Here is a 57,671-nt window from a genome sequence, read left to right as displayed (position 1 = left end):
TCGGTTTCCGTTTTGTCTGTTTGATCTTATAGAAAATCCCTTATCAATATTAAGTTGAACTATCTTATACATTAATTGTTCTATTGACTTTAGATACCCTGATATTATACCTGTTAATTCTAACTCACCCATCGAATGGCTATAAATATCAAATAACCATTCAGCACTGATGAAACTCTCTGAAAAATCATTTTTGCCAGTCATTGCGAGATACATCTTATTCTCTAAAAACTTCCCTTCAACTTTCAAAAAATCTTCATTTGTAAGGAATCCTGATTTACCATAGTCGAATATTGCTTTATAATCCATAGTTTGTAACATTTCGGACTTTTTTGTTCGAAAAGCTGATAATGTATTTTTACTTGGGATAATTACCGTTTTATAAGTTATTTCACTCATGATTCGTTCATGAAACTCTCTTGCGAAACTGATAAAAGAATTATATTCTGCTTCATCAAAATACTGTAAAAAGAATGATTTTATTGGGAAGACTTTTACTAAACCATTTTGATTTAACTCACTATTCCCATTCACCAAGTTAGCTAAGTCCACAAAATGTATTGCATCACGTAAAATAAATATATGGATTTCATCAACATTATCAGCCTTAGCATGAAGAGATTTTGAAATTTTATCATAATCCGTATTGCTAGCACTTTCATATGAAATATCATAAAGAAAAAATACTTCAACTCGTATGCCATTAGGGCAAAGCAACATGGAGTATGCCTCAGTTCCATCTCCATAATAATGTTCCTCAAAGAAGATTGATTTTCGCTCTAAAATATTTTTGATGATTTTAAAGATATATATTTCAATCCAAGAACGGTACTCTGATTCTTGAGCTTTGAACCTATTAAATTCTACATTTCCAATATCAAATAGATGCTTCGAGGGAAGAAATATTAAATCTTCCTCATCAATAGTTTCATCATAGATAGGGGATTCCCCAATCAAAGATTTTATGTGATAATATAATGCTCCAAAGTGATGCTCGTAAATATCGAAATTCAAATTATTTTCCATGTAATTCACCATCAATTATGATTTATACGGCTATTATACCACTAAAAACGAAAAAAACTGCAACCTTTCGGCCACAGTCACTTACAAATCTACCTCAGTCCCCTCTAAGAATTTTGCACTTATCTGCCCATCTTCTGAGATTGTAATACTGTCCAAAACCTGACACATCTCATACGAATCGAATTCCCATAAAGGCTTGTTTATCATTTCAGCCAACTTCGTACAATAATGCTTTTCTAGTGGACGATTTTCTTCCAGGATCTTATTCCACTTTCCATGCAATAGATCCACGTTCTCACTCAATAGTTCTACAGCCATTACTACGGCTTTCTCTAGCGTTTCTTCATCAATATGGTTATTCTGACAGCCAATCTGTCCTTTGACCCTATATCGATTGTTACATTGCCAAACCTTTCGTTTACCTCGACTTGTGGTCCAGTTCTTTCGACCAAAAGCTGAACCACAGGCTTTACAGAACACCTTAGTTGTAAAAGGATTATCGTCATTTTGGATGATGTAAGCTTTCAGTTGATGTTCTTCTCGAAAGTCTTTCCTCCTTGCCAATTCCAACTGTACTAATTCCCAAGTGTCTTTGTCAATAATAGCTTCATGACTATTTTCTACATAGTATTGGTTGACTTGACCATCATTTTGAACTCGTTTCTTAGTCAGAAAATCAACGGTAAAAGTCTTTTGTAATAAGGCATCACCTTTGTACTTTTCATTTTGAAGCATTTTCTGTATAGCACTAGGATACCAATTTGCCTTTCCTGTCCAACCAGGTATTTCATTGTCATTCAAATATTTAGCTATGGACTCAGGACTATACCCCTCTAAGAATTTCTCATAAATGAATTTTACTGTTTCTGCTTGCCCTGGGTTAATGATAAGCCTACCATTTTCATCCTTGTCATAACCCATGAACTTAGTGGTATTCACGCGCACCTCACCACGTTCAAACTTCTTACGAATTCCCCACGTCGCATTCTCTGAGATAGAGCGTGACTCATCCTGTGCTAAGGAAGAAAGGATTGTAAGGAGAACTTCACCTTTGGAATCCAGGCTGTCTATATTCTCTTTCTCAAAAGTCACACCAACACCAAGTTCTTTCAGCTCTCGGACGTATTTGATACAATCAAGGGTGTTTCTGGCAAATCGACTGATCGACTTGACCAAAATCCTATCCACCTTACCAGCCCTACAATCTTGTATCAACCGGTTAAAAGCATCACGTTTTTTGGTATTGGTTGCTGAGATGCCCTCATCCGCATAGATGTCAACTAACTCATAGTCCTCGTGTTTGGAGATATAATCTCGGTAATAATTAACTTGGTTTTCATAACTTGATAGCTGTTCTTCTTGGTCGGTGGACACTCGACAATATGCGGCTACCTTGATTTTCTTCCTGACCTGATGAAGAACGCTGGTCTTCACTTTCTTGGCCGGAATAACTGTAATACTTTTCCCCATTTCTATCCCTTTCTAATACTGTAATTGGTGAGGTTATCTCCCAATTTGGAATGTCTACTTCTGGCACTCGCATCCCTCGACAAGCTACTTTTCCCTCTTTTATATACTTGGAACAGCACCAAACAATTTTTTTCTTATAAGAAACTTGTCTCTTTAATGTTGAACCACAATGCTGACATTTTAACAAACCTGTAAATTTATAGGTTTTGTTTCTACCTTGTTGCCATCTTCTACTATTTAATTTGTCCTGAACTGCTTGCCAATCTTCTTTTGAAATAATGGCTTCATGATTATCTTCAATCAAGTATTGTTCAAGTTCGCCTTGGTTCAATTTTTTAGGACCATTCACACCATCATGGAAATACTTCTGCAGTAAGACTGAACCTTTGTATTTTTCATTGCTTAACATTTGACGGATCGTGGTATCATGCCATTTAGCACCTGTGACCGTTGCAACGCCCTTTTCATTTAACAGTTTGGCAATACGATGAGTACCATACCCTTCAAGGTAAAGTGCAAATATTTGCCTGACTATCAAAGCTTCTTCTGGATTGATAATCAACTCACCGTTTTCGTCAACATCGTATCCTAAGAATCGCTTGGTGTTAATGACCAGCTCTCCTCGTTGGAATTTCTTTTGAAATGCCCAACGTTGATTTCCACTCATACTCCTCAATTCGTCCTCCGCGATACTCGCTAATACTGAAAGCATCACTTCCCCTTCACTTGAAAGGGTATGAATGTTTTGTTCCTCGAAGAATATGTCTACTCCTATCGCCTTCAGTTCACGACTAATTTCAAGAACTGTAACCGTGTTTCTGGCAAAGCGAGCAATTGACTTGGTATGAATAACATCAATCTTGCCTTTACGACATTCTTCAATCATAGCTTGAAAATCTGGACGTTTATCCTTAGAACCAGATATACCTCTGTCTTGATAAACACCCATAAAATCAATATCGTCTCTATTGGAATACAGGTTTTCAAAATACTGCTTCTGATTTTCTAACGAATCTAACTGACTTCCATTAGTCGTCGAAACTCGAATGTAGGCACAGACCCTCTTCCTATGTTTTTGTCTATTGACTCTAATCTTCTTTACGGACATTTACTCTCCTTCCTATGTAATGGCACACTATATATCACTCTAAAGGGAATATTAGTCAAGTTATCAGACCAACTATTTCGACCTGATAAATTTATGCCACAGTTCATGGAATACAAATATTCCTCCTACCTTACTAGGTAGGTTTGGGAGTAATTTTTCCGCACTTATTGAAAAAAAGGCAAAAAAAATAAAGCCTGATGTTTCACCAGGCTTATAACTAAATTATGAAATTCTAAACCAACCAACAACTTTACCGAGTTTAACTGTTCCAGTAGAATCATAGAGTGAGCCATCCGCCATCCATTGACGTTTCACACGACGAGTGATCCCACCGCCACCAATTTCCAATTGGTCATTGATACCGTTCTTATTATGGTCAGAATACCCATCAATATTCTGCTCCACGCCATCAATACTTTTTCCATCTGAATCCGTCACACAGACACCAATGTGTCCATATACCAAACCATCCGTCTGAATGACATAGAAATCACCTGCTTTAGGATTCACACCCCAAGCATCGTAGATAACTTGGAATCCATTTGACTTTGCTTTTTTCAAACAGTCAATGGCATTAGTATAGGACATATTCTTGTCCGTAAGCTCTTGAACAATCTTATCTATCAGGGCAACACACTGTCCGCCATAAGGGTTAGATGGAACGGTCACCTTTTGACCGACCTTGGATAAAGCTGACGCAACCACACGGCTTGCAACGCTAGTTGGAATAGCAGTTGTTGTCCTTGAAGCAGCGTTAACCTTGAGTGTTTGTCCAACTTTAAGGATATCCGACTTCTTCAAACCATTCACCACAAGAAGGGCATCTACTGTTAAACCAAACTTCCGAGCGATTCCATAATACGTATCGCCTTTCTGTGCTTGATAGGTCTGCTCACTATGGCCTTTGGTTGTTCCTTCTACATCCTGCTCTAGCACCCATGACTTGATTCCATCAAGTAGATAAGCTCTCTTACTGTTGGACTGGTGAACATTCTTCACTTGGAGGATTTTGTAGGTGCGCCCTTTGACCCAGTTGGCGATTTTCTGACCAGTCTGATAATGAGTCGCATGAGGCAACACCCTAAGACTATCACCAACAAGATAGATTGATTTTGAAGGAGTTCCTGAACTCCCAACAGTTGAACTGGGGGGCGAGGGAACTATTGTCTTGACTTCAACTCCTGTTATTGCTGATACAAGACCTCTCGCAATGTCCTCTTTCTTGTTTTCAAAAATCGCCATATCTTGTTCATTATCGATGAAGGCAATCTCCACCAAACGATAGGTATATCCACGACTTGCTGCTTGGTTAGCATTATAAAGCCAATCTACCTTCTTAATACCACGATTTTGGAAATAACGTGAAAGGAGAGATAGGATAGCCACATCTTCCTTGTCTGCTTCTAAGGAAGATTGAATCAAGACTTCTGTACCTTTGGCACTACCATTAAAGGCATTGAAGTGCAATTCAGTAATTGAGGCGTAACCTTTACCAATACTAGTAATACTCCGATAATCATAAACATTTTGTTCGGTAATAAAATCAATCTGTTGTCCACTGTACTTAGACATTAACTTGGCTAATTCTCGAACCTTTCCTGCTTCTGTGATGCCTAGTTTGGCATTCACTGCTCCAGGATCATAGCCTGTTCGCCCTTGCCCATGACCACAAATGACTAGATGTTTTCCCATATCTTCTCACCTCTCGTTGATTTGTTTTAAAATTGCTTGTAGTTTCTCAGGTATTGGTAGACCAATTCGAACGGTATTTTCTAAGATACTTAACCCCTCATTACTGAGATAAAAGAAAATGACCATGGTTCGAATTGTTCCACCCTGCTGGATGATTGCAGTATCAATCAAATGACCTAGTGAAACTAAAAATAAAATGGCTATCTTTTTAAAGATGCCACGAAAACCGATACTACTAGACAATTGTTTCTCTACAACCGCCGCAAATATTCCAGTAAGATAGTCAATAATGATGAAGACAAGTAAAGCATATAATATACCATCCAACTCCCCAAATAGACTACCAATCAAGCCTCCAATCATGGAGAATAAAATCTTATTAAGAGTTAACAGTTCCTTCATCAGTCACCTCACTTTCTACTGAACCTTCCTGCACAATGGCAGGGTCTGACCAATCCGGTTGACCGTTCTCATCAAACCGCATCAGATAAAAACAATCATGGAATAAATCAGAAAGATTCAGAGTTAATGTGGTACTGCCCCACTGATTAAAAGCCCAAACTGTTTCTGTTGTAACCAACTGCCGCTTTCCATTTTTAATGGCAGGTCGCCTTACTTCTTCAAGATACATGTAAAAATCCTGCTCTGCTGTCTTACAACGAATGAATTCTCCATTCTTACGCATGTAAGCGAGAGCTGTCTCCAAATCAAATGGTTCTGTTACTTTGTCAATATTGAGTAATGCCATGATAACTATTCTCCTTTCCCTTCTTCAGGTTTTGTCTGTACTTCTAACAGTTCTGTCAATTCCTGTTTTTCTTTACGCAATAGGCTAAGTTCCTCATCCCTTTCCACCAATTGGATGGCAATGAGGTTCTTAGCGGTGATTTCATCAGATAGCTTGGTCACAAGCTCCTGGATAGTTAGTTTTAGTGATTGGTTGATTTGTTCTAGATTCATCTGTGAACTCCTTTATTTAATCGTATCCCATGTCAAGATGACGTCACCTCGACCTGTGATATTTACTAAGTGTTTAAAATTGTGATTGAATTGATGAAGTACGTCTTTCAAGCTGACATAGGTTGTCCCATTTCGATAGATGCGGATATCACCGATATTCAAAATGGAGCTTGGGCGGTCAGAAGCTTTAAAGGCATCAATACTCAATCGGTTAGGCAATGTTACAATTTCCCAGCCATCTGGATTGGTATATGGAGCACTAGCTAAACGTACCTTATCCCCCACCACATCAATTTGGTCGGTATCAGTACCGTTCCATGCTCGAATCCCTACAAAGCCACCGTCATTGGCATTCCAGTTATTCCATCGATTGGAACCGATAATGGTTACACCACATGGTTTCCCGTTTGACGTTCCTGTCTCAAAGGAAACCCATTGGTGGGGATATCCACTAACCTCACGAGAAATGGATGGAGAGTTGGTATAGAACTTAATGTTTCCAAGTGATAGATTGATTTTCATAGCTCCGTTGATTGCTGACAAGATTCCACCAGAAATTTTGTTGGCAGATAGGGTTACTGACTGCACTTGGGTTATAAAGGCTGATTTGGCAAATAACTGCTTAAGATAGGCTTCTGTTGCCATAAACTTGGTAAAGAAAGCTTGGTCAACCTTTAACTTATCCGCAGTGATTGCTTCTGCTCCAATTCGAGCTGCAGAGATAATACCTGTCGTAATCTTTCCTGCATCAAGACTGGCAATCTTACCGCTCGCAATCACTCCATCTTGAATATAGGTTGTGCCTGTAATTTGGACGAGTTTTCCATCGATTTTGACGGACCCATCCTTATTGAGGTTAAGTTGACTCAAAACTGTGCCTGCACTCGTTAAATTTCGAATAGACCAAGAACCAGCTAATGTGGACATTTGAGTTTGGATAGCATTAACTGCAGTCGTAGTTGCTCGACTACTTTCCAAGTTTCCAACTCTTGTGACAATACCATTTGCCGTTTGAATAACCTGTGAAAGATTACCTTGCACACTACCGATGGTCTGAACATGACTATCCACGGTACTTTTTACTTCATTAAAAGCACGAACTCCTACAAGCTCCGCAAGAGATGGACTCCAAGCATTGTTCGATTTCCCTTTTTTAACACTGATGTCACCAATATACAAATCGGCTGAGTGACCCTCAACCGTTGACTTGTTATTATCAAACCGAATATAGCCCTCATCAAAATTTCCTGTATTAAAAGTAACAACTATATCCTCCGCACTCGCTATTGAAAGCTTTCTGTTTGAAATCAATTGTTGAGCAGAATCAAAATTAGCAGTACTGCCTTTTACTCGTTTCAAGAACCAGACATCCATACTTACTAGGGAAGAATTGTTAAAACCTTTAAAATACAAAGTGTAATCTGTATTTCGCTCAACCATAAAGCGATTTAATCCAAAAGTTTTCTCAGCAGTTGAACTTGTGTTCCTAATAATGTACATTTTTTTGTTATTGTTATAGAAAAATGTATGTGTGGTAAGTGAGGAATTGGGATATGGAGTATAGCCATCTGTTGGATTTCCCCATTCAACCAAGTTCTCTTCACCTCTCGGAATCAATGTCTTTGTCTCTGAAATCATTCGACTAAAACTATCTGATGTTTCCCTGACTTTGTTTTCCAAAATAGTCGTTGTCGCATAAGGGGTAAGAGCAGAATTCGTAATATAACCACGTCCAACAATATTACTATCTACCTGAGCTTTTGTTTGATAACCTTTGGATGATATTGCTGATTCTACTTGAGTTGAAGTTAATCGTTGTTCGATTTGACCTGCTTGTGTCCGAATTGATGTTTCCGCATTTGTCATACGTCCAGTTAAATTATTAAAATCTGTCTGGGAAACCTTTGTTTTTACTGCATCAGAAGTGACTTTTAGGTCAGCCTTAGTTTGCGTAATTTGATTCCCATTTGTATTGGCTTTTGATAAGGCAGCATCCGCTGTGGTTTTTACCCCATCCACAAAAATCTTGTCAGCTTTCAAGAGTATAGACTGACTGGTTTGTGTAATACTTGTCGTGTGGCTATCAACTGTCCTTTTCACATTATTAAAATCTAACTGGCTAACTTTAGAAGAAACATCATTTACCAGTTGACGAATAGCTGTCTCAGCAGTCGAGAGTTTTCCTGAAGCTTCTGTCAATCTTGTTGATATCTGCTCAACACCATTTGCAGTCTGATTTATTACGGTACGAACAGATTCAATTTCACTAACAGTATCCGCAGGATTATCAGAATACCCTGTATCGACTGATGATTTCGCAACCTTTAAGCCTGCAACGAAAAATCGTACTCCATTAGGTATAGTACTCCCACCATACTCTGTCCGAAATTGAAGGGAGCCATCACTTAAAACATGAACTGTTTTAGAATACCGTTTCCAAAATTGGGTTACTGCAATTGTCTCATCCCTTTCAGCAACTCGAGCCACTGGTGCTCGATAGACAGGAGACCCTGTCCATGTTGAGGATAATTTTACATTCTCAAGTGGCTGACTTGCCCTTGCAAAAAAACTAAAAGTAATCACATCACCATTTTTAACAGCTATATTTTGATGACTACCATTATAGCCATGTTGCGTTGATCGAACTTTAAGGCCTCTGAACTCCTCTGACTCAATATGCCAGTTAGAACCGTGATGCCAGGTATTACCTTTGTCACTCCAGTCTCTTGTTCCAGTCATGAGGTTTAACCCATCAAAGGCGGTTGGGATTTTCCCTTCAACTTGTATTATCTCAGTTGTAATCCTATTTCCTAAGTGAGTAATTAGAGTTTCTGCACTTGTCAGTCTTTGTTTGGCAAAGTCGAAATCACTTGATTTTACACGTTGTGAAATCTGTTCACCCTGCTGTCGAATGGTGGATTCTGCACTTGTCACTCGACCTGTTAAGCTATCAACCAATTGCTTACTTGCAAGGAGTTTTATATCCTCTTTAGTTTGGTTAATACTTGTCGTTGCTGTCGCAATCTGACCAGTTAAAAGCGATTTAGCAAGGTCAACCAAGCGACTAGCTTCAGCTATTGCTTGGGTTTTGGCACTTGCTATTTTCGTTTCTGTTTGATTTCGCTCTATAGTCGTCAGGCGATTGGCTTCTTGAATGGCATCAACCTTGGCTTGTTCTGCTCTTCTGAGAGCTTGAGAAGCCCCAGTCTGTGCCTGCTCTGCCTTGAGCTTGGCTTCATTAGCTAGACTAGTGTTTGCCCCAGACTTGGCAAGGATATCCTGAAACGTGCGATTATTCTCCGCTTCATGTGTCCGCATTTTTTGGTTAATGACAGAAATATCTGAATCAATACTAGCCTTAATCCTATCCGCATATACCTCACCATGACTCTGTGCCTGCTCAATAGCATCATCAATGGCAACTTTTCGTTTATCAAACTCCGCTTCAAAAGCTCGGTTGGCATTCTCAAGTGCGACTTCAATAGAAACAACTTCACTCCGTTGATTTCCTTCAATGAGGTTACTTGCCAAATTTGATAAGCTGCCTGCCGACTTGCTTGAACCAACACTCGCTTTGTCATCAAAGGTGATGGTACGGTAAGTCTCAGCCAACGGATCATAATCATATGCGATGGCTTTCTTTGACATATCAATTCCATGGAGCTTACTTTTCAGAGTTACCGTGTCCCCAAGATGAACGGTTTGACCATCTAGCTCAAACGCTTCAATGACAATGGCATCCTTGGGTTTATCAATGCCCTCCAATCGAAACTTGTCACTAGCCCACTCGATCAACTCCTGTCGAGTTTTTAGATTGTTATTCGAATAGCTAACCTCATTTATAAATGGATAGGAATTAATCAAGGGACTATCAACTGTTACTCTTAGATTAGTCTCCTCTTTCTGACCTTCATTTTTGAAGGTTGAAGTTGCATGAATCCGAGTAATGACCTGAGAACTTTCCTTGGTACGCTGGTACTTTTTCAAATTGTAGTGGGTCGATATGACCACACCACGGTCTTGACCTCGGTTGGTTCTGATGGAAATGGCAAGGTTATCCCGAACCAACTCTCCCTCCCAAGTACCAACAATGGAATGTTTGCCATCAAGCAAAGCTGAGTAAAGTGTTTGTTCCTTATCGCTTGTGTAGGTTCTGTTCCTTACGATATCGCTGGTAAAAGAAAAGTCACCCAAAGGAGACTTGCTCGCCATGACTAGAGAAGAGAGAGCTGTTGCACAGGCAACTTGTTCACAAGAAAAAGGAGAAACAATTCTAGTCATGACATCATCTGAAATATGATAAGCTGTCACTTCTAGAGTTGAATCACCTTCAATAATTTTCTTGATCCGAAACAACTGGTGTCCTAATACTGGTACTGGACTTCGAACCAAATAATCCTCTTTAAGCTCACGATACAAACCACTATCCGTAATTGGATAGGTAAAGGTCAAAACAAAATCCCCATTCAAGGTTTCCTTGACACTTGCCTTAATGGTTTCAGGAAGTGGTTTTCCATGCCATTTTGCCGTTCGAACAGTTTTGTCCAATAATGATAACACTAAGCCCACCCCCAATTCATTTCTATTGTTAATGATGTGATGCCAGCACCTAAGACAACTCCAACCGAGTCATTTCTGGCCGCATCAATGGAAATAAAATCGCCAGACCATTTTACAGGCTGACCTCTTTGTGTCTTAAAACTTGGCTGACTAGGATTATTATCCATAATGAGTGTTTCTTGTAATCGCTCCAAGCGTATGACATCATCCCCAATCGTAAAGCTAGTTTCACTACTTGAGTTGCCGCTTATGGTAATCTTTGGAAAAGCAATGGCTGAACCTTGACTTCTCAAAGTACCACTAGTCCTAAACACCTGCGAGGTCGTCGTTTTGAACCACTTGGTTGGGTGACAAGAAAAGGTAACCTTAAGTTCATACACCCCCAACTTATCCTTTTGAACTGGAGTATGGTAAACCTTGTAACACCAAAATCGTATGGTCTTGAAACTAGCATTCTCAAGCCAAAATCCTTCTTTCAAAAATAGCTTCAAAAAGGAAAATAACTGTTCTTCACTAGGTTGTACAAGATAGAGGGTGTAGCTCAGTTCCATGACACTTCTGCGAGGATTGGTTTGAAGAACCGCTCCTGACAGGCCTTGGTGTTCTATCAATTGCGTCTTACTTTCACTTACTCTGATTGAAGGACTATCTTCCACGATTACCTTAAAAGGAAAACTAGACGTGGATACTCCACCAATGGTTAATGCATTATGTCTAATCATGGTTTCACTCCTCTCAATCCTTGTTGACGTTCTAATTCATACACAAGTTTTTCTCCAACCATCTCCGCTAGTCGGTGAAGGTCAGTCTCTTCTCTTACTGTGTTACCTGTAATAGTAATGTGAATGGGTGGTAGATTGCTTGTCATGGTCTTTGCGATTCCTCGACCAATTGCACCTAACGTTTGATCATTCAAAGGCAAGACTGCTTCTTTTCCAGCCTCACCTCCAACCATTAGGCTATTGCCGTTTACCCCAAATGCGGTTGGTTTGGTTAAAATTCCTCCTTTGGCATACCAATCTATAGAAATTCTTGGAATACCGCCCTTCAACCAATCGAGCGGATTGGCTGAACCAGATACTCGAAAATGAGGAAGGGGAATATGCGGCCATCTGATTTGGAAGTTAAAAAGATTTTTAATGGCATTGATGGCGTTACTTACGGCATCTCTCGCTCCATTGATCGCATTTGAAATGGTATTCTTGACACCATTCCAAACGGATGACACCGTGCTTGAAATGCCATTCAAGACACTAGAGACCGTGTTTCGGATACCGTTCCAAATATTGGAGACTGTTGAGCCGATGTTAGATAAAATACTGGATATGGTCGATTGGATTGCTGACCAAATGGATGAAACGACTGAACTGATAGCTGTCAGTAAATTTGAGATGGTATTCTTGATACCTGTCCAAGCAGTTGAGATGTACTGGGCGATGAAATTGAGGGCTAAGGAAATAAGGGACTTAATGCCCTCCCATGCCATCGACAACACCTGTTTGATGGTTTCCCAAGCGCCAGTCCAATCACCAGTGATAACCTGCATGACTGCCTTAATGATACCAAGTACCACATTGATAGCAGTCTCGACAACAATCTTTATCATCTCCCAAGCGGCTGTAATGATGAGTTTAATATTTTCCCAGCTTGCCTGGATGAGCGGCCCAAGAATAGTCATCACCGTTTGAATAACCGTAGTGATGGCATTCCATACCGTGGTTGCAGCATTTAAAATCAATTGCTGGTTTTCAGTCCACCATGTGGTTAGCGTTCCCCAGATGGACATAACAAAACTAGAAATCTGCTGGCTGATCATGGACAGAAAGGCAAAGATACTATTCCAGATTTCCGTCACAGCCGTTCGAAAGCCTTCGTGATTCGTCCAGAGTTCTTTTAACCCAACAATCAGCAAGGTAATGGCAGCTACAATACCAACAATAATCCCCACAATCGGCAAAAATGCCGTTATCATTCCAACTACGGTTGTCCCCATAGCGGCTGCCGCAACCTGTAAGCCCAAGAAAACAGGAAGTAACATCCCTACCACAGCTAAAATTCCTGTGAAGATAATGACGACTTCCTTGATGGGACTGGATAAGTTGGTAAACCAAGTCGCTAGTTGACTAACAATGTCTGCCAAACTTTGAAAGACTGGAATAAGCATCTCTAGAATCGGTTGACCGATAGCTGCTAGAGCATTAGTTCCAGACTGTCTTAAGTTTCCCAGAACGTTTTCCAGTCCGTCTGATTCCCTTGCAGCTTGTCCCAAGGCTCCAGAGAGTTCATTGCCGTCCTCTACCATTTGGAGAAGTGTTAACTGCTTCTGAGCTTCTGATAGTTCATTGAAGGACTTTCCATAGAGCTTGTTCGCCGCTGCATTACGAGTGGTTTCTGTCGCAGAAATACCTAGAGCTGCGTCATTTTCATAGTTTCCTTTGAGGAAGGACTGTAGGTTTTCGGTGACTTCTTCGATGGATTTGTCGTAAAATGCTGCCCCATCAGCCGCTGCTCTGGTGGCACGAGTGGTCAGATCCAAAGCCTGAGCCGTATCCATTCCAGAGGTTTTGGCAAAGGAAGCCATCTGAGTGAAGGAGCCTTGAAGACGCTCTGGAACAATGTCCATCTCTTCCCCAATCTTATTGAGGGCATCCTTAGCAGCATTCTCCATATCCCCAAATACGGTAGAGAATTGGGCATTGCTGGCTTGAAGTTGAGCTGCCGCAGACATGGACTCTGTTCCGACTTCGAAGATTTTCTGAGAGATGTTTGCTAGCTTCTCACTGGTCGCTTGAAGTGCCTCAGCCCGAATGGTGTCAGACATGGCTTTCATGCCATCTTGAGCACCATCGGCAGAGGATTTGGTCTCATCCATCTCGTTGTTCAGGTTATTGAGAGCGGTCTTTGCTTGGTTCAACTCAGCTTCCATCTTATTGGCTTCAATGGAATTCTCACCATATTCACTCTTTGTCAGGGCTAGTTGCTTTTCGAGATTGGAAATTTGTTTAGAAACAATTTCTGACTGTGCTCCAATCTTTTGTTGTGCTATGGCATTGCGTTCTGCTTCGGAACTATTGGATGACAAAGCACTTTCTTGTAACTCAAATTGAGACGTGACCTTGTTCATCTCACTTGCTAACTGCCCCTGCTCCACTTGGAGTTTATCTAATTGTTGAGCCGCTGAACTACTAGCTCGACCGTGATTCTCAAGTGTTGATGACACATCAGCTAACTTAGTTTCATAGGACGTTAGCAGCCTTTGAGTAGTTTCCACCTCACGTTGAAAGGCACGGTACTGGTCTGCCCCAATATCCCCAGCCTTAAATTGAGCTTCCACCTGTGATTGAGCTTGACGGAGCGTTGCCAATTTTTCTTTGGTTGTCTCGACTTGTTTTGCCAAGATTTCCTGCTTTTGAGTAAGGAGGGTGACATTGCCTGTATCAAACTTGAGAGCCTTATCAATTTGTCTTAGTTCTTTGGTAGCTTCAGATGCTTGTTTGTTTACACCCTTTAAGGCATCTTGTAAGGGTTGAGTATCGCCACCAATTTCAATCGTAATTCCCTTTATGTTTCCAGCCATAGTACCTCCTTTCTACCATCAGAAATTATCAAAATCAGCTTGAGTTGCTGGGCGTGTTTGAGAAGTTTCTCGAGTACGCATCTCCACATAGTCTGTTTGGTAGTCAAGTGCCATCCCAATAGAGATATGTTTTAAATCGTCAATGGTCAGGCCAGTCTCCTTACAACAGGAGAAATAACTCTCTACTGTGAAGATTTCTTCACTCGCTGTTTCTGTTTCATCTGCTTTTTTCTGGTTGACATCCCTTGGTTCAACATATTCATCAAGACAGGGGCTACTTCCTGAACTGGAAATTCTTCCATCTCCATATAAAAATCCACAAATGGTTTCACTCGTGGATTGGCTGACTTCGCAAAGACCCAAAAGATTCGATGGAAAAATGTCATATCGAAATCAGACAGAATAGAAACATCAATATGATGTGCCTGTAATTCCTCTCCATCTTCTAATTGGTCAAGTTTTGCCAAGATTGCTTGACTATTGACCATCGAGAATAAATCTTGAAAATAGTCCTTGCCAAACTGCTCTTTATAAGCGATTGGGGTATAGGCATTGGTTGCTAACTCGTAGGTCGTGCCTGCTATGGTAATACTTTCTCTCATTGCCTTCTCCCTTACCTACGAGGTTCAAAAACTGCCTTGAACCAGTTTTCACGAATCTCATCGCTCGTTTCCTCCGTTGTACGTCTACGTACAACCTTATCAAGTGGGCGAGGGCTGGCAGTAAAGGTCAACTCTACCTCATTGATATCTGAACCAGACTTGGTTTTTGAACCAACAGTCGGACGAGATGCGTAACAATAATACAAAACGTGTAATGTTTCTTTTTTATCCCCTTCAAAACGGAACATCAACGCAAAATTTTTCTTTTCGCTGTTTGCGATTTCTGAAATGGTATTTGTCGTCGCATCCAACTGCTCTCCGAGGACTCGAGTCAAAAATTCCTGCGTTAGAAGGGCAACTTTTAGTGTTCCCTCATAGCCATCATTTGACTCTGTTGTATAAAAATTGATATTGTCTGCCTTATATGAACCCTTATCGCCAGTTGGTTCAAGGGTTAATTCTGCAGCACCACGAAGTCGTTCTACATTGCCGTATGTCAACGTACCATCAGAACCTTCGCTTGTAACTTCTGCCCAATGGACATCTTGTAGTCCAAAGGTGACCTTATTCTTTTCAGCCATATTATCCTCCATGTAATGTGATGTAATAGGTTATTTGGTAGAGTTTCTCTGATGAGATATAGGTCTCTACTTTTTCAAAGTAAATAAGGTGGCTGTCAAATAATGACTCCACCTTTTGTTCAGTTGCTATATCTTTCTTAGTGGTATAGAGTTCCACTAGCAGGTTATTCTGCTTATGATAGGTCCAATTGTCTGCACCATGATTTTCTGAATCAGTCACCAAATACACCAGATACGGTGGTCTTGGACGACTCCCTTCTTCAAAATGATGGTAGGCGAGTGGGAGCTGTAATTCTTTGAGAATGGAGTACATTTCGCTCAGTAACATGTCATATCACACTCGCTTTCTCAGCTTTTCTTCTAAGGATTGTATTGCTTGTTTCTCAACAGGTGCGATATGCTTAATTCCCTCAACTCGCCCACCAGAGCTTTTGGCATGACCATCTTCTAACAGATGCGTCAGGCCTGGCGTTCGATTATGAATAGTCTTGGTTAGACCTGTACTGGTATCAATCGTTGCTTTACTCTTCCACCCTTTGGCATAGGAACCACTCTTTCTAGGTGACGTTACTTTCAAGGTTACGATGGATTCCTCGGTGACTTCCTCTACAACTTCACGCATCACCTCTGTTGTATCCTCTACAAATTCCGCCAGCTCATTTGCGATGGCAGTTTCTAGTGCATCCAGTCCAATTTTAGTCAAATCTCTCCTCCTTAATGGCGACTATGTAAATCAGTTGTCGTGGCACTGTATCTCCATCAATAGACTCAATCCCATAAGTTTGACCACGAAATTGAATGTGAGTCGTTAAGGAATGAAGTCCAAGAATTGCCTTTTCATACCTGAGGGTGAACTGGACTTTCTCTTGTTCCAGTTTCGTCACACTCCCACCCCTTTCGGTCAAGGTGAGAGGACGACAAGAGCACCACCTGTCAAATAAAGGTATCCATGTCGAAGTTTCATTGCCAATCTCATCTTGAACAATCTGTCGAATCTGAAATGACAAGCGTTCCCTCAATGGTGCAATCTTCATCAGAACACATCCTTTCGTTCAGCCAGCAGCAAATGATAGAGAGTCTCTTTCAACTCCTTATGATTGGCATCTTCTCTGTGTTCATAAAGATAGGCAACCCCATATAGGATTGCCGTCTTTAGAACATCTGAATACGTCGATTGTCGTAAAATATCTTCACAGAGTTGTTGACTGGTTTCAAGCAACTGCTCAATCAGCCCATCCTCATCATCGTGTTCCACTTTGAGATATTGTTTTGCCTCTGCTAAACTAACCATAATTACTTAGCCTTCACGGTTAATGTCTTCACGGCTTCAGGTAGGACTAACTTACCATCAACACGTTGTGAAGCAAGAAAACCAATCTGTCCATTATTGGCATAGAGTTCGTTCAAACGTTTGAAGGTACGACCCTGACGATCCGCAATCCAATAATATGAGAAATCACCAAATGCAATGGCCTTGTTTCCTGCTTCAGGAAGTGGGGCAAAGGTTGATGTATAGTATGGACGATTTAGAATCAAATCTGGTTGTCCAGCTTGAGTGGATGGCTGCCAAATGTAGTTGCCATTATTATCTTTGAGTTTACGGATAGCTTTGACAGTCGTATCATGTAAAATCCAAACTGCGTTCTTACGATAGGGTGCTGGTAGAGAATGATACAGTTCAATCATGTCATCAAAGGTAATATCCTTTGTAGCCGTCGTTGGACCTGTAACTTCTGCCTGAGTAAAGATACCTGTTGGTTTCTTAGAACCATCACCAATCAAGAATGCCTTTTCTTCTTCCGTTCCAATACGACGAGCAAATTCAGCTGTCATATAGGATTCAAGGTCAAAGACTGAATCGTTTAGCAACTCTTCTGAAATGCGAATGGCAGTACCAATCTTATGAGAGTCGAGTGTCACCTGACCAAAGGTTTCTTCTGTTTCTGGATATAAACCATTTTCATCCATCCATGAGGCTGATCCATGTCCAGTCACAACAGGAATCTTTCGCTCACCACTAGATGTTTTGATAACAGTCGCAAGGCTACGGAAGAAATTCTCTTCTTGTAATCCTTGAACTAGTTTCTTCTCATACTCATCAGGAACCAGATGACCACCTTCGGTATCTTCCCCAACTCGAAGGACGTCTTTGACATCAAAGAAGTGACGCTTACGGACACTTGTCCAAAATGTCTTGGCATAGCTATCTGAAGCCACACCTTTCTTTTCCTCTTCAGTAGTCTTGTCATTCAGAACTGTAGTGGGTTGCCCAATTAAAGCCTGTGAGGCTGGTTGAGCAAGTTCAAGGTCAATCTTTTCTTGTCGCTCCAATCGAGCAATCTCTTGATTGTAGAGGTTGATTTTTGCTTCCATGTCATCATAGCGTTTGGAATCTTCCTCAGATACAAGTCCATCTTCTGTTCGAACAGAATCAAGGAAGGTTTTTGCTTGTTGCCAAGCTAGGTTACGTTTTTCTTTCAATTCAAGTAATTTAGACATCAGTTCATATTCCTTTCGTTATTTGAGCAAATTCAATCGTTTTTCCAACTGATTGATAGGGATTGTTTTCTTTGGTTGTTGGACTTCAAGCTTCGCCTGCATTTTGATAAGTAAATCTTGTTGGGCGGCAGTTCGACTGAAAGAATAACTCTCAATATCAGTTCCATGTTCCCCTTGTTTGTCAAAGAGAATCTTGTCCGCAAAGCCCAGTTCAACAGCCTTTTTGGCATTGAACCAAGACTCTGAGTCCATGAGGTGTGATAGCTTGGTTCTTGAAAGTCCTGTTCTTAATTCATAGGCATTGATGATGGATTCCTTGATTTCGCCCAACATTTCAATGACCTTCTGCATATCCTTGGCTTCACCTTGTGCCACAGTCCAAGGGTTGTGAATCATCATCATGGCAACCGGACTCATAGAAACCGTTGTACCTGCCATGGCAATGACACTAGCAGCACTTGCGGCTAAGCCATCAATCACGACATGGACATCACCTTTGTAATCCATCAGCATGTTATAGATTTGAGCCGCCGCAAAAACATCACCCCCTGGACTATTAATCCAGAGGGTGATGTCTCCACTTCCTGCATGTAAATCATTTTTAAATACTTGTGGCGTGACTTCATCGCCAAACCACGTCTCATCAGCAATCTGTCCTTCAATACGAAGTGTTCGACCACTATCACCTTCTGTAAAATTCCAAAACTTATGCATCCATATCCTCCTCAGATTGAGTTTCTTGTTCTAACGGTGCTTGTTTCATAAAGCCACCTGCATCCTTCAGTTTCGTCATGTTTCCGTTTATCAAGTAGAGATTGCCACCATCCTCATCTGAGAGGAGGTTCAAGTCCTCAAGTTCACGAATATCATTTGTCGACAGCCAGCCATTTTGTCTACCAATCGCATAACCATTCATTCGACTCTGATAATCACCACGAAGAAGACCATCCACATTAAACTTCACAAAGTAGGTTTTCTTTTCTTCGGGTAAAAAAAGAGACCTCTTGAAAGCCTGTTCGAGACGAACTACCCAGGGGTCTAAGGTATATTTTACAAATTCTAGAGATTGTTGCTCAATGTTTGAAAATGAGGATTTCTCCAAGTCGCCAATCATATGAGGTGGAATGCGGTAAAGCCTTGCAATTTCATTGATTTGAAATTTTCTTGTCTGAAGAAACTGAGCTTCTTCAGGTGGAATGCCTACTTGAGTGTATTTCATCCCTTCCTCAAGTACTGCCACCTTATGTGCATTGGTTACCCCATTATAGACTGCATTCCATGAATCTCTCACTCGTTTTGGATCTTTGAGAATACCTGGGTGTTCCAAAACGCCACCTGGATTTGCACCATTTTTAAAGAATGATGCCCCATAGTTTTCCGTAGCCAAGGTCATACCGATAGCATTTTTGGCAAGGGCAATTGGAGAATAACCGATCAAGCCATCAAAACCAAGACCAGGTACATGAAGAACATCTTCTGCTCTCAAGATAGCATCTCCTTTTTCCTTAAAGTTAGGATTTTCCTCTGACTGACGCTTGTATTTGTAGTAGAGCTTACCACTCTCGTCTCGATGAACTGACATTTTATCTGGTAAGAGTGGGTAAAGACTGATAACTTGTCCACTCCTATCTCGGATAATCTGGACATAGGCATTGCCCCATATCAATAGATGGGTCATCAAGGTTTCTCTAAAGACAAAGGATGACATCTCGGAGTTAGGTTCATCATGTAAGAGAAAATAAAGGGGATGTTCCACCTTCTTCTCCTTTCCAGTTGCCGTTCTCTCATAAACGTGAATAGGTAGTGAAGCTACTGCTTCAGCTAAGATACGGACACAAGCATAGACAGCTGTCGTCTGCATAGCTTTAAACTCATCCACATTCTCCCCACTAGTCGTTCGTCCAAACAGATATGAGAAGTCCTGACCTTCATAACTATTTCGTGGTTTATCTCTAGCACGCTTACGTCCCAGTAAATCTAGTAGTCCCATACTTCCTCCTTTTGAGTACGAAAAAAGCACCTCGATTGAAGTGCTTATCGTTTATTCTTAGATGGTTTTCATCTCTCCTTCTTCAAGAAGATACCATGTTCTATCACTTTCTTGAAGTTATATCCTCAATAAGAAAAGTTTTAATGATTCCGAATGTATTCTAAAATTGCATCATAATCTAATTCGGATGAAGCTACTCCAAGTCCTAACTTCACTACTTCATCATCAGTCTGATTTAACACGATGCCATTTAATTATAGGAAAATAATCATGACAAAAACTCCAATTCGCTTGTTCCCATCAAGGAAGGCATGATTATTAACTAGCGAATAACAAAGTCTAGCAGCCTTTTCTTCAATACTTGGATACTTCTCAACACCAAAATAAGTACTAAAAGCTGAAGATAGTGAAGATTCTATTAAACCAATATCCTTAACACCATCTAAACCCCCAGTAGCTTGAATTAACCTAGTGTGTAATTCAATCACCTGTTCAACAGTTAATACTTTCATTTTGCCAATTCATTAAATGCATCAAGATGGCGTGATAAAACTGAAGTCGCAACTTCATCCAAAGTTGATTGTTCAACAACTGTAGGGGTTGCCTGTTCCTCTTTAATTAGACTCTGATAGTCCACTAATACATACTTTGGTGTGTTATTTTTCAATATTACTGCAGTACCATTCGTATCGACCATACGAGCTACCTTAGAAAAGTTTTGATTTGCTTCAGAAATAGAGACTAAGTTTTCAATATTGATTTGCATGGTAATATCCTCCTTTTCTCTATTCTACCACTTTTTAGGATATATTCAACCTATTTAGGTTGTTTTTATCCTAAAAAATTAAAATACCACGTTCATCATAAACACTTCCTTCATCGGTTTGATGACGAATGCAACGATCCAGTCCCATAATGAGTGCTACAATACCGTCAATCTTCTCGACTGACTTTTCCTTATCAGGCTTGATATTACCAGCAGGGTCTTGTCTCATGACTACGTTTTGTCCCATCCATTTAAGAACTGGATGCCCACCATGTTGAATCTTGCCTTCCATCATTAGTTTATAGAGTTCTTTAGATGGTGGACTCATATCCTTGTATCCCTGACCAAAAGGCACCATGGTCAAGCCCATTCCTTCTAGATTCTGAACCATCTGCGTCGCATTCCAACGGTCATAGGCTATCTCCTTGATATGATAGATTTCCGATAAGTCTTCTATAAATTTTTCGATAAAACCGTAGTGAACTACATTACCCTCCGTAGTTTTGATGTAGCCTTGACGCTCCCATACATCGTACAGAACATGGTCACGACGACATCTCAGTTCCAGTGTATCCTCAGGTAGCCAAAAGTAAGGCAGTACGATATAATTTTCCTCTTCGAATCTAGGAGGAAATACCAAGACTAAAGCTGTTATATCTGACGTACTAGAAAGGTCTAAACCTGCATAACAACTACGACCCTTGAGGCTATCAAATTGTATAGGATCGTTTCCTTTGGCATAGACATGTTCTGGAATCCAAGCAATACTTGAGCTTGTCCACATATTTAGACGGAGCTGCTTAAAAACATTCTCTTCTGCCGGGTTATCAAGTGCCTGTTGGTAAGCTTCTCTAACACGGTCAATCCCAATTGTATGCCCTAGTGAAGGGTTGGCTCTTCTCCAGTTTGCTTCATCATTCCAATCATCTTCATCGGATAATCCATAAACCACTGGATAGAATGACGTATCCTTCTTTCTACCATTCAGAATATCCAATGCTTTGGAATGCAACTCGTAACAGATAGAGTTTCTATCCGTTCCAGCTGTCGTGATAATAAAAAAGAGGGGTTGTTCCCTTGCGTCTCCTGACCCTTTGGTCAATACATCATACAAATGACGATTAGGCTGAGCGTGGATTTCATCAAAGACCAAGCCAGATACGTTTAGTCCATGCTTTGTCCCAGTCTCTGCAGAAAGAACTTGGTAAAATCCCGCATTGGAATAATTCACTATCCTCTTTGTCGCCCCCATAATCTTTGAGCGTTTCACAAGCGGTCTACTCATCTGTACCATCTGTTTGGCCACATCAAATACGATTGACGCTTGGTTTCGGTCACAAGCCGCACCATAAACTTCTGCACTGGCTTCATTATCTGCATAGAGTAGATAAAGTGCAATAGCTGCGGCGAGTTCGGACTTGCCATTCTTTTTTGGAATTTCAATATAGGCAGTTAAGAACTGACGGTTACCATCTTCTTTCACAATCCCAAATAGATCACGAACAATCTGTTCCTGCCACGGCAACAAATCAAATCGATTTCCTGCCCACTTGCCTTTGGTGTGGGAGAGGTTATTGATAAATGTTACTGCCCTATCAGCCTTTGCCTTATCATAGTGTGAGGTTGGAAGCATGAATGGACTTGGTTCATAATGATAGCTCATAAAATTCCTCCTAACAAATCTTCCATTTCATCACCAGTACCAACTTCTGAATCCATCGTTGCTAATCGGTTTCGTGCTGAAGGTGTCAAACCAAATTGTTCACAGAATTTAAGCATGATTTTGAGGTTGGTCTGGCTGATAGAGACTTGAGGGACTTGTTGGAGATAGCCATTCGGAGTTTTGATAATGGAGCCATGCTTGGAAAGGAACTCTTCTGCCTCTTTCCAGCGAGCGTATGCTTGACAGTAACCTGCAAAAGCAGTCATGTCCATTTCGGTTAAAATTCCCATCTGTTCGAGAATTTTTCCCATCCGTTTCCACTCCTTTTTTGCATCATCTTCAAGCCACTGTGGGCAACGTGGGGCTTTTTGTTTGGGTTTGACTTCATTCGTAGGGAGTGGTCGCTTACCAGGATTTCCCTCAAGTATTTTCATATTCGTAGGCTTTGGTTTTCGCCCCCTGATTGCCACAATCTCACCTCCTTTAGAGTAAGAAAAAAGAACTCAATTCGAGTTCTTTCTTAAAGTTCATTAAAGTTATCAAGTACGGCCTGATAGACAATTCTGTCAATATCGTCCATGTTATCTATTTCATTCCCATATCTATATTGGTAGATATATTCACCATCTCGCTTGATAGTCAGTATTCTAATCCAAGCACTGTCTATATTCCTTGGGTCTGTTGTGTCTTCACGGAGAAACTCACAAACGTAGTGTCTGTCTCCAACCGTTCGAGTCATAATTTCCCACATCTCACATTACCTTTTCTACGATATCAATTCCATACAAAACATTTAGGCAACTGCCGTTTTCCCACTTAACTAAGAGTGAACCAATGTCATCCACTCCAATCACAGTTCCAAGTGTGCCTTTAGGAACTGGATGGGGGTCATCCATTCTAACTAATCTAACCTTAGTCCCAACCGGATAGGTTGTCTTTAGGTTATTGAACATTTTTGCGTCCATGTTATTCTCCAATCTTTTCAAATGCCCACTTAACTGCATGTCCAAAGTCTTCGAATGTTCCTGCTTCTTGGAAAATGCGGTCAAATCTGCGTTCAAAGTTTTCAAACTCTACAAGACTATCAGCCGTTTCGTAAATCTCAACTTCTGTTCCTTTATATCCATTCGATGCAACGATGACCCAATCTTTGTAAGGAATGATACTTGCGGTTGTTGGGTAGATTTCATAGAGTTTTTCAAGTGTTGTTGTCATTCTTTTGTTCTCCTCTTCTTTTGTTGTGTACATATTAACTCTAAAGGAGATTTATATCCAGTCATTTATGGAATATTTTGAAGATATATTTGATAATTATTCGTTTGCTAATATGGAAGTCGCTTCAGCAAAGGTCAAAGTCTGTCCATCACGCAATACCGTCACGTTTTCATTTCCAATTGACTCTATATAACGTTTGACAATGACATCCACAAACTTCTCATCCAACTCAATGCCGTAACAAACCCTTCCAGTTTGGTCTGCGGCCATTAGGGTCGAACCAGAACCAAGGAATGGATCAAGAACAAGCGTTCCTCGCATCGATGAATTTTGAATAGGATAGGCCATGAGTGGAATTGGTTTCATTGTTGGGTGGTCTTTACTAGATTTTGGACGGTCATATTCCCAAATGGTTGTTTGTTTACGGTCACTGAACCATTGATGTTTACCCTTTTGTTTCCAGCCAAAGAGACATGGTTCATGTTGCCACTGGTAGGGACTACGTCCAAGCACCAATGAGTTCTTTTTCCAAATGCAACATCCACTCAGATAGAAGCCCGCCTCTTTAAATGCCTTCCGGAAATTCAATCCTTCCGTATCCGCATGGAATACATAAATGGAAGCATCAGTTTCCATATGTTTTTCTACCTGAGAGAACATATCAAAGAGAAATTGGTAAAAGTCACTATCAGGCATGTTGTCATTGAGAATCTTTCCGGCTGTTTCTTCCACATCAACATTATAGGGAGGGTCTGTCACAACCAAATTTGCCTTATTATCACCTAAAAGTTGGTCATACGTCTCAGCTTTAGTTGAATCGCCACAAATCACTCGGTGTTTACCAAGTTGCCAAATGTCCCCTCGTTTTGAAAAGGTGGGTTTCTTTAATTCCTCTTCTACATCAAAGTCATCATCTGATAGGTCATTATCATGGACATTTGATAGGATGTCATCAATTTCTGGTGGTTCAAAACCAGTCAAGTCGAGATTGAAATCAGCCTCCTGTAAATCCAAAAGCAAGTCCGCCAAAAGCTGGTCATCCCATTGACCGGTGATTTTGTTAAGGGCAATGTTAAGTGCCTTTTCATCTTCCTTGGATAAATCAACAATGACACATTTGGCAGTTTCATAGTCTAAGTCCTTCAATACTGTTAATCGTTGATGACCACCAATTACCGTCAAGTCTTTATTGACAATGATGGGGTCAACGTAACCAAACTTGAGTAGGCTTTGCTTAATCTTTTCATACTCCTTGTCACCTTTTTTGAGTTTTTTTCGAGGATTGTAAGAGGCTGGGTGTAATTCAGACAATCGAATTTCTCTAATTTCCATTGTTGGTTGACTTGTCATTGGTTTCTCCTTTATAAAAGCGTGATTGAATGTAACACGAATGGCTACAAAATTTTCTATTTGGATTGGCATAAGATAAAAATGACCTGCTACATTGTTGACAAGTCAAATCTTCATATGCAGTTTTTGATTTGTCATGTTCGTCAGAATGAGTGGCCCACCAAACTTTACGACATTTATCCGAACAGAACTTCTTTGGTCTACCTATTTTGTGAGTTTTCAGTGCTTGATAACACTGTGGACAGCGAAGTCCATCATTTTGGTCGGCTGTTGCCATTTGCTTTGTCGCCGCTCCATGACCAAGCAATACTGGATTTCGTTTACAGTATTTCTTAACTGAATCTCTAGATAGACCTGTAGCCCTGCCGATTAATCCATAGCCAAGGCCTTCTGCTCGCATTTTCCAGATCTGTTTGCGTTGACTTTCGTCCATTTGTTTTCCTTTCCATCAAAAAAGGACTAAAAACAACTATTTTCTATATTGTTTCTAGCCTTTTTTACTATTTTATTACCAAAATGTCATACTAGGGAACGCTACATCCCCACATTAGAAACGTGATAACGGTGGGAACGAACGTAATAATTGAGCGATTTTAATGTACCCGCTTGCGAATTTTGCGAAATTGCACGTTTGAGGGGGCGTCGGTCTTAGTCTCCCAAGGGTTTAGAGATTTCATCCCCCCTCCCCCAAAGGGTTAAAAATTGGATACTATTGTAACGAAACTCCATGACTAAAATCGATACGAATACTCCACATATCGGTCAGTTGTCTTGGTCTTGCGGTCGTGACATGACTTACAAAGTGCTTGCCAGTTGGTTTGATTCCAAAAGAGGTCTTGGTCACCTCTGTGGGGTGTAATATGGTCAACCACTATTGCCTTGGTCAATCGACCTTTGACTTTACATTGAACACAGAGTGGATGAACTTTTAAGTAACGAAGTCGTGCTTTATTCCACTGGGCATTGTATCCTTTGGCTTTGGTTGACTTGTTATCCAGTTGGTAGTTTGCTTTATGGTTCTCACAATACTTCTGCCCATAAGGTACTAGGTTAGGACAACCATTTTGTTTACAAGGTGTGCTTGGTCTTCTTGGCATCTTACTTCTCCCAAGGAAGATAGGCTTTTGTGAAATGTCCAAAGCAAGTTGTCTTGGTGTAGTCTACATTCAAGAGATGAAGTTCCTTAATGATACCTCGTGGTGTTAAATCATACCGCTCACGAATCATTCCTTCCAGTTGTTTTGCAGTGTAGCGACTGGTTCCAAAGGTTTCTACATGCACCGACACAGGTTTGGCTACTCCAATGGCATAGGCTAATTGTACTTCACATCGTTTCGCATACCCTTCTCGAACAATATCCTTAGCAATCTTTCGTGCCATGTATGTAGCTGAGCGGTCAACCTTGCTTGGGTCTTTTCCAGAGAAGGCACCTCCACCATGATGTGCGAAACCGCCGTAGGTATCCGCCACAATCTTTCTACCAGTAACTCCTGCATCCGCAAATGAACCACCAAGTACGAAACGACCAGTTGGATTGACTAGAACTTTGAAATCTAGATTCTGACGGTAACGAAGGGCAACTGACGTCATAGCCTCTGTCACAATTCGTTTCACTTTGGCAAGGTCGGCCGTTTCGGTATGTTGGATAGAAACCAAAAAGGTATCAATCCTATTTTTGTCGTAGTCGTAGGATACTTGGGCTTTGGCATCTTTTCCAAGAAGAGGGTGTCCTAGTGACATGAGTTTTTCAAGGACACGAGTTGCCAGAACATAAGGCAAAGGCAGGTACTCAGGAGTTTCGTCTGTCGCATAACCAAACATCATTCCTTGGTCACCAGCACCACCATTATCTACTCCTTGTGCAATATCTGAGCTTTGGAGTCCAAGTAGGTTAGTTACCCGAACATTCTTCATACCAAGTGGCTCGACAACCTGACGTACAATGTTCTCGAGATTAAAGTAATGTCTAGTTGAAATTTCACCAGCTACCACAACTTGGTTATCCTTGATTAAGGTCTCAACTGCCACTCGACTTGATTTGTCATACTTTAGACACTCCGTCAAAATGGCATCTGAAATCTGATCACAGATTTTATCTGGGTGTCCAACTGAAACTTGTTCACTAGAAATAATCATAATTCCTCCACGCAAAAAGCCCAACCTTTATGTGGCTAGGCTTTACTTTATTTTACTGATTTTTGACCTGCTTCGTAGGCTCTCTCCAATGCTCTTTTGATACCCCATACCGAAACATCGTAGAAGTCAAGATTATCACTCCAACGTTTTTCCAAGGTTTCTACAAAAAGTTCTTCCTTTGCAATTTCTGTTAAAAGGGCATTGAGTTTTTCTTGTTGGCGTTTTGTCATTGTATTATTCTCCTCTTCTTTTGTTGTGTACATATTAACTCTAAAGTGGAGATATATCCAGTTATTACTGGGTATTTTTTATCTTTTTTGACACTTACAATTCTACCACAAATTTTGACAAAGTGAGGTCAATGTTAGGTCATACTTAGTGCAGGGGTAGGTTACTTGTAGGTCAAGGGTAGGTCAGGGAGAGGTTACTTCTCCAAAGAAAATCCCATTTTCATATACACTTCCCTAACATGGTCTAAGACCTTACGTCGCCAATTTCTAACAGTACTTCGACTAATATGAAACTCTCTCATCAAACTATCCCAATTACTATCTGTCTTAAGCATGGATTGCGCAAAATCATACAAATCTCCCTTTAGAAATTTTATAGCCATCTCAAAATTATCAAGGTCATTAGCCAATCGGATATACCGTTGCGATAAATCCGCCAATTGTTCCTCATTTTCCTGAATCATCTTCTCACGAAAATTCAGCGCAATCATCTCTGACCGTTGATTGGTAGGTGTACTTTTAACTCTAGGTTCATCAGATTTTTCAAAAACGAGTGAACCAATAACCTCATTTTCTGTCACTGGTTTGAAATGTTCCAAACGATACTTTAACATCTCCAAGTCACTTTTGAGTTCATTGTAATTCGTCAGTATGTGCTCTGCCTTATCCATCTGCCCCTCCTACTTGTGCTTTAACTGCTTCAATCAGCCGTTCTTGTTGTGCATCTTTGTTTTCTAGTGCCTTTAGGATTTCTTCATCAATCGTTCCTTCAGTCACAATGTGTTGGATAACAACAGTCTCAGACTCTTGCCCCTGTCGCCAAAGCCGTGCATTCGTTTGTTGGTATAGTTCCAACGACCATGTTAAACAAAACCAGACCAAGTGGTGACCGCCTTTTTGGAGGTTCAAACCATGACCTGCTCCAGCAGGATGAAGTAAGCCAACTGAAACATTACCTTTATTCCATTCACGAATATCTTCTTCTGTTTTCAACACCCTATTCTTTACCTTGAGTTTTTCTAAACGACCAATAATCCGAGCCAAGTCATGTTTGAACCAATAGGCAACTAAAACCGGCTCTCCATTTGCGGATTCAAGGATATCTTCAAGGGCATCTAGTTTCTGTTCATGTAGTGGCACAACCGTATGATCATCTGAATATACGGCTCCATTGGACAATTGAACTAACTTGTTCGTAAGGCTTGCAGCATTGGCAGCAGTTACTTCTAGTCCGTCTAACACTGACAATACATACTCTTTCTTAAACTGACTGTACTTTTCTTTTTCCTTTTCAGTCATACGAACCAGTTTCTTGGTTGAAATCAATTCAGGCATATCCAGATAATCTAGGGCTTTCATGGAAATGGTAATATCACTAATCTTGTCTTGAATTTGACACTCCGCATAGTCCATGGGGATGTATTCATAGACAATATTGCCATTGCGACGACCTTCTTCAAAGTAGCGACTACGAAACTCACCAATGAATCGACCAAGACGTTCCCCACCATCAATGACCTTGAACTCTGCGAACAAGTCCATTAGTCCGTTTGAACTTGGTGTTCCTGTTAGTCCAACCACTCGCTTCATGTAAGGTCGCATAGCCATGAAGGCTTTGAAACGCTTGGATTGCCATGACTTGAAAGAACTCAATTCATCAATTACTACCATATCCCACTTGAAATACGGACTGCATTGTTCCACCAACCAAGGGAGGTTTTCACGATTGACGATATAGATATCCGCATCTTTCTGAAGAGCTACCTTTCGTTGCTTGGGAGTACCAACTATTTTCGAATACCGTAAGTGACGCAACTCAGACCATTGCTCAATCTCATCACTCCAGACTGTATTTGCGACGCGCAGCGGGGCAATCACTAGAACCTTTGTGACCTCAAATCTATCAAACATCAGCTCATTTACTGCAGACAAAGTTGTAGCCGTCTTCCCCATCCCCATGTCTAATATGACTGCTGCATAAGGGTGACCTATGATGAAGTCCTTGGCGACTACCTGATAGTTATGTAATATCAATTTCATCTAGCACTTCTCCAATCATCTCAATGCGGTCTATCACATAAACCGTAAAGCCTAACCGCTCGAACAGTTTATGCCTTGACACTTGTAACTCCCTTGGCTTTTGGTCAGGAGCTTTCACTTCCACCAGACCAAACTTGCCTTTGGGTAAAAACACCAACCTGTCTGGCACACCAGAAAAAGATGGTGATACCCACTTAGGACAAATCCCTCCACGCTTTTTCACTTCACTTACTAATTTCCGCTCTACAAATCTTTCTCTCATAAACAATCCTTTCGTCAGAAAATGAATGGAGGTCTAGTAAACTCGAATCAGTAACTTTTTATATAGGGCTTTTATAGTAATAATTAACCCATTATAAAAGTTATAGAAAAGAGTATCACTACTTCCATAACTAATAATAGTGCTGGTTGTGGAACTCATATCTTAAACCTGACACTCAGCCAAGTAAGCCATATTATGTTCCATGACCTCCAACTTCCATTCTTCATACTCAAAAATTTGTCAGACTTTTTTTCAAAGGCTAGCATGACTTCCGTTAGTCCAAGAAGTCATCCAATAGTTTCAAACCAACAATGGCATTAAACTTACTAGTCCTCTGACGATGGTAGCCTGCCGATTCAAGTGCCGTGTAAAAGTCAGTAGTACTTCTGATATATTCTCCATTCTGTAGAGCGTAGGCACGATAGGCAGAATATAAATCGCCTGATTTTTGGAGATAACCTTTCTCAATCTCACAGTTTTCCTCAATGAAATGTCCCAACCAATCATTGGCTTCTCGATAAGCTCTGACGGATTCTTGAACAACCTTTGGTAATTTCGTTTTAAAGTTTGCCTTGATGGCTTTCTCAGCTCCTTCGATGATCCAGGATATAATGGCTGGTGCCGCATTGTCATAAAGATAGTCCGCAAAGTTCTTCACATCTGACTTGCCCGTAATCTTGGCATTGAATGGGATCACAATCAATCGTCGCCAAATACCATCATCGTTCGCTCCGACTTTTGGCAGATGGTTGGTGTAAAGAACCAGCGTATGGGATGGAACAAAATGGAAGGGATCCTTGTACTTCTTCTCAGCATAAATTTCATCAGTCGAACAAAGTTGCTTAACCAGCCCTGTATTCAAACGCATCCCTTCATCCATTTCAGATGCAATAATGAGTCGTTTTCCTTTTAGTTCAGCCATCTCGGGCTTAACATTTCGTTTGTTCGACATGGTCAAGGCATCAGCGGATAATTTTCCAGAATAGCTACCTAGTACACGAGCTATGGTATTCCAAAATGTTGATTTTCCATTTGCACCACCTCCATAAGCGATAATCATATGTTCCTGATAGACTTTTCCGATGGCTGCCATACCGACTACCATCTGTACATAATCAATTAGTTCTTGGTCTCCGCAGAAAAAGGTCGCTAAAGTCTCTTGCCATAGCCCAATCCCTTTAATGCCTGGACTTGCAGTGGTCATTTTTGTCAGATAATCCGTCGCAGAATGTGCCTGACTACCAGATAAGCCACACTTAAGGTCATAGGTTGCATCGGGAGTGTTTAGTAATATATCGTTTTTATCCAGTTCAGAAATGTCAATTGCAAGCATAGGCTTGGCGGTATTGTGGGTCGCTATAATGTAACGGTAGTCCCTACGTTTCATGACGAATTGATAATATGCCTTTGCCGAAAGATACTTGGCGAGCAGTATCTGTTGATTTGGTGAATCAATTAGTTTCACTAAGCCTTTCCCACCCTCACGAACAATACTTTCTGGAATACCGGTCTGAACGAGTTGTTTAATGGCACTTTCATACTGTTCACTTGCTTCTTCAAGTTGTAAGTCCATGAATTCAAGGATAGTTCCAATTGCTAACTGCTTGTCTTCCTTCCAATACTTCCCATTAAATGTGAGATAGTCTGTCGCATTTGTATAAGCCAATTTATCCCCAAACTCACGAGCCAGTACTCCTGCTTCTCCAATGTCAGAATAATCATCTGGTTTCAAGGAGTCTCGATTAAAAGCATCTGGAGCCACATAGCCTTTAGATGTTTTTATGGTTCTGTTGTAGAATCGGACTGCACTCCCCCAGATGGAATCTAACTCTGCTTTATCAAGTGGTGGTACACATTTCTGTGCCTGCTCATCAAAACCATCCCTAGCTTCTTGGGTCACGCCTAACCGTTTGACAATCTTAGCTGCAAATACAGACATAGTTGAATTACGACTCCCTTCCTGGATTGGTCCACTTGGAGGAGTATAGAAGTCTGCATCGAAATCTTCCCCGTCTTCAATAGAAACAACTTGAAACAAATCTTCATCAATAGTTAGCCATGAATCATGCCATATAACCTGTGCATTTGGATTTCCAAAGAAGAAACGTGCCGCATCCTTGGCATGATTATCAAAAAACTTGTATTGATTACAAAGTTCTTCCTTCATAGCTACGTAGACATCTTTATCAGTTACCTCATTGATTTTGAAGTAAATATGATATTTTGGTCTTGGAGCTTTTCCTGCCTTTGCCTGCATATGACTTCGACTAGTTACCAAGGCAAAGTTGTAATCCGCAAAGATTTCTTTTAATCGCTCGACCGTCATCCATTCATCTGGATTCTCAGAGTGGTCATTATCAATATCCATGACCAAAACATCCGACTTGATGAAATTGGCATTTGAGCGTGTATTGTTTAAAAACAGCCCTGCCACATGGTCAAATTGCGCAACAGTTTGTAGCGATATTTCATCAGTAATAGTTACTTGATTGGGATAAACCGTGGTTGTTTGAACTCCAGTCTGTCCTGAATGAGATAAGGTAAATTGCATTATGCGCCCTCCAAATGTAATTAATGATATGTGGAGTTTTTTCCCTCCTACCTTATTAGGTAGAACGACGACTCATTTTTCCGCCCCTTAATAAACTTTTTTCAAAAAAAAATAATCTTCCTTTATATAGCTAGAGGAAGATTTTTTTCTTGTATGCCAAAATAAAAATTTTTTATAAAAAAGCGGAAAATTTCACCCCAGTTTTACCTATATAGGTGTAAGAGATGAAAAACATCGATTCAAAAAATTTTTATTAAAAACCGGAATTTCTGTTCACATCTCTACCTAATAAGATAGGAGGTCACAAAATGACTAAAGAAATAACTGTGAATCACAATGATGAACTGGTCGATACTCTAACTGCCATCAGCGTCATCTCAAAGCAACTCGCTCGTAAGATAAAGGAGGAAGAAAACAATGAGCAAAATGAAAGAACTGAATAGACTAATTCATGATATGGAAGAAACCGCAAAGTACTACCTTCGCTTGGTGGATGAGTTCAAAAAACTCCTATCTAATGATAATGAAACAGTTCCTGAACCAATATCACCAAAATCTGAACCACAAAGGGAAATTCAATTGGAGGATGTCCGTGCAATCCTTGCTACAAAGGCAAAAGATGGCTTTAAGAATGAGGTTCGTGCTCTTCTAAATGCTTACGGTGCTTCTTCTCTATCAGCTCTTGACCCTAAACACTTTGCGGCAGTCCTTGAAGAAGCCGGAGGGATTGGTAATGACTAACCACGCCATTCTATCCGCATCTGCATCACATCGTTGGTTGAACTGTCCACCTTCCGTTCGGTTAACAGAAGATATGCCAGATGTAAACTCTGAGTTTGCCCTTGAAGGTACGGATGCTCACGAGTTATGTGCTTATCTAGTCGAGAAAGCTTTAGGTAGGAATGCGCGTGATCCAACTGAGGATTTAGCATTTTACAACGATGAAATGCAGATTTGCGCAGAAGAATACCGCAACTATGTCATGGAGCAAGTTGAGAAAGCTAAAGGCTACTCCCGTGACCCTACAGTTCTTGTCGAACAACGACTGGACTTTTCTAAGTGGGTACCTGAAGGATTTGGAACTGGAGATTGCCTTATTGTAGCAGATGGACTTCTTCAGGTTATTGATTATAAGCACGGACTTGGTGTTCTAGTTGATGCAGACTATAACCCACAAATGATGTGTTATGCCCTAGGTGCTCTTGAGATGTTTGATGGGCTTTATGATTTTGATAAAGTCACCATGACCATCTTTCAACCACGAAAACATAACATATCTACCTTTGAGATAGAAAAGACTGAGTTGATTGAATGGGCAGAAAACGAACTCGCTCCAAAAGCTGAACTTGCATTCAAAGGTGAAGGGAATATGCAGTCTGGTAAACACTGCCAATTCTGTAAACTCAAGAATGTCTGTCGCAAACGTGCTGAGAATAATTTGGCACTAGCCAAGATGGAGTTCGCTAACCCTACAACCCTTGATTATGAGGATATTGCAGAGATTTTGCCTAAGCTGGACTTGCTAGTTTCGTGGGCAAATGATGTCAAAGCCTATGCTTTGAAAGAAGCCACTGAGGGACACGCCATTCCAGGCTACAAACTGGTAGAAGGACGGTCAGTTCGTAAGTATTCAGACGAAGCTGCCGTCAGTCAAGCTGTGATGGATGCTGGCTATGACCCTTACGAAAAGAAACTCTTGACTATCACTGCCATGACCAAACTCCTCGGCAAGAAAACTTTTAACGACCTACTTGGTGGTCTCGTAATAAAACCAAGTGGTAAACCAACACTCGTTCCAATTGACGATAGCCGTCAAGAGATGAACCTAGCAAAAAATGAATTTAAAGAGGAATAACAATATGACAACTAAAGTAATTACAGGACCAAACACTCGCTTCAGCTACTTAAATGCCAACGAGCCAAAATCTATAAATGGTAGCACTCCCAAGTATAGTGCTTCTCTCATCATCCCTAAAGATGATACAGTCACCATTAACAAAATCAAGGCTGCTATTGAGCAAGCATATAAAGAAGGTGAGTCAAAACTCAAGGGCAACGGTAAATCTGTACCTGCTCTATCTACTCTGAAAACTCCCCTACGTGACGGTGACCTTGAACGCCCTGATGATGAAGCTTACAAAAATGCTTACTTCGTAAATGCCAACTCTCCACACAAACCTGGAGTCGTTGATGGCAATCGTCAAGAAATCATTGATACTTCAGAATTGTACTCTGGTATCTATGGTCGTGCTTCTATTACCTTCTATGCTTTCAATTCAAATGGTAATAAAGGTATTGCTTGCGGTTTGAATAACTTGCAAAAATTGCGTGATGGTGAGCCCCTCGGTGGACGCACTCGTGCTGAAGATGATTTTGCGACAGAAGATGATGATGACTTTTTGAACTAGAAATGGAGAATTAGATTGATGATGTATACTATTTTAACTTGTACTTTAATGGGAATTTGGGTGTTAATAGCACTATACTTTGGATATATGACCATTAGAAATGACATTCGAAATGAAATGGAACGAAAGGCGAAGCAAAATAAAGAAAAACTTAGCCAAACACCACTCAGTCGAAAAAACAAATAGAACTTTAGGTGGCAGTACTTCTGTCACCTTTTTCAGAAAGGACAAACTATGCCGATTAAAGAACTCAGCATCGACATTGAAACCTATTGCGACATTGACTTACGAAAATCTGGTGTCTATCGCTATGCGGAAGATAACAGTTTTGAAATCCTTTTGTTTGCGGTATCTGTCGATAATGGACCAGTGACTGTTTACGACTTAACTAAGGAGAAATTACCACAAGACATTCTTGAAGCTTTAGTAGACGATAGAGTGATCAAATGGGCATTCAACGCTTCATTTGAGCGAATTTGTCTATCCACCTGGCTTAAGAAACATCATCCTGAATTCTTATCAGATGGATTTCTCTCGCCAGTTTCGTGGCGGTGTAGCATGATTTGGTCCGCATATTTAGGACTCCCACTTTCCTTAGAAGGGGTTGGAACAGTTCTCAAACTCAAAGACAAAAAGATGAGAGAGGGGGCTGACCTCATTCGCTACTTCTGCGTGCCTTGTAAGCCAACAAAAGCCAATGGGGGACGAATTCGTAACTTTCCTCATCACGCACCTAACAAGTGGTCTACATTTATCAATTACAACAGACGTGATGTTGAGGTCGAATTGGCCATTAAGGAACGGGTGAAAAACTTCCCAGTACCTAGCTTTGTTTGGAATGAGTACCACCAGGATCAGATTATCAATGACCGTGGTATTGGCATAGATATTGATTTTGTCAAAGCTGCTATCAAAATAGACGGAGAGAGCAAAGCTAAAATCCAAGAAGAACTAAAAGCCTTAACTGGTCTTGAAAATCCAAACTCAGTTCTGCAGATGATTGGCTGGTTACGAGATCACGGAGTAACTACAGATTCACTCGACAAAAAAACTGTGAAAGAACTTCTCAAAACGGTTGATGAAACAACTGCTCAAGTTCTCAAACTTCGTCAGCAAGCTGCCAAATCAAGTGTCTCTAAGTACCAGGCTATGATGAACTGTGTGTGTAAGGATGGTAGAGTAAGGGGGATGTTCCAATTTTACGGAGCAAACCGAACTGGTCGCTGGGCTGGTCGCTTGGTGCAACTTCAGAATCTACCTCAGAACCATCTTCCTGACCTTGAGGAAGCTAGAGAACTTTTCGGAACAGGTGACTTAGAAGCTACTGAGCTAATCTACGACACACAAGATACCTTATCTCAACTTATCCGAACAGCCTTTGTCCCTAGTAAAGGAAAGAAATTCATTGTTTGCGACTTCTCTGCCATCGAAGCTCGAGTACTCTCTCACCTGGCTGGAGAGAGATGGCGTAGTAAAGTATTTGAACAAGGAAAAGACATCTACTGTATGTCCGCTTCTCAGATGTTTGGAGTACCAGTTGAAAAACATGGACAAAATTCTGAATTGAGACAAAAAGGGAAAATTGCAGAGCTAGCTTGCGGATATGGAGGTTCAGTCGGTGCATTGAAAGCCATGGGGGCGCTTGATATGGGACTAACTGAGGAAGAACTCCAACCACTAGTAAACTCATGGCGACTAGCTAATCCGAATATCGTTCTCTATTGGTGGGATGTCGATAATGCTGTAAAGACTGCTGTAAAGGAACTAATTCCAACATCTACTCACGGTATTCAATTTGAAGTAAAACGTGGCATTTTATTCATCACCTTACCATCTGGTCGTAAGCTAGCGTATATCAAACCAAGAATTGGCGATAACCAGTTCGGCGGAGAGTCCGTCACTTACGAAGGAACTGGAACTGCCAAACGTTGGGATAGACTAGAAAGCTACGGTCCAAAATTTGTGGAGAACATTGTTCAAGCTATCAGTAGAGACATACTTGCATTCTCTATGAAGCAACTAAAAAATTTCAAGATTGTAGGCCATGTCCACGATGAAGTCATAATCGAATGTCCAATTGAACAAAAACTTGATGAAGTTGCATCATTAATGGGGATAGCACCTGACTGGTTGTCTGATATTAATCTTAGGGTAGATGGATATGAATGCTTTTTCTATCAAAAAGACTAGCAAAAAATCGCCACCTCAAAATGAGATGGCGATTTTCATTTATTGATTTAGTTCTTTATAAACCTCCTTTGCGAGTGCATGTGCTTTCTTGATGGCTTCATAACCTTGGGTCTTTTTCATACCAAGTTTTTCAATGATTTCTTGTTTGCTAATGGTGACATCTTGGTAGATTAGCTTTAGGATATTACCGTACTTCTCATTACGTTGATATACAACATCAATCAATTCTTCTAGTGTCTCAATAAGCATCAGTTTCTCCTCGTGAGAAGGGATTCCAGTTGGGTCATTTCCCTTTATATTTTCATTATTCATATTTTCCATCATCTCTTCCAAAGATAAAACATCTGAATCACTTTTAAATTGATTTAGATAGATATTGACATCCTTGTAATATATCTTCAAAGCGTTGTCAAAATGTTCTAGTTTGATTGGAGCATAAGCAACTGGTACTCGTGAACCGTTTTTCATACGAGCAGTTTTCATATTCGAACGATTAATACCCATCGCTTTTATCATATCGTTATTCATTACTACGATTGGAATAAGAACTTCCCCTTCTTCACAAGGAATATCATTGTAGGTTTTTTCATCACGATAGCTTTCTGGAGTGTATTTTGAAATTTGATTTTGTTCATTAATTGACATGTCTTGTCACCTTTTCCTTCGTTCACAAAGGAAATGGACATGCCAAAAGAACTATTTAATTTTGTTTCTGACCACATCAGCAGTTCCTTTGCTAAATCATGGCCAGTCGACTTCACAGACTGAACTGCAATTCTCAACTTCCACCTTTGAAGTCAGAGGCCGTGATCAAGGGCAAGGTTTCAGTTGGGGAGTAACTTTGTAAACGCACTCATTTATAAAATTACAAAACTTTTGTTTTCTGATATAATTATTAATAAGTAACTCCATATCTAGGGAGAGGTTTACATTACAAAGTATACTTTATTTTCAAGTAAAACCTCGGATGGTTTCGGAGGCTTTCGGATAATATCGGAAAAAGGAGGTGATAATAAGTGCAATTTGCAGAATTCCTCAATTTGCTATACGTCAACATAGGTGGAGAGATGTCGAGAAGTGAATTTCTCAATACACTAATTGAGAATTCAATTGAAAATCCTGATGATAATCCCCTCTCCAATTTGGCGCCCGATACAATTAATAGATATTTCACACCATCCGGCAATACAATAGCTAAGATTAAAGCTAACAAGCTTATCAAAATTATTCAGCTCTCTGCTCTTACAACTCATATAGAAAATCAGTTAACAGTAGACACCATTGATAGACTAGCTGATACTTTACATCAATATGGGTTCTACACAGATGATTCTGAACTTGAAATTTCTGAAATTTGTGCTCAACTTTTTCTTAATTTCTTACAAGGAAAAGTAGGCATTCAAACTTCAAAAAAAGAACTGCCATCTGTTGGTGAAATTGAAATTACAAAAGTCCGTTATGAAAATGGGAAAATAGTTATCGGCTCACAGTCTCTTCAGTTACCAGAAAAGGGACCTATTCCTGATTCTCTAATTGAGTTAGAAGATGTTTACAGTAAGCAACTTTTAATTGCATACTCTGAAAATGATGGTCATCCAAAAATAGAATATTACGATGTCCAGAATCTCCCCCAAAAGTACAAAGATCACTTACATGATCAAAGAGTTAATTTCTTCAATGCCGACTATGTATTACGGGCAATTAGAGACGGCTTTAAAGATAGTGAACAACAAATTGCAATACTAAAGCAAGAAACCTATGATTCAATTAGTGATTTTCTGCTTGAAGATTACACAACTTCATTCAAAAAAGTTACTGAGACACTAAAACATATCACTACGGTTTCATTTTCAAAGCCTGAGATAACCAAAATCCAGAACTTCATTGGTAACTCTGAAAAGAAAGGTCTTTGTCATACACTAGTAAACGATGGCAAATTTAACTGGGTAGATGTTAATGAATAATATATTTGATACTACTTCAGAAGTAGCTATGCAATGTTTAATTACAATTAATTGCCTAAATAAAAAAAGTCTATCTCTTGATAGACTTTGGTTAATTAATTTTTTAAGCTTATATGCTAAGGATTTCAAATTTAGTGATATCAACCTGTATGGAGATAGCATTTATTCTTCAGTACAATTGACTGTCAGACATGAAAAAGTAAAAAAAGCGATACTACTATTGGTATCGAAACATCTTATAAAATTAGATGAAGGGAAAATAGCTAAAATTTCTATAACTCAAAAAGGTCAAGATTTAGTTGAAAAACTGAATTCTGATTTTGCTAGTTCCTATAAGGTAGTTACCAATAGTATCTACAATACTTTAAAAAATATGAGTGATTTAGAATTGCTCACATTCACTCATGAACATATTCTAAATAAGGAATGATTATTATGGAAGCACCTTACTTGAAAAAGTTAACTGTAACTGGATTACATAAAAAATCTGAAATAAATTTTACTAAAGGACTTAACATTATCACAGGACCTTCCAATGTCGGAAAAACCTGCATTGTTAAGTGCATTGACTATCTTACTGGTAGCTCTTCTCTCCCGTTCTCTACTTCAACAAATTACAATACCATTACTTTGGAAATTTCAGTTGAAGATAAGCTAGTTATTTTAAGTCGAAGCCTCGAAGAAGATACAATTATTGTTGAATCTACTCTTCCAAGTATTCTCTCAGGGGAATACTACTCCAAAAATAAGAGGAAAAATAGAGAGCCAATAAGTAATGTCTGGCTTCAAATTATTGGAATTGTTCCTCCAGTTAAAGTGGTTAAAAATAAAAACTTTAAGACTCAAAAACTTGGAGTTAGAACCTTTATTAATTCTTGGATTATTCATGAAAATGATATGAATCGTCCTACCTCAATTTTGCTACCTCAGATGCCAAACCAACAAACAGCTTACCTATCAGCACTTCTTTACTTGCTTTATGGAAAAGATTTTTCTGAAATCAAGAAACAAGAATCCGCTGAAGAAAGAAAAATACGACATAACTCTGTAAAAAACTATATTAGCTCAAAGATAGTCCAGTTTAATGAGCGTCACGATCGACTAACACAAAAATTAGACCAAAAGTCAGTCTTAGATATTGAAACTGAAATTGAGCAACTATCAGAAAAACTACAAAAGTTGCGTAATACTCTCACTAGTACTACTTCAAAACACGAAAATCTACTACAGCAAATTGTAAAAATCGATTCTGAACTATCTGAGAAATCCGTATTACTCAATCGTTTCAATGAACTTTCAAGTCAATATCAATCTGACTTCAATAGATTATCATTTATTGTAGAGTCACACAATGAATTAGCAAATGTAGCAGACTCCGCTTTGTGTCCTGTCTGCAATAACCATATCAATCAAGAATCATTGGAACACCATCTTGATTCTTTTAGTGAGGAACTGGCTACTTTGATTAGTAAAATTGAAACTCTAAACCAGACGAATACTGATTTACAAAAGAATATTTCTGTACTTTTAGAATCAAAAACTAATCTTGAGCAGCAAAAGCAAATGATTTCAGCTGAAATTGATAACATCTTGCTACCTGACGAGAAAAAACTTTCCAATAAAATCCAGCAATATAAATCATACATCAAAACAAAAAGTGATATTGAAACTATAAATAGATTGGTAGAAAATTGGTCCCAAGATATTGATGATTTAGAAAATGAGAAAACTGAAAAAAAAGAGTATCTTCCTAAAGATGAGTACCCAGCTCAGTTCTGGCAGTACATGACCAAAAATATACAATCAATCCTATCTGAGTGTGCTTTCGACAAAGCCAGCTTTAGTCGATTTGATAGGAAAGAATTTGATATTATGCTAATGAATGAGAAGAAAACTTCCCGATATGGTAAAGGTTTTATTGCATATCTAAATACTGTTGTAGTCTTAGCTTTAAGAAAAATATTCTCTCAACAGGCTCAATATAAACCATTCTTCCACATTTTTGATACTCCTCTACTAGGTTTAGATGAAGGGGAAAAAAATGATACTCCAGAAAGTATGCAAATCGCCTTATTTGAATACTTTAAGTCTTCAATTTGCGAAGGACAACTAATCGTCATTGAAAACTCTAGAAATCTACCAAAGCTTGATTATAACGACATTAATTATATTGAGTTTACAAAAAGTCATAGCTATGGGCGATATGGTTTCCTTAATGGGGTTGATGATGAACAATGATTCGAATAAACAAGTATCTAGTTTATAAAATAATCAACTATTAGCTAGTTTTAACTAAGTTATGTTAATAATTTTTGAGGAGTTTATCATGAACCTATATACCACAATGCATAAAGAATTTGAATCAAACAAAGACTTAATAGAATTTTCTAATAAATATAAAGAAAGTATAGATCGTTTTTTAATGATTCGGAGTATGAATAAAAAATACATCCTAAATTTTTATAAGAAAAATAATAAAGTAGCATGTTCTTCTAAAGAATTCGAATTAATGAATGAACTGTTTAATTCTGACTTTGAAAACTCAAGTATTGAACAATTCATTTTAGAACAACGAAAAAAATTAGTCCTTGAACGAGAAAGAGAGGCTAAAGGACTTGACGAGCTTTTGTCTCAAATTCCAATTCATAGTGCAGGAATAAGAGATGATAAGGTTGATTCACTGCTAAAATCATTCGTTAGAAATAAAAATATAAAAGAGTTTCAGATTCTAAAAAGCGAATTAGATAATAATGTATTAATAAAGGTACGAAACTACGCTCTTTGGTCTTTTTATAATCAAACCGCAAATGACTTGATTGAACTAACATTAATAAAACATCACAATGTCATACCTACGCTTAGAAAAATTCACGATATTGACTTTTTTGTAAAGATTGAAGAAAAATTAATTCCTTTCGACCTTAAAATCACTCATATTTCTGATGACTATTTTAATTTATTTTCAAAAGGTGTACAAGAAAATACAGATGGATTTGATGACTTTATGCCAATAGAATCTGATAATAAAAGCGAAATCGAAAAAATTAAAGATATTTATAAGGCACATAAAAAGAGACTATCTCTCCCTAATATGGGGGGATTAAAAACAAACCAATTAATACAAGAGCTAAAGGAAAAAGAAGGTGAGCCCGAGATATCAAAATTTTTAGCTGAAATTACAGATGAGAGGAAAAATATCGTTATTTCTACTATTGAAAATAGCAAAATATTAGAATGGTGGAACTATAAATACCAAGGTGAACGTTTGTTTTGTAATAATAACCGTTTCTTCATTTTTCTTACCTATCTAGACAAATTTCAAGATGCTAGAGAATTAAAAGGGCACATTAATGAAATTTCTGAAAAAATCAATGAGCTCTTAAATAATATAACTTTAGACAAAGTCAATACCATTCAATATCATTATGATAAAGAAAAAAAGTACGAGAAGGATTACACTGTCCAAGCTATGTCAATAGTCTATGTAAACGAAAATTAGTTCACTAAAATTCAAAAGCGGTCTGGCTAACTTTTAGCCGGACCACTTTTGAATTTACGTATTTTTTATTGACCAAACCTCATCAAAATATGCTACTTCAGATAAATTAGAAAATATATTTGAATCTGCTACTGTTATACCTATATTTAAAAATTCTTTTAAGAATTCAACAATTATTGAATTAGTATCTTTATGCCCTGATTCTATAACTCTAATAAATAAATCTTTTATTAACTGATTTTGTTCCTCTAATGTTAGCTCTGGTCGCCTATTTATTTTATCACTCTTTCTACAAATAATTAAAACATCACCTTTTATTGTATTCTTTCTATTTAATTGTCTTGGTGGGAAGGTTTTTTGAGTTAATAATTTACAATCTTCAACTTCAAATCCATGTTTAAATAACGAATTTGTTATAGAAGACCATTCAAATCCTGATAATGAATGATAGGTAAAAACAAAATATTTATCTGTCTTCAAAACCCTATATATTTCAGAAATTGCTTGATCGATATCAATTTGAAATTGTTCCTTTCCTTTTTTACGTTGTTTACTATCAGATATCACTATCTCATTATCATAATCAACATTAAAGTTTAACCATGAATTCCACAAAGCACTTTGTTCGAAATAAGGAACGGCATCCCCATAAGGAAAATCAGTAAAAACTAAGTCTATAGAATTTGAATTTATTAACAGGTCTTTAGCATCAAAACTCTCTATCTCTATTTTTCCTTTTGGAAATAAAGTATTATACTCTTCCAAAAATTCTTTTTTCCCATTTACTACTTTCTTAACTCTATTAAAAAAGTAATGAAAAACATTGTTTTCTAAATAAGTTGGTCCAATATAAAAGCCTGTCATCCATGCTCCTTGTGACATCTCTCCCCTACTTTTAATTGGAGGAACTAATTTAGAACAATTTGCTAGATTAGATGTAAAGGAAAGTAATAAAGCATCCTTCTCCTGAGAGTCCTCAAAGCTATTAATTATTGAAAGGAGACGCGCATGACATGATAAACTTCGTATATCAAATAAGTCTGAAACTTTCATGTCTACTTTTGCAGATATTCTAGAATTAGGAATTAAGGTTTGGTTTGGGAACCAATCTACTATATCAAAATTTTCTTCCTTAACTTTCAAACTCTCCATATAAAGTTCTGATGGTACGACTTCAATAAGTTTATTTTTATCATTTTTTATCTTTATTTTTCTTACACTACCATCATTCTCCCTTAAAGTAGTTATTACCTCGTTCCCTTCATAAAAATACCACTCTTCTCTTAACAAAAGAGTTTTATCATAAATTTCTTCAATCATTTTTTCTAATTTCAAAAAATCTATACTTGTTGATGTCAATACTTTTGTAATAAAATTTGAAATTGGATTTAAATCATTAGAAATCGCATTGCGATTATTTAAAATAGCTTCACTAGCAAAACTACCGTAACCAGCAAATGGATCTAGTAAAATATCTCCTTCATTACTATATTTCAAAATTAAATCTTTCAGTTCATCAGCTGGTTTTTTCCCCCAGTATTTATGCATCATGTATTTTTTATTTCTCTTATCCATTACTCCCTGCCTATCTATTTATTTAATTCATACGTTATAAAAAATTTGTCAATTTAAATTATATCACAAAAAAGTCACTAGCTAAATCTTGTAAATCATGCAAAAATTTGATAAAATTTTGTTGTTTTATAAAACAACGCAGGAGTATTATACCATGTTTTCGGAAATAAATCTCAAAGAAAAGCGAATTTCTAAAGGTTTTTCTCAAACAGAAATTGCTAACTTACTCAATATCAACCGTTCATCCTACCATAGTTGGGAGTCAGGTCGAGCTAAACCAAACCAAAAGCATCTCACCTTATTATCTAAAATCCTAGATGTACCAGTAACTTATTTTGAATCTGAATACAATATCATCAATAGCTATCTTCAGTTATCTCCTGACAACCAAGTTAAGGCAGAGGAATATGTAGAGGAGCTTCTTCTTTCCCAACAAACCTCTAACGTAACTCCACTCTTCTCAGTCCAAGTGCTATCAGATATTCAACTCTCAGCTGGTCTTGGAGAAGGATTCTTTGACGAGTTTGAAACTGAAACAGTCTACTCCAACGAGGAACAATACGGTTACGACATTGCTGCTTGGATTGAGGGAGATTCTATGGAGCCTGTATATAAGAGTGGAGAAGTCGCACTTATCCGCTCCAACGGTTTCGACTATGATGGTGCGGTCTATGCATTATCATGGAAAGACTCTGTTTATATCAAAAAACTCTACCGTGATGAGGATGGATTTAGAATGGTATCCTTGAATAAGGACTATCCAGAGAAGTTCATTCCTTATGAGGATGAGCCAAGCATTGTTGGTCTAGTTGTGGGACACTTCATGCCTGTAGAGGGGGTATAATCATGAAGCTAAAGGATATTTTAGAACTTGGAACGTATGGTTTCAACCCTAATTGTAAAGTTGAAATTTTCAATATGGACAACTTTGAAGAACGACTAGAAAATGAAGGATTCGATGAAATTCTTATTCCTCAAAATGAGGATGCTAAAATCTATCCTTACGCTTTTTTGATAGAAGATTCTATTTTAATTGCTATGACCGAGGAGGATGAGAATACCAATGAACATTAAAGAAATGATTTACATCAAAGACGAACGTATTATCTTCACCCCTGACAAATTTGAATACGACATCACTGACTACATCGGAGAACTTATCGAAGAGCTAGAGAAACTAAAAAGGAGATAATCCTATGGGCTATATCGACTATTCTATTGAACCTCAAAGTGACATAGCCTTCCTCGATATGAAGTCCTTCTACGCTTCGGTTGAGTGTGTAGATAGAGGTTTGCATCCACTCTACACATCACTGTGTGTCATGAGCCGAGCAGATAACTCAGCAGGATTAATACTGGCTTCTTCTCCTATGTTTAAGAAAGTATTCGGAAAAGCCAATGTAGGTCGTTCCTACGACTTGCCATTTGATATCAACACTCGAAAATTCAGCTATCAAAATGCATGGAAACAGGGAATTGGGGTAACACCAAAGTATAAATCGTTTATTGAACACTGGGCAAAGCGTACACTCATCGTTCCTCCGCGAATGGACAGATATATTGAGAAGAATCTAGAGATTCAGCATATCTTTCAAGACTATGCTGCTCCAGATGACATTCTCCCCTATTCAATCGATGAAGGCTTTATTGACCTTACTAGCTCACTTTCTTACTTTATTTCTGATAAGTCAATGTCAAGGAAAGATAAGTTAGATAATGTTTCGGCTATGATTCAGAGAGATATTTATCGTAAAACAGGTATTATCTCAACTGTTGGAATGAGCAATTCCAATCCTCTTCTAGCTAAACTAGCTCTAGATAATGAAGCTAAGAAAACTGCTACAATGAGAGCTAACTGGTCATACGAAGATGTAGAAACCAAGGTATGGGCCATTCCAAAATTAACAGACTTTTGGGGGATTGGTAGTAAAACCGAGATTCATTTACAAAAGCTTGGTATTCATTCAATCAAAGAATTAGCCAACTTCAATCCTGATATTCTCAAAAAAGAATTCGGTAAAGTAGGTGTTCAGCTTTGGTTTCACGCAAATGGAGTTGATGAGAGCAACGTCCATGAACCCTATAAACCAAAATCACGAGGATTGGGTAACTCACAAGTACTTCCTAGAGATTACAGAACCCAAAGAGAAATTGAAATTGTATTAGCTGAAATGGCTGATCAAGTTGCTAACCGTCTTCGCTCGGCACATAAAAAAGCTACTGTCGTTTCTATTCATATTGGCTATTCTAGAACTGAGATGAAAAAATCAATTAATGCTCAGAAAAAAATTGACCCAGCAAATCTTCCAAAAACAATGGTTGGTCATGTACTTGAATTATTCCGAAAGAAATACACCTCTGGTGCAGTGAGGCAAATCGGTGTGTCTTATGGTGGCTTTGTAGATGAAAACTTTACTCTACTGTCACTTTTTGATGATGTAGAACAAATTGAAAAAGAAAATAGACTTCAGACAGCAATTGATGTTGTCAGAGAACAGTTTGGCTTTTTAGCTATTCAAAAAGGAACCGTCCTAACCGAAGGTTCCAGAAATATTGAACGTAGTAAACTTATCGGCGGTCATTCCGCTGGTGGATTGGAGGGATTAAAATGATTGATCGTTCATACTTGCCATTTCAGTCAGCAAGAGAGTACCAGGATACTAAGATGCAAAAATGGATGGGATTTTTCCTATCTGAGCATACATCTGCTCTTTCTGATGATGCAAACAAAGTAACGTATATGTCTGATTTATCACTAGAGAAGAAATTATTACTCCTCAGTCAAGTGTACACTGGGCAATTGCACACACGCATTCATGTCGTTGAAAAAAACAAGCGAGTTTCCTACACTGGGACAATACCAAGTCTGAACAAAGATTTCATTTTGATAAAAACTACAACAGGTCACATCAATTTGAAATTGAACGACATAATTAGTATTGAACTTGTAGAGGAGGTGCTCTATGAATCAGCTTGAGTTTCAGCGTAATCACCTTCAAATGGACTATTACAGCGAGAGCTACCAAGATTTTGAACGTGACTTCTACCGCTACTCCAATATGAATATTCCATTGACCTTCCTGACTGATGATATCATCAAAACAATGGCGACTTCTCGTAAGAATTACTTTGTCCTAAATAAGGAAAAGGCAAGAGATAACCGTGATCACTTCTTCATATTTGAGGTAAGTACCGTAGATGAGAATCCGCTAATCTACCATTATACATATAAGAAAACTACAACATATTTAGCAGAAAAATAGGAGCAGTTCGATTGACTGTTCCTATTTTTAATATTCATAAAATCTAAAGTCTTTATACTCTTTAACAATGGAGTCGCCAACCAGAACAGACTATACTGACCAGCGACTACCTTAAATTTAATGTTTCAGATTTATTTTCTTATCTCTAATTTCATAAACTACATCTGCTACATTTTCGAGTAATCGTTTATCGTGGGTGATAAACACGATAGTTCCGGTGTACTCCTTCATTAGTATTTCCAAAGCCTCTAAACTTGGTATGTCAAGGAAGTTACTGGGTTCATCCATTATTAGGATGTTATATCTACCCATGAGCATTTTAGCAAGCAACAATTTTATAATTTCTCCACCGCTTAAAACAGATAAACTTTTTCCAATATCGTTCTGTTTGAACCCCATAGATGCTAGCACTGAACGAATTTCTGATATATTGTAGTCACAATCCTTCTGCATAAACTCCATAACATTCTGATTACTGTTGTACTTGTAACCATTCTGTGCAAAGTAACCTATTTTTGCCTTAGGCGAAATAGAAATTCCTTCTTCATGGTTTAAGATCATTTGGATTAAAGTTGTTTTTCCGATTCCATTACCACCAGTTAACGCCACTTTTGCTCCTAACGGAATTTGAAAAGATGCATTTTCAAACAGAGCCTTATCCCCAAATACTTTATTAATTTCTGCACCGACTATAGGGTATGGATTATGGAGCTCCAATGCTTTACTTTGCCTGAAACGAATTCTGCGAATGCCTTCCGGAGCTTCTACTTTTCCTAAGGCCGCAATCCTGTGCTCTAGGGTTTTAGCAGCATTATACATCTTTTTTTCCTTACTTCCTATTGATTTTTGATGAGCTAAACGCCCTCCGTCTTCAGTACTTTTTTTCTTTGAAGAACCTTTTGCCTTCTGTTCTATTTTACGAGCCTGTTTTCGCTTTTCCTCCGCAGCCCTTTCCAATCGAGCACGTTCCGCAATAAATTGTTCGTATTCTGCAGCTTGTCTCTTACGTTCTTCCTCTTTCTGACGAAGATAATCAGAATAGTTTCCCCAATACTCAGTGATTTTACCCTCTTTCAGTTCCCATATTTTATCTACTATTTCATCAAGAAAATAGCGGTCATGGCTAATAACTAACAGTGCACCTGTAAAATATTTTAGCTGTCCTATTAGAAAATCAATTCCTTCACGGTCTAAATGGCTCGTAGGTTCATCCGCTAAAATACCATGAACCTGTGCCGATAAGGCCTGTGCTATTTTAAGCCTTGTTTCTTCACCACCGCTCATGGTCTGTATATTTAATTGCTCAACACCTAGCTTGCCTACAAGTGCAAAATCTTTATCCTCCTGCAGAGTTACTTCGTCCAACTGGGGAATATAGGCAAGTTCACCCAGATGATTCATTTTACATCCTGGGGGAATTAATTCTCCTAAAAGTACCTTGAATAAAGTGCTTTTTCCTGCACCATTTGCTCCTACTAAACCAATACGGTCATAATCATATACTTCTAATTCATTTATATCTAAAACATCGTGTCCTTTGAATTCCACACGAATGTCTTTTGCTTTTAATATTAATTCCATAACATTTCCTCCTGTCTATAATCGCATGCTTTCATTTGCTTGTACGCAGGAAAAACCCTGCGATTTTAGCAGGAAGAATTACATGAAAATAAGATACATAAATATCCCTCCAATATTGTTTATTTTAAATCTAATTTTCTAATCTCATTTATCATTGGGCAAACTATTGCAATGCAAATAATTAAAATACCTGATAGTAAAAACCAATGATTTACACCGATTTTATCAGCAAAGAGTACAGAAAGAATTAATCCAATTGGCATAGCAAGAGACATGATACTTCCAGTTAAAGAAAATACACGTCCTAAATATTCAGGCTTAATTTTCTCCTGAAAAAGAGCTGTTTGCACACCGCTGTAAAACGGAACCGAAAGCCCCATTATTGCACAGCAGACTACAAATATGAAAAATCCACTTTGGGGAAGTAATCCTGAAATGGTTAAGCTTATCCCCATCATAAAAATGGATATCGTTATTAATAAGATTCGCTTTTGGTAATTCCCAAATAACCCTAATAATAGACCCCCTATCAACATTCCAGATGCAAAGGAAATTTCCGTAATAGAAATATGCACAGGTGTTCCATTAAAGTAATCCATGCTAATTAAAGGGAATAGTGCATTAATTGGCATATAAACAAACATATATAATGTTCCAACGAGTAATAAAGCAAATAATCCTTTATTTTGCCGTAGTACAGCCATTCCTTCTTTCATTTCTCTTATGAAATTTGGGTCCAAACTTTGCACGCGATCACCCAGCTTAGGAATACGTACAATTGCTACCGTAATAGATGCAATCACAGCACCCAATACATCGATGGCAATAATAGCATTTAGTTCCCAAACGGAGTATAAGAGTGCTGCAACCGCCGGACTAACAATATAGCTTATAGACTGCAAAGACTGACTATAGCCTGCACATTTCGTAAGCTGTTCTTCTGGTACTAAAAGTGGCGTAACCGCATTGAGAGCCGGGGTGTGAAAAGCTGTTCCAATGCTACGGATAAACAATACTATCATAACCATCCAGACAGGTAGCTCCATATAGAATGCAACAATAGTAAGCACCGAACCAGCTGCTGCGATAATTAAATCAGCACCAATCATTATCTTCTTCCTATCATGACGATCCACTAGCACACCAATTGCAGGTCCAAAGACCGCATAGGGTAAAAAACCTAATAGTGAAGCCATAGACAAGACCATCGCGGATCCAGTTTTTTCTGTAAGGTAAAAAATAATCGCCATTTGCAAGATGGCACTAGTGATTAATGATACTGCTTGCCCTGCCCATATTGTATAAAACTTAAGTTTCCAATTGTTGTATTTTTCCATTTATATTATCTCCTGCATATTATTTTGCTTAAATTTCTATTTTGAATAGCATTCTAGGCAATAAAAAAATGCAGGCCTAAATCCACAATGTGGCTTTTGGTCTGCATACATACAATTTGGAAACATTCATATTAAAGGCATAGTTAAATAAAGGTATAGTTAAATAACCAATATCCTCACCGAAACTAATGAATGCTCAATATCGTATAAATAAGCACAACAAAAAAGCCTATCATCGGGTATAGATTCTGCTTTTTTTATTGCCAGCTTATCTTAAACGCATTGAGGCTGTCATAGTTTCGGTTCCTCCTACATCTTTGTTTATATCAATTTATAGTATAACACAACAAGATGATATGTTCAATATAAAAGTTATGGAATGAGTCTCATACTTCCAATTCGATGCCAGATTTAAAGGATATGACGAAGTGTTCTTCATAGACTGTAACGCTCTGGATTATCTTCCTTAGTAGCAAGCGATTAGCTTTCACAAAATCTTCTGTTTGTAGTTTTAAAAATTCATCAGGATTTTCTAACTCAACCTCAAAATATTTCATTTTACATTCCCTCATTTCATTTATTGATAAATTGAGTTTACAAAAAAGAGTGGACAATTTTTGTCTACTCTTGACCATTAAAATAGTTTTTTTAAAAACGATTTGAAGTTGCCTAAATTATTACTTATTCGGTAAAATGCAGTATTCCTTTCAACAGCTTTCCGTCAACTACACTTCACTTGATTCAAACAAGGTGGGGATGTTTCTATTCCCACAAACTCCTTGTCAATGGAAACAAACACGTACCCACAGGGTAAATGGAAATAGATTTTGATAATTTCTTACTATCACTTCTACTCACTCCAAAAAATTTCTCACTCTGATACTTCCCCACCACAAAGCAAAAAGCCTTGCAACCAAGGCTTTTCAGTATCCCTTTCGTTCCAATGTTTCTAGGCTTTTACGAGCAGAACCACACACTCGATGTGATGCGTCATTGGAAACAAATCCACGGGCTGAACTTTTGTGAGTTTATAGCCTAGTTCTTGATAGAGCTTGATGTCACGTGCCATGGTGGCGGCATTGCAGGAAATATAGACGATTTTCTTTGGATTCATACTGACGCTTGATTTGATAAAACTTTCAGTCAAGCCTTTACGTGGTGGGTCGACCATGATGATACTAGGTTTTATACCTTGGTTCAGCCATTTTTTGATAGCATTTTCTGCTGAATCACAAATATAATGGGCATTGCTAATGCCGTTTAGCTTAGCATTCTTTTTGCTATTTTCAACTGCTTGAGGGATAACCTCCACGCCATAGACTTCTTTGACGTGTTTCGCAACTGACAATCCAATGGTGCCAATCCCCGAATAGGCATCCACTACAATATCCTCTGTACTCAACTCAGCGAAATCAATCGCCGTTTGATACAGCTCCTCTGCCATCTCTGTATTGACTTGGTAAAATGCTGGGGCAGCAATTTGAAAGTGATTCTCTAGCATGCGGTCAGTAATATAATCTTGTCCATACAGTACACGAAATTCCTTCCCCAAAATCGCATTACCTGGCTGGTTGTTAATATTTTGCATGATAGATTTAATATTCGGAAATTGTGCGACTAATCGCTCAATTAACTGATTTATACGGAAAATTTTGGGACGAGTTGTCACTAAAATAACCATGATTTCACCAGAGTAATGTCCACGACGAACCACAATATTACGAATCAGACCAGATTGCTCTTTCTCATCGTAAGGTTTCAGGTCAAAACGACGCAGCAAATCCCGCACTACCAAAACGACTTGGTCAATAACTGGATCCTGAATATAAAAATCCTCAATTGGCATTAAATCATGCGAATTTTTTCGGAAAAATCCCGTTTCTAGCTGTCCATTGACACGGCGAACAGGAACCTGCGCTTTGTTTCGATAATGTAGTGGGTGCTCCATACCAAGGGTTGGTGCCACTTCGATATCTGCAATTCCGGCAATCTTGTAAAGACTATCTCTAACTTTCTTGGTTTTAAATTTCAATTGCTCACTATATTTTAGATGCCCAAGGTCAGCAATACCTATCCTCAGATAAGCCACATCAACATCTTCGTTTCGATAAGGGGATTTCGTCAGATAGGCTTCTACCTTGCCAAAACCAATTTTTTTATTGACTTTCAGTATGCGCATACGGATACGTTCCGTAGGCAGAGCATTCTCTACAAAGAAAACCACCCCCTCTGCCTTAGCCACTCCAGCACCGTCATGGCTCAAATCCACAATTTCAACTTCTATCACATCATTCTTTTTTAACATATATTTCTCTTTCTATCAGCTCTGCCATTTCCCAAAAAAAGAAAGCGACCGTATCATCACTTTCTATTATATCATTTATCTGAGTCCTAATTGTGCTAATTTTGCTTTATAGGCTTCAAAATCAACTAGTAAGCCTTGACCGCCATACATATCATAGGCATCTATCCAATCTCCATTTTCAGGAATGGTCACCTTTTCAACACCATTACGAGCGTTGGTAAGAGAAGACAAGCCGTGCGTTAGTAAAAAACTATACGGAACATTGGTTGAGGTTAAAGCAAATACTTTTCCAAGCGCTTCAGAGCCTGTAAAAAGCTTCGTTGGGTCTTTGACTTGCTGAATAATCGCGCTCATCACCTCTTGTTGGCGACGTGTTCGGCCGAAATCTCCTTCGTCATCTTTACGGAAACGCGCATAATTCAAAAGCGTGCGTCCGTCCATTCGCTGTTTTCCAACCTTAATCGTCTGCTCTGGAACCACTCCGTCTTTCATATTGAGGTCGTCCGGCACCTGTACTTCACTCACTTTTTCACCATTGATAGTTGAAAAATTCGCATTCATTTCAACACCATTTGGGAAAAGGGTATCAATAGCTGTCGCAAAAGTTGAAAAATCAACCAAAGCATAATACTTAATGTCAATATCAAAATTGTCTTTCAGCACTTGACGTACCAATTCAGCGCCTTGATTGTTATTTTGCTCCCCAATGGCATATGCTACATTTAACTTTTGATCATAACCAGAACCTTGACTCACTCCATCAATGTGAACGAGCGTGTCTCTCATGAAACTGACGAGTTTCATTTTTTTATTTTTTCCACCAACATTTAAGACCATGATTGAATCGGTCCGCGTTTCAGAAGAAGATTGACCAATTCGTCCATCTGTACCCAAAATAAGTATATTCACACCGTCTTTGGTATCTTTCCCATTAAAGACTTCTGTTTGGGCAGCTTTGGCATTTGGGTTGTTTTTTGAAGTGTTCAAGCCTTTTATAAACATGAACAACATGCCTCCTACAATGAGAACCAAAATTAAAGCAAGCCAAGCTAGAATCCGCTTCACACGTATTTTTCTATGCCGCTTTTCCTTTTTAGGCTTGGGTGTGTTTTCTACAACACTTTCAGCCGCATTAGTTGGTATACGCTCTGATTTAAATCGTTTATTACGGCGACTTCTCTCTGGATATTGAGGGAGTCCCTGCTCGGTGTAACCAAAATTCTCAGGCACTTGTTGGTCAGAAAAGGTAGCTCTTGCTTCACGAGCTGACTCTACTCTTTGGTCTCCTTCTTGCTTGCTAAGAAGATATTGATATTCTTTTTTCTCGCGTTCATTTAAATAATGGATATTTTTGTAAAGATAGTCCAGTCTCAACTGCTCATGGTGGCTGAGATTATCTGATTTTTTATCCATGATTGCTCCAATCTACTGTTCTGAAATAGTATAAACGGTGTAATTTCCTAAAATTTTATAAGTAATGCCAATTGCTTCTAGCTCTCTCATCGCAAATGACACTAAATCCTCTTTTTCATTATTGATGTCCACAATGAAAAAATATTCTCCCAAAGCGGTCTTCAACGGGCGGCTTTCAATCTTTGTCAAATCAATTCCCCGCCAAGCAAAAGTTGCAAGAGCTTTATATAAAGCACCGGGTAAATTGTCTGGCAAAGTCAAAGCAAGCGTGAGTTTCTTTTCCTTAGGATATAATGGCAAAGTCGGAATCGACTGTCCCAGCAACCAAAAACGGGTGAAATTCTCAGCCATTTCTTGAATATCTTCTGCAACAATCTGCAGACCGTATTCACTAGCTGCACTCCTTGGCGCAATGGCTGCATAATTTTCTTCTGGATGCTGAGCCACAAAACGAGCCGCATAAGCTGTGCTAGCTGTTATTTCAATTTTAGCTTGTGGATAATGCTGGCGGACATATTTTTTCCCCTGCGCAATTGCCTGCGGATGAGAAAAGATTTTTTCTACTGGCTTATCAGCTACCGTTGCCAATAATTGTTGTTTGATTGGCTGGACGATTTCTGCCACAGCATGAATGGCTGCCTGATGAAAAAGGTAGTCCAATGTTTCATGAACGCTTCCTTCAATTGAATTTTCAACTGGCACTACAGAATAATCCACTTCGCCTGTCTCATAGGCTTTTACAACTTCCGTGATATTTTCAAAAGCCACTAACGTATCTGCTGGAAATGCTTCTTGTGCCACATGATGAGAAAAAGACCCTTTCGGACCTAAAAATCCAATTTTCATGGCAACACCTCCACGATTTGTTTTGGTGTCAAAGTAGTCACATCAATAACTTTTGTAGCCACTTCTTCATACCAAGTTTGACGTTGCTCGAAAAGATTTTTCAAATCAGCTTTGCTATTGTTCAAATAAAGTGGGCGCTGGTGTTCTTGATCCTCTTCAAGACGCTGATAAAGTGTCTCAAAATCTGTTTTTAAATAAATATTTTCAGCGTTCTGCTTTAACAACTCGCGATTTTGAGCATTGCTGATGATGCCACCACCAGTTGAGATGACTTGTTCTGACTGTAGCAATTCTTTTAATAATTCACTTTCTTTTTGCCGAAAAGCTGCTTCGCCATACTGCTCAAAATATTCTTTAATCGGCATTTCCAGTCTCTCTGACAAAAGCTCATCCATATCGATAAAATTTTCATCTAGCAAGCTAGCAACCGTTGTTTTCCCAGCCCCCATGAAACCAATCAAAATCTTAGCCATGAAGTAAGTCCTCCAAATCATCAAAGAAATTTGGATAGCTCGTATTGATAGCTTCGGCGCGCTCCAACTCGACTTGACCGTCCTTTACCAAAAGAGCTGCAATAGCTGTCATCATGCCAATTCGGTGGTCGCCAAATGTATGAACTTTAGCACCGTGAAGAGACGTTTTCCCTTTGATGAGCATGCCGTCTTCTGTCGGAGTAATATCAGCCCCCATGCTATTTAGTGCATCTTCCACAACTTGGATACGGTCTGTTTCTTTTACCTTTAATTCTTCCGCATCACGAATCACCGTTTGCCCCTTAGCTTGAGTGGCCAGAAGTGCAATGATTGGCAATTCATCAATTAAACGTGGGATAATTTCTCCGCCAATTTCTGTGCCGACTAATTCAGACGTCTCTATCGTTATGGTGGCAGACTTAGCAATATTGTCTACATTGGACAAGTTTATATTTCCACCCATAGCTTTAACAACATCCAAAATGCCAGTTCGTGTTTCATTGATACCGACATTTTCCAAAATAATCTTAGAATTAGGAACGATAAGTCCTGCCACTATCCAGAAAGCCGCACTAGAAATATCTCCTGGTACCAACACGTTCTGCCCAGTAAACTCTTGCCCACCTTGAACGCGGATTTCCTTTCCATTGACAGAAATCTGACCGCCAAATTGTTTAATCATATCTTCTGTATGATTGCGGGTCATTTCTTTTTCCACAATGACAGACTCGCCTTGAGCTTGTAAAGCCGCAAATATCAAAGCAGATTTAACCTGAGCAGACGCTACAGGCAAGGTGTAATGAATAGACTGTAAGTTCTTATTTCCATGAATGGTGAGCGGTGGCAAATCACGCTCGGTTCGCCCAGCGATTTGCACCCCCATTTGACGAAGAGGAATCGTTATGCGATCCATAGGACGTTTAGATAAACTATCATCACCAAACATTTCCGCCACAAAATCCTGCCCAGCTAATACACCTGAAATCAAGCGAATAGAGGTTCCAGAATTTCCCATATTCAGTTTGTTTGTCGGCGCTTGAAGACCAGCAAAACCCACTCCATGAATCGTTACTACATTGCCGTCATCTTCAATTTGAACACCTAAATCACGAAAAACTTGCATGGTTGATAAGACGTCTTCACCACGCAAAATATCGTGAACCGTTGTCACTCCCTTGGCCAAACTACCAAACATAATCGATCGATGACTAATAGACTTATCACCCGGCACACGAATGCACCCAGCTAATCCCTTTGCATTTGTTCGTAACTGCATAGAAAACCTCATACCTGATTCTTTTTACATATTGTACCATAAAAAGAGAAGGGAAACAAAAGAGAGCGGGGGAAAAGCTTCATTTCGTTGAATTCAACTTTTCCTCACCCTCTTAAAATTATAAACTTTCTGCAAATTTTTGCTTGATGAATTGTGCAGAATACGCTAATTTTTCCTCCTCTTTTTCCGTTAAACTAAGTTTGACTTGCTCAACTCAACAATTCCCTCACGTCCTACAATCGCTGGATAACTCAGGTAGGTGTCTAATGGCTGATAATAATTTGATACTGGCAATTCTTCATGCGAATCCGATACAAGGGCTACTGCTAAACGGATAGCTGCGCTCGCAATACCATAAGATGTGTATTTTTTGCCATAAAAAACGGTATGCCCTCCTTTAAGGGCTTCTAGAGCAATTTCATCCAACTCCTCGACTGAAGCAAATGTAGAAATCGGTTGCCCTTTTATCCGTACTTGGCTCCAAGCTGTAAATTGAGAATTCCCATGTTCTCCAAGATTGTAGCCATAAACACTTCGAGGATCGACACAAAAGCGAACACCAACTGCACGTTTCATACGAGCTGTGTCCAGTAGCGTTCCCGTTCCAATAACACGCTCTTTAGGCAGACCAGTATAGTGTTGATAAAGACTAGTAATGACATCTACTGGATTACTAATAACAATGATAATCCCTGTAAATCCAACTTTTTTCAATTGTTCAGCGACAAAAGGAACTTCCTTGGATGTAAAGGGTAATTCCGCAAATCGATCGGCGTTGGGGTTATCTTGTAATTTGATATTGCCCAGTGCTGACACCACCACATCCGCATCTGCCAATGCCTGATAATCATTAACAATAATATTTGCGTGATGATTCAAATTTGCTGCAGCGTCCTGAAAGTCAAGTGCATCTGCTTTGACTTTCGCTTCATTTTTATCAATCAACACATAATCATCCAAAGCACCTTGCGCAATCAGACCATGTGCGACTGCGGCACCAACATTTCCCATACCAATAATCGCAATTTTACGCGACATAAAGCACCTCCACAAAATACACCGTTCAGCTTCATCATTAAACTGAAAATCTGTCTAGTTGATACATTTCATTATACTCAGAAATTAGTAAAAAACAAGTATTTAGTGGAAATATTCAGAAAATTCTCGCTAATTTGTTGAATCCTTTCTTCTCCTATGGATTTCATGCACATAAAAAGCTGACCAAAATCTGAACTGCACCCCAAAAGTTAGACAAGAAAACTC

60 protein-coding genes and 2 pseudogenes (1 of these 62 running past the window's edge) are annotated in these 57,671 nt (G+C 39.0%); 16 read left to right on the top strand and 46 right to left on the bottom strand.

Going from position 1 to position 57,671, the window contains the following annotated elements; all coding sequences use genetic code 11:
• The 35 genes and pseudogenes from HMPREF2574_RS03435 to HMPREF2574_RS03265 all read right to left on the bottom strand — a co-directional run.
• Positions 1-1,026, bottom strand: partial view of a hypothetical protein gene (locus HMPREF2574_RS03435; protein WP_042754178.1) — the 5' portion only. The gene continues 711 nt to the left of window position 1, outside the view; only the first 1,026 of its 1,737 coding nucleotides appear in the window; its start codon is at positions 1,024-1,026; the stop codon falls past the left edge of the window.
• Between the two features lie 81 nt (positions 1,027-1,107).
• Entirely contained in the window at positions 1,108-2,400 is a 1,293-nt protein-coding gene (locus HMPREF2574_RS03430) for a recombinase family protein (protein WP_024052971.1), read from the bottom strand.
• Positions 2,363-3,604, bottom strand: coding sequence for a recombinase family protein (locus HMPREF2574_RS03425; RefSeq protein WP_024052970.1), 1,242 nt, complete (start codon positions 3,602-3,604; stop codon positions 2,363-2,365). Before HMPREF2574_RS03425 ends, HMPREF2574_RS03430 begins: the two co-directional genes overlap by 38 nt.
• Before the next feature lie 222 nt (positions 3,605-3,826).
• Complete coding sequence (locus HMPREF2574_RS03420; RefSeq protein ID WP_060794289.1) at positions 3,827-5,296, bottom strand: LysM peptidoglycan-binding domain-containing protein; 1,470 nt, start codon at positions 5,294-5,296, stop codon at positions 3,827-3,829.
• A 6-nt stretch (positions 5,297-5,302) separates the two neighbouring features.
• Positions 5,303-5,698: a phage holin family protein gene (locus HMPREF2574_RS03415; RefSeq protein WP_042754177.1), complete on the bottom strand. Its 396-nt coding sequence runs from the start codon at positions 5,696-5,698 to the stop codon at positions 5,303-5,305.
• Positions 5,676-6,044 (bottom strand): hypothetical protein, encoded by a 369-nt coding sequence (locus HMPREF2574_RS03410; RefSeq protein ID WP_024052966.1) that lies wholly within the window; start codon positions 6,042-6,044, stop codon positions 5,676-5,678. Before HMPREF2574_RS03410 ends, HMPREF2574_RS03415 begins: the two co-directional genes overlap by 23 nt.
• A gap of 5 nt (positions 6,045-6,049) precedes the next feature.
• Positions 6,050-6,256 carry a hypothetical protein gene (locus HMPREF2574_RS03405; RefSeq protein WP_002943561.1) on the bottom strand — a complete coding sequence of 69 codons (207 nt, stop codon included), beginning with the start codon at positions 6,254-6,256 and terminating at the stop codon, positions 6,050-6,052.
• Between the two features lie 12 nt (positions 6,257-6,268).
• Positions 6,269-10,816, bottom strand: coding sequence for a phage tail spike protein (locus tag HMPREF2574_RS10825; RefSeq protein ID WP_024052965.1), 4,548 nt, complete (start codon positions 10,814-10,816; stop codon positions 6,269-6,271).
• Positions 10,816-11,538, bottom strand: a complete 723-nt coding sequence (locus HMPREF2574_RS03395) for a hypothetical protein (RefSeq protein ID WP_024052964.1) — start codon at positions 11,536-11,538, stop codon at positions 10,816-10,818. The genes HMPREF2574_RS10825 and HMPREF2574_RS03395 overlap by 1 nt, the downstream gene beginning before the upstream one ends.
• On the bottom strand, positions 11,535-14,393 hold the full coding sequence (locus HMPREF2574_RS03390; protein ID WP_024052963.1) for a TMP repeat protein: 2,859 nt from the start codon (positions 14,391-14,393) through the stop codon (positions 11,535-11,537). Before HMPREF2574_RS03390 ends, HMPREF2574_RS03395 begins: the two co-directional genes overlap by 4 nt.
• 182 nt (positions 14,394-14,575) lie before the next feature.
• Positions 14,576-14,995, bottom strand: a complete 420-nt coding sequence (locus HMPREF2574_RS03385; protein ID WP_003054982.1) for a hypothetical protein — start codon at positions 14,993-14,995, stop codon at positions 14,576-14,578.
• 11 nt (positions 14,996-15,006) lie between these two features.
• A complete protein-coding gene (locus tag HMPREF2574_RS03380; protein ID WP_024418890.1) occupies positions 15,007-15,576 on the bottom strand; it encodes a major tail protein in 570 nt (189 codons plus the stop codon).
• A 1-nt stretch (position 15,577) separates the two neighbouring features.
• A complete protein-coding gene (locus tag HMPREF2574_RS03375; RefSeq protein ID WP_024052961.1) occupies positions 15,578-15,904 on the bottom strand; it encodes a hypothetical protein in 327 nt (108 codons plus the stop codon).
• 6 nt (positions 15,905-15,910) lie between these two features.
• The gene (locus HMPREF2574_RS03370) at positions 15,911-16,279 is read right to left on the bottom strand and encodes a hypothetical protein (protein ID WP_024052960.1); all 369 of its coding nucleotides are present in this window, start codon (positions 16,277-16,279) and stop codon (positions 15,911-15,913) included.
• Positions 16,272-16,610, bottom strand: coding sequence for a head-tail adaptor protein (locus HMPREF2574_RS03365; protein WP_024052959.1), 339 nt, complete (start codon positions 16,608-16,610; stop codon positions 16,272-16,274). The genes HMPREF2574_RS03370 and HMPREF2574_RS03365 overlap by 8 nt, the downstream gene beginning before the upstream one ends.
• Entirely contained in the window at positions 16,610-16,867 is a 258-nt protein-coding gene (locus HMPREF2574_RS03360) for a head-tail connector protein (RefSeq protein ID WP_024052958.1), read from the bottom strand. The genes HMPREF2574_RS03365 and HMPREF2574_RS03360 overlap by 1 nt, the downstream gene beginning before the upstream one ends.
• 2 nt (positions 16,868-16,869) lie before the next feature.
• Positions 16,870-18,075 (bottom strand): phage major capsid protein, encoded by a 1,206-nt coding sequence (locus tag HMPREF2574_RS03355; RefSeq protein ID WP_024052957.1) that lies wholly within the window; start codon positions 18,073-18,075, stop codon positions 16,870-16,872.
• Positions 18,076-18,093: 18 nt separating this feature from the next.
• Positions 18,094-18,789, bottom strand: coding sequence for a head maturation protease, ClpP-related (locus HMPREF2574_RS03350; RefSeq protein WP_024052956.1), 696 nt, complete (start codon positions 18,787-18,789; stop codon positions 18,094-18,096).
• Positions 18,782-20,065, bottom strand: coding sequence for a phage portal protein (locus tag HMPREF2574_RS03345; protein ID WP_024052955.1), 1,284 nt, complete (start codon positions 20,063-20,065; stop codon positions 18,782-18,784). The genes HMPREF2574_RS03350 and HMPREF2574_RS03345 overlap by 8 nt, the downstream gene beginning before the upstream one ends.
• Positions 20,066-20,205: 140 nt before the next feature.
• Positions 20,206-20,577: pseudogene (locus tag HMPREF2574_RS03340) on the bottom strand (type II toxin-antitoxin system death-on-curing family toxin).
• Entirely contained in the window at positions 20,574-20,831 is a 258-nt protein-coding gene (locus HMPREF2574_RS03335) for a type II toxin-antitoxin system Phd/YefM family antitoxin (protein ID WP_024052953.1), read from the bottom strand. The pseudogene HMPREF2574_RS03340 and the gene HMPREF2574_RS03335 overlap by 4 nt, the downstream one beginning before the upstream one ends.
• A 70-nt stretch (positions 20,832-20,901) precedes the next feature.
• On the bottom strand, positions 20,902-22,494 hold the full coding sequence (locus HMPREF2574_RS03330) for a terminase large subunit (RefSeq protein WP_060794287.1): 1,593 nt from the start codon (positions 22,492-22,494) through the stop codon (positions 20,902-20,904).
• Positions 22,491-22,964, bottom strand: coding sequence for a phage terminase small subunit P27 family (locus HMPREF2574_RS03325; protein WP_003058374.1), 474 nt, complete (start codon positions 22,962-22,964; stop codon positions 22,491-22,493). The genes HMPREF2574_RS03330 and HMPREF2574_RS03325 overlap by 4 nt, the downstream gene beginning before the upstream one ends.
• A 50-nt stretch (positions 22,965-23,014) precedes the next feature.
• Positions 23,015-23,233 (bottom strand): hypothetical protein, encoded by a 219-nt coding sequence (locus tag HMPREF2574_RS03320; RefSeq protein ID WP_253219880.1) that lies wholly within the window; start codon positions 23,231-23,233, stop codon positions 23,015-23,017.
• Positions 23,234-23,246: 13 nt separating this feature from the next.
• Entirely contained in the window at positions 23,247-23,459 is a 213-nt protein-coding gene (locus tag HMPREF2574_RS03315) for a DUF4314 domain-containing protein (RefSeq protein WP_015057738.1), read from the bottom strand.
• Position 23,460: 1 nt separating this feature from the next.
• A complete protein-coding gene (locus HMPREF2574_RS03310) occupies positions 23,461-23,709 on the bottom strand; it encodes an Nmad4 family putative nucleotide modification protein (RefSeq protein WP_070812188.1) in 249 nt (82 codons plus the stop codon).
• Positions 23,710-23,805: 96 nt separating this feature from the next.
• Positions 23,806-25,059 (bottom strand): site-specific DNA-methyltransferase, encoded by a 1,254-nt coding sequence (locus tag HMPREF2574_RS03305; protein ID WP_024052947.1) that lies wholly within the window; start codon positions 25,057-25,059, stop codon positions 23,806-23,808.
• The gene (locus HMPREF2574_RS03300; protein WP_024052946.1) at positions 25,031-25,492 is read right to left on the bottom strand and encodes a hypothetical protein; all 462 of its coding nucleotides are present in this window, start codon (positions 25,490-25,492) and stop codon (positions 25,031-25,033) included. The genes HMPREF2574_RS03305 and HMPREF2574_RS03300 overlap by 29 nt, the downstream gene beginning before the upstream one ends.
• Positions 25,493-25,790: 298 nt before the next feature.
• Positions 25,791-26,156: an HNH endonuclease gene (locus tag HMPREF2574_RS03295; protein ID WP_024052945.1), complete on the bottom strand. Its 366-nt coding sequence runs from the start codon at positions 26,154-26,156 to the stop codon at positions 25,791-25,793.
• A gap of 1 nt (position 26,157) precedes the next feature.
• On the bottom strand, positions 26,158-27,195 hold the full coding sequence (gene metK / locus HMPREF2574_RS03290; RefSeq protein WP_024052944.1) for a methionine adenosyltransferase: 1,038 nt from the start codon (positions 27,193-27,195) through the stop codon (positions 26,158-26,160).
• A 47-nt stretch (positions 27,196-27,242) separates the two neighbouring features.
• Positions 27,243-27,425: a DUF6900 domain-containing protein gene (locus tag HMPREF2574_RS03285; protein WP_024388637.1), complete on the bottom strand. Its 183-nt coding sequence runs from the start codon at positions 27,423-27,425 to the stop codon at positions 27,243-27,245.
• Between the two features lie 194 nt (positions 27,426-27,619).
• Complete coding sequence (locus tag HMPREF2574_RS03280) at positions 27,620-28,096, bottom strand: hypothetical protein (RefSeq protein ID WP_024052942.1); 477 nt, start codon at positions 28,094-28,096, stop codon at positions 27,620-27,622.
• Positions 28,089-29,465: a DEAD/DEAH box helicase gene (locus tag HMPREF2574_RS03275; protein ID WP_024052941.1), complete on the bottom strand. Its 1,377-nt coding sequence runs from the start codon at positions 29,463-29,465 to the stop codon at positions 28,089-28,091. Before HMPREF2574_RS03275 ends, HMPREF2574_RS03280 begins: the two co-directional genes overlap by 8 nt.
• Positions 29,446-29,727, bottom strand: coding sequence for a VRR-NUC domain-containing protein (locus HMPREF2574_RS03270; protein WP_024052940.1), 282 nt, complete (start codon positions 29,725-29,727; stop codon positions 29,446-29,448). The genes HMPREF2574_RS03275 and HMPREF2574_RS03270 overlap by 20 nt, the downstream gene beginning before the upstream one ends.
• Positions 29,728-30,001: 274 nt before the next feature.
• Positions 30,002-32,278: a phage/plasmid primase, P4 family gene (locus tag HMPREF2574_RS03265; protein WP_024052939.1), complete on the bottom strand. Its 2,277-nt coding sequence runs from the start codon at positions 32,276-32,278 to the stop codon at positions 30,002-30,004.
• Positions 32,279-32,586: 308 nt separating this feature from the next.
• On the opposite strand from HMPREF2574_RS03265, the gene HMPREF2574_RS10820 reads away from it, so the two are divergent.
• From HMPREF2574_RS10820 to HMPREF2574_RS03245, 6 genes are read left to right on the top strand one after another with little or no spacing between them, the layout of a single operon-like run.
• Positions 32,587-32,721 (top strand): hypothetical protein, encoded by a 135-nt coding sequence (locus HMPREF2574_RS10820; RefSeq protein ID WP_255296299.1) that lies wholly within the window; start codon positions 32,587-32,589, stop codon positions 32,719-32,721.
• On the top strand, positions 32,696-33,019 hold the full coding sequence (locus HMPREF2574_RS03260; RefSeq protein WP_042754173.1) for a hypothetical protein: 324 nt from the start codon (positions 32,696-32,698) through the stop codon (positions 33,017-33,019). The genes HMPREF2574_RS10820 and HMPREF2574_RS03260 overlap by 26 nt, the downstream gene beginning before the upstream one ends.
• Positions 33,012-34,133: a DUF2800 domain-containing protein gene (locus HMPREF2574_RS03255; RefSeq protein ID WP_042754171.1), complete on the top strand. Its 1,122-nt coding sequence runs from the start codon at positions 33,012-33,014 to the stop codon at positions 34,131-34,133. Before HMPREF2574_RS03260 ends, HMPREF2574_RS03255 begins: the two co-directional genes overlap by 8 nt.
• A 4-nt stretch (positions 34,134-34,137) precedes the next feature.
• Positions 34,138-34,686: a DUF2815 family protein gene (locus HMPREF2574_RS03250; RefSeq protein ID WP_024052936.1), complete on the top strand. Its 549-nt coding sequence runs from the start codon at positions 34,138-34,140 to the stop codon at positions 34,684-34,686.
• 18 nt (positions 34,687-34,704) lie between these two features.
• Positions 34,705-34,872, top strand: coding sequence for a hypothetical protein (locus HMPREF2574_RS10530; protein ID WP_167697705.1), 168 nt, complete (start codon positions 34,705-34,707; stop codon positions 34,870-34,872).
• Positions 34,873-34,920: 48 nt separating this feature from the next.
• Entirely contained in the window at positions 34,921-36,876 is a 1,956-nt protein-coding gene (locus tag HMPREF2574_RS03245; RefSeq protein WP_024052934.1) for a DNA polymerase, read from the top strand.
• Positions 36,877-36,915: 39 nt separating this feature from the next.
• On the opposite strand, the gene HMPREF2574_RS03240 is transcribed toward HMPREF2574_RS03245, so the two are convergent.
• On the bottom strand, positions 36,916-37,521 hold the full coding sequence (locus tag HMPREF2574_RS03240) for a hypothetical protein (protein WP_024052933.1): 606 nt from the start codon (positions 37,519-37,521) through the stop codon (positions 36,916-36,918).
• Between the two features lie 371 nt (positions 37,522-37,892).
• On the opposite strand from HMPREF2574_RS03240, the gene HMPREF2574_RS03235 reads away from it, so the two are divergent.
• The 4 genes from HMPREF2574_RS03235 to HMPREF2574_RS03220 all read left to right on the top strand — a co-directional run bounded on the left by HMPREF2574_RS03235 (position 37,893) and on the right by HMPREF2574_RS03220 (position 42,339).
• The gene (locus HMPREF2574_RS03235) at positions 37,893-38,840 is read left to right on the top strand and encodes an ABC-three component system protein (RefSeq protein WP_024052932.1); all 948 of its coding nucleotides are present in this window, start codon (positions 37,893-37,895) and stop codon (positions 38,838-38,840) included.
• Complete coding sequence (locus HMPREF2574_RS03230; RefSeq protein ID WP_042754168.1) at positions 38,833-39,270, top strand: ABC-three component system middle component 2; 438 nt, start codon at positions 38,833-38,835, stop codon at positions 39,268-39,270. The genes HMPREF2574_RS03235 and HMPREF2574_RS03230 overlap by 8 nt, the downstream gene beginning before the upstream one ends.
• 5 nt (positions 39,271-39,275) lie before the next feature.
• Positions 39,276-41,078, top strand: a complete 1,803-nt coding sequence (locus tag HMPREF2574_RS03225) for an AAA family ATPase (RefSeq protein WP_024052930.1) — start codon at positions 39,276-39,278, stop codon at positions 41,076-41,078.
• 88 nt (positions 41,079-41,166) lie between these two features.
• On the top strand, positions 41,167-42,339 hold the full coding sequence (locus HMPREF2574_RS03220) for a hypothetical protein (protein WP_042754167.1): 1,173 nt from the start codon (positions 41,167-41,169) through the stop codon (positions 42,337-42,339).
• Between the two features lie 54 nt (positions 42,340-42,393).
• Here HMPREF2574_RS03220 and HMPREF2574_RS03215 read toward each other — a convergent pair whose 3' ends face one another.
• Positions 42,394-43,914 (bottom strand): DNA methyltransferase, encoded by a 1,521-nt coding sequence (locus HMPREF2574_RS03215; RefSeq protein WP_079757547.1) that lies wholly within the window; start codon positions 43,912-43,914, stop codon positions 42,394-42,396.
• Between the two features lie 154 nt (positions 43,915-44,068).
• Here HMPREF2574_RS03215 and HMPREF2574_RS03210 point away from each other — a divergent pair, with 154 nt between their 5' ends.
• From HMPREF2574_RS03210 to HMPREF2574_RS03190, 6 genes are read left to right on the top strand one after another with little or no spacing between them, the layout of a single operon-like run.
• A complete protein-coding gene (locus HMPREF2574_RS03210) occupies positions 44,069-44,758 on the top strand; it encodes a helix-turn-helix domain-containing protein (protein ID WP_042754166.1) in 690 nt (229 codons plus the stop codon).
• A gap of 2 nt (positions 44,759-44,760) precedes the next feature.
• A complete protein-coding gene (locus HMPREF2574_RS03205) occupies positions 44,761-44,988 on the top strand; it encodes a hypothetical protein (protein ID WP_024052926.1) in 228 nt (75 codons plus the stop codon).
• The gene (locus tag HMPREF2574_RS10815) at positions 44,978-45,106 is read left to right on the top strand and encodes a hypothetical protein (RefSeq protein WP_256769111.1); all 129 of its coding nucleotides are present in this window, start codon (positions 44,978-44,980) and stop codon (positions 45,104-45,106) included. The genes HMPREF2574_RS03205 and HMPREF2574_RS10815 overlap by 11 nt, the downstream gene beginning before the upstream one ends.
• 4 nt (positions 45,107-45,110) lie before the next feature.
• Positions 45,111-46,526 (top strand): Y-family DNA polymerase, encoded by a 1,416-nt coding sequence (locus HMPREF2574_RS03200; protein ID WP_024052925.1) that lies wholly within the window; start codon positions 45,111-45,113, stop codon positions 46,524-46,526.
• A complete protein-coding gene (locus HMPREF2574_RS03195; protein WP_024052924.1) occupies positions 46,523-46,891 on the top strand; it encodes a hypothetical protein in 369 nt (122 codons plus the stop codon). Before HMPREF2574_RS03200 ends, HMPREF2574_RS03195 begins: the two co-directional genes overlap by 4 nt.
• Entirely contained in the window at positions 46,878-47,177 is a 300-nt protein-coding gene (locus tag HMPREF2574_RS03190) for a DUF5960 family protein (protein WP_024052923.1), read from the top strand. Before HMPREF2574_RS03195 ends, HMPREF2574_RS03190 begins: the two co-directional genes overlap by 14 nt.
• A gap of 117 nt (positions 47,178-47,294) precedes the next feature.
• On the opposite strand, the gene msr(D) is transcribed toward HMPREF2574_RS03190, so the two are convergent.
• From msr(D) to HMPREF2574_RS03145, 9 genes and pseudogenes are all read right to left on the bottom strand, one after another.
• Positions 47,295-48,758: an ABC-F type ribosomal protection protein Msr(D) gene (gene msr(D), locus HMPREF2574_RS03185; RefSeq protein ID WP_070811512.1), complete on the bottom strand. Its 1,464-nt coding sequence runs from the start codon at positions 48,756-48,758 to the stop codon at positions 47,295-47,297.
• A gap of 119 nt (positions 48,759-48,877) precedes the next feature.
• Entirely contained in the window at positions 48,878-50,095 is a 1,218-nt protein-coding gene (gene mef(A) / locus HMPREF2574_RS03180) for a macrolide efflux MFS transporter Mef(A) (protein ID WP_070812187.1), read from the bottom strand.
• A gap of 386 nt (positions 50,096-50,481) precedes the next feature.
• The gene (locus tag HMPREF2574_RS03175; protein WP_002941306.1) at positions 50,482-50,652 is read right to left on the bottom strand and encodes a hypothetical protein; all 171 of its coding nucleotides are present in this window, start codon (positions 50,650-50,652) and stop codon (positions 50,482-50,484) included.
• A 392-nt stretch (positions 50,653-51,044) separates the two neighbouring features.
• Complete coding sequence (rlmD, locus tag HMPREF2574_RS03170; RefSeq protein ID WP_070812186.1) at positions 51,045-52,400, bottom strand: 23S rRNA (uracil(1939)-C(5))-methyltransferase RlmD; 1,356 nt, start codon at positions 52,398-52,400, stop codon at positions 51,045-51,047.
• 75 nt (positions 52,401-52,475) lie between these two features.
• Positions 52,476-53,813, bottom strand: a complete 1,338-nt coding sequence (locus HMPREF2574_RS03165; protein WP_070812185.1) for an LCP family protein — start codon at positions 53,811-53,813, stop codon at positions 52,476-52,478.
• Between the two features lie 12 nt (positions 53,814-53,825).
• Entirely contained in the window at positions 53,826-54,659 is an 834-nt protein-coding gene (pheA, locus tag HMPREF2574_RS03160) for a prephenate dehydratase (protein WP_024052917.1), read from the bottom strand.
• Positions 54,656-55,132, bottom strand: a complete 477-nt coding sequence (locus HMPREF2574_RS03155) for a shikimate kinase (RefSeq protein WP_070811509.1) — start codon at positions 55,130-55,132, stop codon at positions 54,656-54,658. Before HMPREF2574_RS03155 ends, pheA begins: the two co-directional genes overlap by 4 nt.
• Positions 55,125-56,408: a 3-phosphoshikimate 1-carboxyvinyltransferase gene (gene aroA, locus HMPREF2574_RS03150; RefSeq protein ID WP_070812184.1), complete on the bottom strand. Its 1,284-nt coding sequence runs from the start codon at positions 56,406-56,408 to the stop codon at positions 55,125-55,127. Before aroA ends, HMPREF2574_RS03155 begins: the two co-directional genes overlap by 8 nt.
• 118 nt (positions 56,409-56,526) lie before the next feature.
• Positions 56,527-57,446, bottom strand: a pseudogene (locus HMPREF2574_RS03145) (L-lactate dehydrogenase).
• Positions 57,447-57,671: the final 225 nt, after the last annotated feature.

This window comes from Streptococcus sp. HMSC034E12, assembly GCF_001835915.1.
GTDB classification, from domain to species: Bacteria; Bacillota; Bacilli; order Lactobacillales; family Streptococcaceae; genus Streptococcus; species Streptococcus vaginalis.
The sequence above is the reverse complement of the archived record's forward strand: the minus strand, read 5'-3'. Positions and strand labels throughout refer to the sequence as shown.

Bases quoted from the DNA above. Each gene is read 5' to 3' on its own strand.
- HMPREF2574_RS03330 (WP_060794287.1), bottom strand. From the start codon at position 22,494: ATGAGCTATCATTATGAACCAAGTCCATTCATGCTTCCAACCTCACAC.
- HMPREF2574_RS03350 (WP_024052956.1), bottom strand. From the start codon at position 18,789: ATGCATAAGTTTTGGAATTTTACAGAAGGTGATAGTGGTCGAACACTT.
- HMPREF2574_RS03245 (WP_024052934.1), top strand. From the start codon at position 34,921: ATGCCGATTAAAGAACTCAGCATCGACATTGAAACCTATTGCGACATT.
- HMPREF2574_RS03305 (WP_024052947.1), bottom strand. From the start codon at position 25,059: ATGACAAGTCAACCAACAATGGAAATTAGAGAAATTCGATTGTCTGAA.
- HMPREF2574_RS03210 (WP_042754166.1), top strand. From the start codon at position 44,069: ATGTTTTCGGAAATAAATCTCAAAGAAAAGCGAATTTCTAAAGGTTTT.
- HMPREF2574_RS03270 (WP_024052940.1), bottom strand. From the start codon at position 29,727: ATGAGAGAAAGATTTGTAGAGCGGAAATTAGTAAGTGAAGTGAAAAAG.
- HMPREF2574_RS10820 (WP_255296299.1), top strand. From the start codon at position 32,587: ATGACTAAAGAAATAACTGTGAATCACAATGATGAACTGGTCGATACT.
- HMPREF2574_RS03220 (WP_042754167.1), top strand. From the start codon at position 41,167: ATGAACCTATATACCACAATGCATAAAGAATTTGAATCAAACAAAGAC.
- HMPREF2574_RS03230 (WP_042754168.1), top strand. From the start codon at position 38,833: ATGAATAATATATTTGATACTACTTCAGAAGTAGCTATGCAATGTTTA.
- HMPREF2574_RS03255 (WP_042754171.1), top strand. From the start codon at position 33,012: ATGACTAACCACGCCATTCTATCCGCATCTGCATCACATCGTTGGTTG.
- HMPREF2574_RS03295 (WP_024052945.1), bottom strand. From the start codon at position 26,156: ATGCCAAGAAGACCAAGCACACCTTGTAAACAAAATGGTTGTCCTAAC.
- HMPREF2574_RS03225 (WP_024052930.1), top strand. From the start codon at position 39,276: ATGGAAGCACCTTACTTGAAAAAGTTAACTGTAACTGGATTACATAAA.
- HMPREF2574_RS03390 (WP_024052963.1), bottom strand. From the start codon at position 14,393: ATGGCTGGAAACATAAAGGGAATTACGATTGAAATTGGTGGCGATACT.
- HMPREF2574_RS03310 (WP_070812188.1), bottom strand. From the start codon at position 23,709: ATGACAACAACACTTGAAAAACTCTATGAAATCTACCCAACAACCGCA.
- HMPREF2574_RS03405 (WP_002943561.1), bottom strand. From the start codon at position 6,256: ATGAATCTAGAACAAATCAACCAATCACTAAAACTAACTATCCAGGAG.
- HMPREF2574_RS03215 (WP_079757547.1), bottom strand. From the start codon at position 43,914: ATGGATAAGAGAAATAAAAAATACATGATGCATAAATACTGGGGGAAA.
- HMPREF2574_RS03425 (WP_024052970.1), bottom strand. From the start codon at position 3,604: ATGTCCGTAAAGAAGATTAGAGTCAATAGACAAAAACATAGGAAGAGG.
- HMPREF2574_RS03335 (WP_024052953.1), bottom strand. From the start codon at position 20,831: ATGCAAATCAATATTGAAAACTTAGTCTCTATTTCTGAAGCAAATCAA.
- HMPREF2574_RS03265 (WP_024052939.1), bottom strand. From the start codon at position 32,278: ATGCAATTTACCTTATCTCATTCAGGACAGACTGGAGTTCAAACAACC.
- HMPREF2574_RS03420 (WP_060794289.1), bottom strand. From the start codon at position 5,296: ATGGGAAAACATCTAGTCATTTGTGGTCATGGGCAAGGGCGAACAGGC.
- pheA (WP_024052917.1), bottom strand. From the start codon at position 54,659: ATGAAAATTGGATTTTTAGGTCCGAAAGGGTCTTTTTCTCATCATGTG.
- HMPREF2574_RS03280 (WP_024052942.1), bottom strand. From the start codon at position 28,096: ATGGATAAGGCAGAGCACATACTGACGAATTACAATGAACTCAAAAGT.
- HMPREF2574_RS03285 (WP_024388637.1), bottom strand. From the start codon at position 27,425: ATGACAAAACGCCAACAAGAAAAACTCAATGCCCTTTTAACAGAAATT.
- HMPREF2574_RS03195 (WP_024052924.1), top strand. From the start codon at position 46,523: ATGATTGATCGTTCATACTTGCCATTTCAGTCAGCAAGAGAGTACCAG.
- HMPREF2574_RS03380 (WP_024418890.1), bottom strand. From the start codon at position 15,576: ATGGCTGAAAAGAATAAGGTCACCTTTGGACTACAAGATGTCCATTGG.
- HMPREF2574_RS03275 (WP_024052941.1), bottom strand. From the start codon at position 29,465: ATGAAATTGATATTACATAACTATCAGGTAGTCGCCAAGGACTTCATC.
- HMPREF2574_RS03355 (WP_024052957.1), bottom strand. From the start codon at position 18,075: ATGTCTAAATTACTTGAATTGAAAGAAAAACGTAACCTAGCTTGGCAA.
- HMPREF2574_RS03250 (WP_024052936.1), top strand. From the start codon at position 34,138: ATGACAACTAAAGTAATTACAGGACCAAACACTCGCTTCAGCTACTTA.
- aroA (WP_070812184.1), bottom strand. From the start codon at position 56,408: ATGCAGTTACGAACAAATGCAAAGGGATTAGCTGGGTGCATTCGTGTG.
- HMPREF2574_RS03385 (WP_003054982.1), bottom strand. From the start codon at position 14,995: ATGAGAGAAAGTATTACCATAGCAGGCACGACCTACGAGTTAGCAACC.
- HMPREF2574_RS03315 (WP_015057738.1), bottom strand. From the start codon at position 23,459: ATGGACGCAAAAATGTTCAATAACCTAAAGACAACCTATCCGGTTGGG.
- HMPREF2574_RS03320 (WP_253219880.1), bottom strand. From the start codon at position 23,233: ATGACTCGAACGGTTGGAGACAGACACTACGTTTGTGAGTTTCTCCGT.
- HMPREF2574_RS03395 (WP_024052964.1), bottom strand. From the start codon at position 11,538: ATGATTAGACATAATGCATTAACCATTGGTGGAGTATCCACGTCTAGT.
- HMPREF2574_RS03155 (WP_070811509.1), bottom strand. From the start codon at position 55,132: ATGGCTAAGATTTTGATTGGTTTCATGGGGGCTGGGAAAACAACGGTT.
- metK (WP_024052944.1), bottom strand. From the start codon at position 27,195: ATGATTATTTCTAGTGAACAAGTTTCAGTTGGACACCCAGATAAAATC.
- HMPREF2574_RS03300 (WP_024052946.1), bottom strand. From the start codon at position 25,492: ATGGACGAAAGTCAACGCAAACAGATCTGGAAAATGCGAGCAGAAGGC.
- HMPREF2574_RS03205 (WP_024052926.1), top strand. From the start codon at position 44,761: ATGAAGCTAAAGGATATTTTAGAACTTGGAACGTATGGTTTCAACCCT.
- HMPREF2574_RS03375 (WP_024052961.1), bottom strand. From the start codon at position 15,904: ATGTTACTGAGCGAAATGTACTCCATTCTCAAAGAATTACAGCTCCCA.
- HMPREF2574_RS10530 (WP_167697705.1), top strand. From the start codon at position 34,705: ATGATGTATACTATTTTAACTTGTACTTTAATGGGAATTTGGGTGTTA.
- rlmD (WP_070812186.1), bottom strand. From the start codon at position 52,400: ATGTTAAAAAAGAATGATGTGATAGAAGTTGAAATTGTGGATTTGAGC.
- HMPREF2574_RS03175 (WP_002941306.1), bottom strand. From the start codon at position 50,652: ATGAAATATTTTGAGGTTGAGTTAGAAAATCCTGATGAATTTTTAAAA.
- HMPREF2574_RS03365 (WP_024052959.1), bottom strand. From the start codon at position 16,610: ATGAAGATTGCACCATTGAGGGAACGCTTGTCATTTCAGATTCGACAG.
- HMPREF2574_RS03415 (WP_042754177.1), bottom strand. From the start codon at position 5,698: ATGAAGGAACTGTTAACTCTTAATAAGATTTTATTCTCCATGATTGGA.
- HMPREF2574_RS03345 (WP_024052955.1), bottom strand. From the start codon at position 20,065: ATGGGACTACTAGATTTACTGGGACGTAAGCGTGCTAGAGATAAACCA.
- HMPREF2574_RS03240 (WP_024052933.1), bottom strand. From the start codon at position 37,521: ATGTCAATTAATGAACAAAATCAAATTTCAAAATACACTCCAGAAAGC.
- HMPREF2574_RS03165 (WP_070812185.1), bottom strand. From the start codon at position 53,813: ATGGATAAAAAATCAGATAATCTCAGCCACCATGAGCAGTTGAGACTG.
- HMPREF2574_RS03360 (WP_024052958.1), bottom strand. From the start codon at position 16,867: ATGGTTAGTTTAGCAGAGGCAAAACAATATCTCAAAGTGGAACACGAT.
- HMPREF2574_RS03260 (WP_042754173.1), top strand. From the start codon at position 32,696: ATGAGCAAAATGAAAGAACTGAATAGACTAATTCATGATATGGAAGAA.
- HMPREF2574_RS10815 (WP_256769111.1), top strand. From the start codon at position 44,978: ATGAACATTAAAGAAATGATTTACATCAAAGACGAACGTATTATCTTC.
- HMPREF2574_RS03200 (WP_024052925.1), top strand. From the start codon at position 45,111: ATGGGCTATATCGACTATTCTATTGAACCTCAAAGTGACATAGCCTTC.
- HMPREF2574_RS03190 (WP_024052923.1), top strand. From the start codon at position 46,878: ATGAATCAGCTTGAGTTTCAGCGTAATCACCTTCAAATGGACTATTAC.
- HMPREF2574_RS03410 (WP_024052966.1), bottom strand. From the start codon at position 6,044: ATGGCATTACTCAATATTGACAAAGTAACAGAACCATTTGATTTGGAG.